Raw genomic sequence first — 55,817 nt, 5'->3', positions numbered from 1 at the left:
CCGGCATCCAGTCGCGTGCCGGAACCGGCGGCGACCACGATGATCGCGGTGTCGGGAACAGGGAGCAGAGTCACCGTCTCACGCTACCGCGTGGCCGGGCACGACGAAGGGGCGGATGCACGATGCATCCGCCCCTCGTGGACGTGTTATTCAGGCGTGCGACGCCTCAGGAGGCGAGGACCTCGTCGAGCAGTGCGCCCGCCTTGTCCTCGTCGGTCTTCTCGGCGAGCGCGAGCTCGGAGATGAGGATCTGGCGCGCCTTGGCCAGCATGCGCTTCTCTCCTGCGGAGAGTCCGCGGTCCTGGTCACGACGCCACAGGTCGCGGACGACCTCGCTGACCTTGATGACATCGCCGGAGGCGAGCTTCTCGAGGTTCGCCTTGTAACGACGCGACCAGTTGGTCGGCTCTTCCGTGAACGGGGCGCGCAGCACCTCGAACACATGGTCGAGGCCCTCCTTGCCGATCACGTCGCGGACGCCGACCAGGTCGACATTCTCCGCCGGAACCTCGATGATGAGATCGCCCTGCGTGACGTTGAGCTTCAGATATTTCTTCGCCTCACCCTTGATGATGCGTTCCTTGACCTCGATGATGGTCGCAGCGCCATGGTGCGGATAGACGACGGTCTCGCCAACCTCAAAAAGCATAAAAACGTGTCCTTTCGGCAACCTCAAGGATACCACAGGGAATATGCGCTAAGGTTCGCGCCTCGGCGTCCCTGAGCGCCTGCCCGCATACCCGTAGAATGGTTGCGGATACCCCGCCGGACCTCAGGAGGACCCGTGAAATCGCGCCTTGTTGCGTCTGCCGCCCTCAGCGCCGTCGTTCTTCTCGGCGCGACGGGATGCACGTTCATCTCGCCCCAGGCGACGAAGATCGAGTACGCCGCCTCGGACGGCGTGAACGTCTCCGACCCCGACGCTCCGATCGACGTCCGCAACGTCTTCATCGTCGCGACGGAAGACGGCTCGGTCGGCAACCTGATCGCCGCGATCGTGAACCCGACCGACGAGAAGGCCACGCTCACGATCACCCTCGAGGGCATCGACGAGTTGACTGTCACCGTCCCCGCCGGCGAGACGGTGAGCCTCGGCGCCGACGAGGAGCCCCTCCGCATCGTCGATCTCGACACCAAGCCGGGCGCGACGGTCGAGATCCACTTCCAGTCGGGCGACGCCACCGGCGTCAAGACCGAGGTGCCCGTCCTCGACGGCGCACTCCCCTACTACGCGGACCTGGTCCCGGACGTCAGCGAGCGCGCGCCGCAGCCGACGCCCGTCCCCACCGACACCGCCGCTCCCGCTCCCGCGGAGTGATCCGTCGCTGACGGAGACAGAAGAGGCCGGCACCCCTGGGGTGCCGGCCTCTTCTTCGTCTCGCGGGGGCTCAGCCCTCGAAGCGGTACCCCAGACCGCGCACGGTCACGAGCATCACCGGCTCGCTCGGGTTCTCCTCGATGCGCGAGCGGATGCGCTTGATGTGCACGTCGAGCGTCTTGGTGTCGCCGAAGTAGTCGCTGCCCCACACGCGGTCGATGAGCTGTCCGCGCGTGAGCACGCGACCCGAGTTGCGCATCAGCACCTCGAGAAGCTCGAATTCCTTGAGCGGCATGTTGATCTGAGCGCCGGCGACCGCGACGGTGTGCCGGTCGATGTCGAGCGAGACGCGTCCGCCGTCGAGCACCCGCTCGTCGAGCTCGCTGTCGGCCTGGACCACCCGACGGAGCACCGCGCGCATGCGCGCGAGCAGCTCCCGCGAGGAGTACGGCTTGGTGATGTAGTCGTCGGCACCGAGCTCGAGGCCCACCACGATGTCGACCTCGGAGTCCTTGGCGGTCAGCATGATGATCGGCACGGCCGACGTCGACCGGATCTGGCGGCACACCTCGGTGCCCGGCATCCCCGGCAGCATCAGATCGAGCAGCACGATGTCGGCACCGCGCTCCCGGAACGCCGTGAGCGCCCCGGGGCCGTCCTCGGCGATCTCCACCTCGTAGCCCTCCCGGCGCAGCAGATAGGCGAGGGGGTCGGCGAGGTCGGGCTCGTCCTCGACCAGAAGGATGCGGGTCATGCTCTCTCTCCGTTTCGAACGCGGGCGGAGGCGGTCTTGGCCGCTTTGCGCGCGCGCTTCTTCTTGCTCTTCTTGTCCGAGTCGATGTGCCCGGGGGTGTCGATCCGGGGAAGCCGGATCGTGAACGTGGAGCCGCGACCCGGACGTGACCACAGGCGCACCTCGCCGCCGTGCCGCTGCGTCGCGTGCTTGACGATCGACAATCCCAGACCGGTGCCGCCGGTGCGCCGCGACCGGGCCTCGTCCGCGCGGTAGAAGCGCTCGAAGATGCGCTCGCGGTCTGCCTCGGCGATGCCGATGCCCTGATCGGACACCGCGATCTCGACGACCTCGGCGTCGGCCTTGACCCCGACACCGACCCGCGATCCGCGGGGCGAGTAGACGATGGCGTTCGCGATCAGGTTCCCGACGGCCTCGACCAGGATCTGCGCGTCGCCGCGCACCCAGACGCCGCGATCGCCGCCGCGGGCGAGCTCCACACCGGCGGAGTCGGCCTGGACGACGTGGGCCTCGATCGACGACGCGATCACCTCGTCGATCGAGACGGATGCGACCTCGGTGAGCCCGCCCTCCGCCTGCAGCCGCGACAGGCTCATGATCCGTCCCGTGAGCTGGCCGAGACGTCCGGCCTCCGCGGAGATCCGCGCGGCGAAGATGCGCACCTGCGCCGGATCGTCTGCCGCGGACTCGATGGCTTCCGCGAGGAGGCTGACCGCACCCACGGGCGTCTTCAGCTCGTGACTGGTGTTCGCCACGAAGTCTCGCCGCATCTGGTCGAGTCGCTCCTGCTCCGTGACGTCGCGGATGATCAGCAGCACCAGACGCGCACCGATCACGCTCGCCCGGGCCGAGACGAGCCGCGGATCGAGGCTCAGCCCGCCGCGGGTGATGCGGAACGACTCGGTGGTCGACCCCCCCGTGGCCTTCGCGGCGCGCACGAGCTGGCGGAGCTCGGGGTTGTCGAGCGTGGAGCCGACCTCGATGCCGAAGCGGGTCGCCGCCTGCGAGACGGCGAGGACCAGACCGGAGGAGTCGACCACGCAGGCGGCGTCGTCCATGCTGCCGAGGACATCGGTGATCCCGGCGGGGATCGCGAGCGATGTCTCCTCCTCGGCCCGCGCGCGGGCACGGTACGCCCACACCACGAGGAGAGAGAGGCCGATGCCGATCACCAGCCCGATGGCGAGTGAAGACAGCGCGAGCTGCGGCAGGGTCATGACTCCAGCGTAGAGTGCGTTCACCGTCCGAACAGCGGGTTCCTGCGCCCTGACGGCAACGCGAGAAGTACTATTCACGTGCTGGGCACCGTTCGTTAACCTTCGGAGCACACAATCTCTTCGGGCCTGCGCGAGAGCGTGGACCTGCCCCCGTGCGGACGAACCGCCGTCTCGCGCCGTGCACACAGCCGAGATCCCAATGAAAGGTTGCGCCCCACCATGCGCGAAGTCTTCCACCAGTCCCTCGAGGACCTGCAGTCCCGCCTCGTCGAGATCGCGGACCTCGTCACGGTCTCGATCGACAAGGCGACTCGCGCGTTCGCGACCAGCGACGTCGCCCTGGCCGAAGAGGTCATCGCCGACGACGCCAAGATCGACGCGCTCGCGGTCACGCTCGACGAGCAGGCCATCGAGATCCTCGCTCGCCAGCAGCCCGTCGCCCGCGACCTCCGCATCGTCGTCACGGCGCTGCGGGTGAGCGCCTCGCTGGAGCGGATGGGCGACATGTCCGAGCACATCGCCCAGCTCGCTCGCCTGCGGTTCCCCGAGCGCGCCATCCCGAAGGGCCTCAAGGGCACCTTCGTGAAGATGGGCGAGCTCGACGTCGAGATCTCCCGCACGCTCTCCGAGCTCCTCCGCACCGGCGACCTGCGCTTCGCCGACACGATCCGCAACGCGGACGACGACGTCGACGAGCTGCACGCCAGCGTCTTCGAGAAGGTGCTCAGCGACAACTGGAAGGGAGAGGCGACGGCGACGGTCGATGCCACCCTCGCCAGCCGGTACCACGAGCGCTTCGCCGACCACGCGGTCGCGGTCGCCAAGAAGATGGTCTACCTCGCCACGGGCGACTGGCAGGTCTCCGAGGCCGAGATCGCTCTGGCCGTCGAGCAGCAGCAGGAGCTCGGGCACGCCTGACGCGCACGCAGAAGAGGGGGGCGGATGCTGTGACAGCATCCGCCCCCCTCTTCTGCGTGGTGCTACTTCTTGCCTTGCGCGGCGACCGCTGCGGCACCGGCGGCAGCGGCCTCCGGGTCGAGGTAGCGGCCGGGACCGGTGGGGACGTTGTTCTCGTCGAGCTCGTAGACGAGCGGGATGCCGGTGGGGATGTTCAGCTCGGCGATGTCGGCGTCGCTGATGCCCTCGAGGTGCTTGACGAGACCGCGCAGCGAGTTGCCGTGCGCCGTGACGAGCACGGTCTTGCCGGCCTCGAGGTCGGGGACGATCGCACTCTCCCAGTACGGCAGCAGCCGGTCGATCACGAGCTTGAGCGATTCGGTGCGCGGCACCTCTCCGTCGATCCCGGCGTAGCGCGGGTCGTTCACCTGGCTGAACTCGCTCGCGTCGTCGAGCACGGGCGGCGGCACGTCGAAGGAGCGGCGCCACAGCTGGAACTGCTCGGGGCCGAACTCCTCGAGCGTCTGCGCCTTGTCCTTGCCCTGCAGGGCGCCGTAGTGGCGCTCGTTGAGCCGCCACGAGCGGGTCACGGGGATCCACAGCCGGTCGGCGGCGTCGAGCGCGATGTTCGCCGTCTGGATCGCCCGGCTCAGGAGCGACGTGTGCAGCACGTCGGGCAGGATGCCGGACTCGGCGAGCAGCTCACCGCCGCGGCGGGCCTCCTTCTCCCCCTGCTCGTTCAGGCGGACGTCCACCCAGCCGGTGAACAGGTTCCGTTCGTTCCACTCGCTCCGGCCGTGGCGGAGCAGGATCAGGGTGCGCGTCGCAGTCATGCGGCCAGTTTATCCGCGACGGCCGCTCCGGATTGGCCCGAGGGCTCATCGAGGGAGAGGATTTACTCATGGCGTCATCTCCCGTCGGCCGGCCGACGCGCGGCACGACCGGGACGAACCGGCTGCGCCGCAACGACCGCTGGATCGCCGCGAGCCCCGCGTTCCGCCGTGCCGCGGATCCGCTGGTGGTCGATCTCGGTTACGGAGCGAGCGGTGTCACCGCGTTCGAACTGGCCGCACGGCTGCGCGGAGTCCGACCGGATGCCGAGGTGCGCGGTCTCGAGATCGACCCGGCGCGGGTGGCGACGGCCGATGCCCAGCTCGCCGAGGTCCGCGCCGGCCGCACGGGCTTCCCCCACGACCTCCGCGTCTCGTTCGCGCGCGGCGGCTTCGAGGTCCCCCTCCCCGACGGCCGGCGGCCTGCGGTGATCCGCGCGATGAATGTGCTGCGCCAGTACGACGAGGCCGACGTGCCGGCCGCCTGGCGGACGACGGCTTCACGACTCGCGCCGGACGGGCTCCTCGTCGAGGGCACGTGCGACGAGATCGGTCGCGTGGCGAGCTGGGCCGACGTGCAGCCCGACGGGATCCCGGTGCGCTTCACGATCTCGCTGCGCCTGACCGGGCTCGAGCATCCGAGCATCGTCGCCGAGCGGCTGCCCAAGGCCCTGATCCACCGCAACGTGCCGGGGGAACGGATCCACGCCCTCCTCGTCGACCTCGACCGCGAGTGGGATCGGGCGGCCGCGCTCGCGACGTTCGGCGCCACCCAGCGGTTCCTGGCGACGGTCGCCGCCCTGCGGGATCAGGGCTGGCCGATCGTGGGCGGGCGCAGCCGCTGGCGTCTCGGCGAGCTCACGCTTCCGTGGGCGGCCGTGGCGCCGGTCGACTCGCCTCGCGCCTAGCTCGCGGCGCGGGGATCCGGCGCCGACGGGCGACGTGACAGCCGCGTGAGGCGCGGGATGTCGGCGGTCGCCCCGGCATCCGCGGGCACGATCACCTGCTGCGAGGCGGCGATGTCGATGCCGTCGGCGCGCACGACGAGGTCGCCGATCGGCGCGCGTCGCGCCAGGATCGCGAGCGCGATCGGACCGTCTTCATGATGACGGGCGACCGAGGTGACGTGGCCGATCTCGTCATCGCCCGCGAACACGGGAGACCCGGGCTCGGGCAGCACGGCATCGCTGCCGTCGAGCTGGAGAGCGGCGAGACGACGCGGCGGGTGTCCGAGGTTGTGGACCTTGGCGACGGTCTCCTGCCCCCGATAGCACCCCTTGTTCAGGTGCACGGCGGTGCGGATCCAGTCCGACTCGTGCGGGAGCGACCTGTCGTCGACCTCTGCCGCCCAGCGCGGGCGCCAGGCGGCGATGCGCAGAGCCTCGGCGGCCAGGAGACCTGCGGCGGCATCGTGGTCGAGGGTCGCAGCCAGTTCGTCCGCGGCATCCGGCGAGAGCACCGCGATGCGCCACGCGAGCGAGGCGCCGGGGTGATCCGCGATCTCGGCGTACTGGTGGCCGCCCAGGGCGACCTGCTGCCACGGGTCCTCCCAGACGAGCGGGAGGCGGTCGTGCGACGCGGCAGCGGCATGCACGGCTCGAGCGGCGGACCCGCCGTCGACGAAGCCCAGCAGCACCAGGTCCGCGCGCACGTCGACGCTCGCCTGCGTGCGGAACTTCATCCGCGTCAGCCAGGTCGCGAGCGCCTCGGCATCCGCCGCGTCGGCGATCAACCAGGTGGACGTTCCGTCGTCGACGACACCGGCCGCGTGCTCGACACGCCCTTGCGGGTCGAGCACCAGCAGTTCGGTGCTGTCTCCCGCGCTCAGGCGACCGACGGCCTGCGAGGTGATCGAGTCGAGCCAGCCGAGCCGCTCCGGACCCGAGACCTCGATCGCGGTGCGGTCGTCGAGCGCGACGACGGCGTCACCGGCCGCGAGGCGGCGCTGCTCGCGGAACGGATCGCCGAAATGCGCGATGCCCGCATCGCCGCCGACGGCTCCGGGGAAGCTCTCGAACACGCTCACGTCGGATCCCACCCGTCTCAGACCTTGGCCAGTCGCGCCGAGGCGTGCGCGCGCAGCGGCGTTCCGAGGGCCGCGATGTCCCACGCCCACAGCATGTGCCCGTCGACGAGTCCGTACATGCGCGATGCCGCGCCGTAGTCCTTCGTGCCGGCCGCGCGCACGACGGCATCCGAGGCGATGTCGACCCGCGGGCCGTTGATCTCGCCCAGGTAGAGCTCCAGCATGCCGTCGGAATGCGCGAGCGAGACCTCGATCGGGAAGGCGCCGTTCGCCGCGCGCAGGCTCTCGACGTCGTCGACCGTGCGGGTGACGACATCGGCCTGCGGGGGAAGCAGCGCCGGACCGGGGTCCGCCGCGGACGCCGGGCGCGAGAGGCGCCAGAATCCGGTCTCGGCGATCAGCGGGATCGACACCGCCTGGTCCTCGCCGGTGAACGTCGCGGTCCCCGAGTAGTTGAGGTACGGGCCGCCGTCATGACTGAAGCTGACCCGATGGACGAACTCGCCCTGCAGGCGCTCGTCGCCGACGGGGTAGTCGATGACACCGGTGCCCGCCCACACGCCGATCAGCCACGCGAGCGGGGCGAGGTCGGCGGGGAGGTCGGTGGGCAGATCGAGCACGATGCGTCAGCGCTGGCCGCGGAAGAGGTTGCGCAGAACCACGGCCGAGACGAAGACGATAGCGAGGCTCGCAAGGCCCAGCAGGCCGATGAAGAAGATTTCGAGCGCCATGAGGTCCATGCCTCCACCTTACCGCGCGGCGGGACGCGGAGGTCAGGTCGGCAGCAGCGCGGCGATGCCGAAGCCGACCGAGATCAATCCCATCAGCACGAGCGCGCCCGTGACGCTGCCGGCCACCCGGAAGATGAACCCCTGGGTGCGGCCGTACCAGAGCTGCACGGCGAACGAGAGCAGCACGATGCCGCCGAAGGCGACGAGCATCCACGGGACGCGCCATTCCTCCGGCACGAAGATCCCGACGGCCACGGTCGCGACGAAGGCGGTGACCCACACGGCGACCACGCCGACGAGGGCATTACGCGGTGCGAGCGCTGGTTCGGACATGACACCATTGTTGCGCATCCGGTGCCGGTATCATGGCGGCACGGCGTCGACCCCCGCGCCGGTGAGGAGTGCGCGTGGCCCTGGTGCTGGTTCTGACCAACGCTCCGCTGTCGGAGCAGGTTCTGCCCGCCCTCGAACTGCTCAGCCACCGGGTCCGCCAGATCCCCGCCGAACCGGCACAGCTCGTCAGCGCCCCGGATTATGACGTCGTGGTCGTCGACGGCCGCCACGACCTGGTCGGCGCGAAGTCGCTGTGCCGCCTCCTCCGCGCCACCGGGCAGGATGCCCCGCTGCTCCTCGTCGTCACGGAGGGCGGCATGAGCGCCCTCTCCGGCGACTGGGGAATCGACGACGTCCTGCTCGTGACCGCCGGCCCCGCCGAGATCGACGCGCGCATCCGGCTCGCGCTCGCCCGCCGCGACGAGGTCGCCGAACCCTCCAGGGTGCAGGCCTCCGGCGTCACGATCGACGAGCAGTCCTACTCCGCGAAGCTGCGCGGCAAGCCGCTGGATCTCACCTACAAGGAGTTCCAGCTGCTGCACTTCCTCGCGACCCACCCGTCGCGCGTCTTCACGCGTGAGCAGCTGCTCAGCGAGGTGTGGGGCTACGACTACTTCGGCGGCACCCGCACGGTCGACGTGCACGTGCGCCGCCTCCGCGCGAAGCTGGGCGACCAGGAGCAGATCATCGGAACGGTGCGCAACGTCGGCTACCGGTTCAACGTGTACGAAGACGAGACCGTAGCGGCAGCCCGGTAACGGATCGGGTCCGTTCACACGCGCGTCACCTCGCGGTGATTAGATGTACCCCATGATCGATCCCGCACTCACCGACGCCGGCCTCGGTGACGCCGAAGACGACGACTTCGACGCCGTCGAGTCGCCCGACGCCCTGCTCCCTGACCACCGGTACCTCGACCGGGAGCTGAGCTGGCTGGCGTTCAACCAGCGCGTGCTGGAGCTCGCCGAGGATCCGTCGCTGCCCGAGCTCGAGCGGGCGAACTTCCTGGCGATCTTCGCCAGCAACCTCGACGAGTTCTTCATGGTCCGCGTCGCGGGTCTCAAGCGACGCATCATGACCGGCCTCGCGGTGCCCACGAACATCGGCCGCTCCCCCGTCGACGCCCTCGCCGACATCTCCCGTGAGGCGCACGCCCTGCAGCTGCGCCATGCCGCGGCATGGACCGACCTCGTCCGTCCCGCCCTCGCGGATGCCGGGATCGAGATCACCGACTGGTCCGAGCTCACCGAGGAGGAGCGCTCCGCGCTGTCGGACTACTTCGGCGCGCAGGTCTTCCCCGTGCTGATGCCCCTGGCGGTCGACCCCGCCCACCCCTTCCCGTACATCTCCGGTCTCTCGCTGAACCTCGCCATCCGCATCCGCAACGCCCGTACCGGCCGCCAGGAATTCGCCCGCCTCAAGGTGCCGCCGATGCTCCCGCGCTTCGTCGAGGTCCCCGGTCACGGCGAGATCAAGAGGTTCCTGCGCCTCGAGGAGCTGATCGCCAACCACCTGGGCGACCTCTTCCCCGGCATGGAGGTGCTCGACCACCACGCGTTCCGGCTCACCCGCAACGAAGACGTGGAGATCGAGGAGGACGAGAGCGAGAACCTCATCCAGGCTCTCGAGGCGGAGCTCCTCCGCCGACGCTTCGGCCCGCCGATCCGTCTCGAGATCACCGACGACATGGACGAGGTCACGATGGACCTGCTGGTCCGCGAGCTCGACATCACGGACCTCGAGGTCTATCGCCTGCCGGGCCTTCTCGACCTGCGCGGTCTCTTCGACCTGTCCCGCATCGACCGGCCGGACCTGCGCTACCCGCCGCACCTGCCCACCACGGCCGTGGCCTTCCAGCCCACCGGATCCAACTCGCGCGCCGACATCTTCAAGGCGATCCGCAAGTCCGACGTGCTCGTGCACCACCCGTACGAGTCGTTCACGACCAGCGTGCAGGCGTTCCTCGAGCAGGCGGCCCGCGATCCTCACGTGCTGGCGATCAAGCAGACGCTGTACCGCACGTCGGGCGACAGCCCGATCGTGCAGGCGCTCATCGACGCCGCCGAGGCCGGCAAGCAGGTGCTCGCCCTGGTCGAGGTGAAGGCCCGTTTCGACGAGGCGAACAACATCGTCTGGGCCCGCAAGCTGGAAAAGGCCGGCGTGCACGTCGTCTACGGTCTGGTCGGTCTGAAGACCCACTGCAAGCTCGCCCTCGTCATCCGCGAGGAGGACGGCAAGCTCCAGCACTACTCCCACGTCGGCACGGGCAACTACAACCCGAAGACCAGCCGCATCTACGAGGACTTCGGTCTGTTCACGGCCGACGCGCAGGTCGGCAAGGACCTCACCCGCCTCTTCAACGAGCTCAGCGGCTACGCGATCGAGAAGAAGTTCAAGCGCCTGCTCGTCGCGCCGCTCCACCTGCGCAAGGGCCTGGTGCGCCAGATCGACGCCGAGCGCAAGAACGCCGAGGCCGGCAAGCCCGCGCACATCCGCATCAAGGTCAACTCGATGGTCGACGAGGAGATCATCGACGCCCTGTACCGCGCCAGCGCCGCCGGGGTGAAGGTCGAGGTGTGGGTGCGCGGCATCTGCAGCCTCCGGACCGACCTCGAGGGGATCAGCGACAACATCACGGTGCGCAGCATCCTGGGCCGGTATCTGGAGCACTCGCGCATCTTCGCCTTCGAGAACGACGGCGACCCGCAGGTCTACATCGGCAGCGCCGACATGATGCACCGCAACCTCGACCGTCGGGTCGAGGCGCTCGTGCGCGTCTCGGACCCCGCCCACCTCAAGGAGCTGCTGTCGTTCTTCGACCTCGCCATGGACGCCGGCACCACTTCGTGGCACCTCGGCGCGGAGGGCGTGTGGACGCGGCACGCCGAGGATGCCGACGGCAAGCCGCTCGTCGACCTGCAGGATAAGACCATGGGGTTGATCCAGCGGCGGCGCCGCGCACGGGCGGTGCGATGACGGTCCGGCAGGAGCAGAGGGCTCGGGCCGAGCGGACGCCGCCCCCGGCGTCGAAGTGGACCGACAAGGCCGTGTACGCCGCGGGCGCCGTGGTCTGGCGCATCGTCGACGGCAAGCTCCGCATCCTGTTGATCCACCGCACGAAGTACCGCGACGTCACGCTCCCCAAGGGCAAGGTCGACCCGGGCGAGATGCTCGCCGAGACGGCCGTGCGCGAGGTGCACGAGGAGACCGGCATCCGGGTGTCCCTGGGCGTGCCGGTGGGCGTGAGCCGCTATCACCTCGCCTCGCAGAAGCAGAAGGTCGTGCACTACTGGGCAGCCGAGGCCACCGACGACGCGATCCGCACGTCCACGTTCGTGCCGAATCGCGAGATCGCCGCGGTGGAGTGGGTGAGCGCCAAGAAGGCGCGGGAGCGGCTCAGCTACCCGGTGGACCTCGAGATCCTCGACTTCTTCACGAACCTCGTCGAAGACGGCGTCCTGCGCACGTTCCCGGTGATCGCCCTGCGGCATGCGAAGGCTCTGTCGCGGTCGGAGTGGGACGGCACGGATGCCGCACGTCCGCTGACCGAGCGCGGACGGAAGCAGGCGGCCTCGATCGTGGGTCCGCTGCACGCCTTCGGCGCCCGCAAGATCGTCACCAGCGATGCCGTGCGATGCATCGAGACGGTCAGACCGCTCGCCAAGGCCCTCGATCGCAAACTCGTGAAGACCGAGAAGATCAGCCAGGACGCGTGGGAGGACGGCACCTCCGATCTCCGTGCCGTCGTCGGCCGCCGTGTCCGTGCCGGGAAGCCGGCCGTGCTCTGCAGTCACGGCCCTGTGCTCCCCGGCCTGCTGTCGGAGATCGCTCTCGCGACCGGCACCATCCAGGGGTCCTATCTCAGCAGCGCGGCCGACCTCGAGCCCGGGGCCTTCTCGGTCGTGCACCTCTCCGCCACGAACCCCGGCTCCGGCATCATCTCGATCGAGACCCACATCCCCAAGGTCTGACGACCTCGCGCGTCCCCCGCAATCCTCCGGGTCCGCCCCAGAGAGTCGCTCGTCGTTCACCTGCCGTTCACCTGCGCGGGAGAGTCTCGTTAACCGCCGCACTTAGCGTCACTGTGTGCCCTGCACCGGGCCCCACCCTCCAAGATCGAAGGATCCACAGTGAAGATCTCCCGAATCGCACGAATCGGCGCCATCGGCGCCGTCGCCGCTCTCGCACTCGCCGGCTGTGCCGCGAACGAAGGCGGCACCGGCGGCTCCGCCGACCAGCCCTCGGAGTCCACGCTCTCCGGCACCATCGACGCGACCGGCGCGTCCTCGCAGACCGCCGCCCAGGAGGCCTGGGTCGCCGCGTTCCAGACCGCGAACCCCGACGTCACCGTCAACTACGAGCCCACCGGTTCGGGCACGGGTCGTGAGAACTTCCTCGAAGGCGGCAGCAACTTCATCGGCTCCGACCGCGCGTTCAACGACGAAGAGGTCGCAGCCGGGGGCTTCGGCGCCTGCACGACCGACGACATCGTCGAGGTCCCGCTCTACATCTCCCCCGTCGCGGTCGCATTCAACCTCGAGGGCGTCGACACCCTGAACCTGGATGCCGCCACCATCGCGGGCATCTTCGCGGGCACCATCACCAACTGGAACGACCCGGCCATCGCCGACCTGAACGACGGCGTCAAGCTGCCCGACCTGGCCATCTCGCCGGTCCACCGCTCCGACCCCTCGGGCACGCAGGAGACGTTCACGAAGTACCTCAGCGCCACCGCCGGTGACGTCTGGACCTACGAGCCGGCCGATGTCTGGCCGATCCAGGGCGGCGAAGCCGCTCAGGGCACCTCGGGTGTCGTCCAGGCGATCGGCGCCGGCAACGGTGCGATCGGCTTCGCCGACGCGTCGCAGGTCGGCGACCTCGGCCAGGTGCACGTGGGCGTCGGCGAGGACTTCGTCGCCTACTCGGCCGAGGCTGCCGCGAAGCTCGTCGAGGGCTCGCCGCTGGTCGAGGGCCGCGGCGAGGGCGACCTCGTCTTCGATGTCGACCCGGCATCCGCCGCGGACGGCGCCTACCCGATCGCGCTGGTCAGCTACCTGATCGGCTGCGAGCAGTACGAGGACACCAACGTCGCCGAGCTCGTGAAGGAGTACTTCTCCTACATCGCGAGCGAGGACGGTCAGAAGGCCGCTGCCGACAACGCCGGCAGCGCACCGATCTCGGAGGGTCTGCGCGAGCAGGTGCTCGCCGCGATCGATCTGATCCAGGTCGGCTGATCCCGCCCACCCACTGACGGCGGTGCCCCCGCGTCCCGATCGGACGCGGGGGCTCCGCCGGGTCAGCACCCGCTCCACCTCGACCCGGCCCGAAACAGGGAGATCATGAGCACGACCGCGCAGGCGCCGACTCCGGCACCGACCAAGGCGCCGCCCGCACCGATCAAGGCCAAGCAGCGACTCGGCGACCGGGTCTTCTCCGGCACCGCGCTCGGGGCGGGGGTGGTCATCCTCATCGTCCTGGTGCTCGTCGCCGCCTTCCTCGTCATCCAGAGCATCCCGGCGTTCCAGCTCGACACGAGCGACAACCACATCCTCCGCGGCGAGTCCTTCTGGACCTATGTGGGTCCGCTCGTCTTCGGAACGCTCTGGGCGTCGTTCATCGCGCTGCTCATCGCCGCTCCGATCGCGATCGGCATCGCGCTGTTCATCTCGCACTACGCCCACCGGCGTCTGGCCGCGTTCCTCGGCTACATCATCGACCTGCTGGCCGCCGTCCCCTCGGTGGTCTTCGGCCTCTGGGGCGGTCTGGTGCTCGCGCCCCTCCTGCAGCCGATCTACGCCTGGCTGAACACGAACGCCTCGTGGGTGCCGTTCTTCCAGGGCCAGGTCTCGTCGACCGGCAAGACCATCCTCACCGCATCGCTCGTGCTCGCCGTGATGTGCATCCCGATCATGACAGCGATCTGCCGCGAGGTCTTCCTGCAGACTCCGAAGCTGCACGAGGAGGCCGCGCTCGCGCTCGGATCGACGCGCTGGGAGATGGTGCGCATGGCGGTCCTGCCGTTCGCCCGCGGCGGCATGGTCTCCGCAGCGATGCTCGCCCTCGGACGCGCACTCGGCGAGACCATGGCCGTGACCATGGTCCTCTCCCCCTCCGCGGTCGTCAGCTTCCTCGTGCTCACCTCGACGAACCCGACGCCCATCCCCGCGAACATCGCGCTCGCCTTCCCCGAGGCGCACGACACGGGCGTCAACACCCTCATCGCCACCGGCCTCATCCTCTTCGTCGTGACCTTCGCGGTCAATGCGCTGGCGCGCTGGATCGTCGCCCGCCGCGCCGAGTTCTCGGGAGCGAACTGACATGACCACCCTCACCGCTGCTCCCGTCACGCCGCACACGGCGGTCCTCACCTCCGGCCGACTGCCCAAGTGGGCGCCCTGGGCCCTCCTCGCCGGCTCCTTCGTCATCTCCGCCGCCGTCTTCGGCGTCGCCGCCGCGGGGTCGAGCCTGGCCGACTTCAACATCGCCGGAACGGTGATCGTCGGCATCCTGCTCTACATGGTGATCATCACCGTGATCTCCTCGATCGTCGAGAGCCGCCGCAAGGCCGTCGATCGCCTGATGACCGCCCTGGTCGCCACCGCGTTCCTGATCGCGCTGCTGCCCCTGGTCTCGCTGCTGTGGACCGTGGTGGCGAACGGCATCGAGCGGTTCGACGCCGAGTTCTTCAGCTACTCCATGCGCAACGTCGTCGGCGACGGCGGCGGCATCGTGCACGCGATCTGGGGCACCGTGATGATCACGCTCACCGCGACGATCATCTCGGTGCCGATCGGACTCATGACCTCGATCTACCTGGTCGAGTACGGGCGCGGCCGGCTCGCGAAGGGCATCACCTTCTTCGTCGACGTGATGACCGGCATCCCGTCGATCGTCGCCGGTCTCTTCGTCTACGCCGTGTTCGCCCTGCTGGTCGGCCCCGGTATCTCGATGGGCTTCATGGGCGCCCTCGCCCTCGCCGTGCTGATGACCCCGGTCGTCGTGCGCGGCAGCGAGGAGCTCCTGAAGATCGTCCCGAACGAGCTGCGCGAGGCGTCGTACGCGCTGGGCGTGCCGAAGTGGCTGACCATCCTGAAGGTGGTGCTCCCCACCTCGATCGCCGGCATCACGACCTCGATCATGCTGGCCATCTCCCGCGTGATCGGCGAGACGGCCCCGCTGCTGCTCACCGCCGGATTCACCCAGAGCCTGAACACGAACATCTTCAGCGGTCAGATGATGACCCTTCCGGTGTTCGCCTACAACCAGTACATGAACCAGGGCACGAACCCGGATGCGGCCGTCGCCCGCGCCTGGGCCGCCGCGCTCACCCTCATCCTCATCGTCATGGTGCTGAACCTGCTGGCGCGTCTCATCGCGAAGCTGTTCGCACCGAAGATGACCGGCCGCTGAGCACCCGACCACTCAGAACAGGAAACCACGTGTCCAAGAGCATCGAAGTCAACGACCTCAACGTCTACTACAGCAGCTTCCTCGCGGTCGAAGGGGTGTCGCTCGACATCCAGCCGCGCAGCGTGACCGCGTTCATCGGCCCCTCGGGCTGCGGCAAGTCCACCTTCCTCCGCACGCTCAACCGCATGCACGAGGTCATCCCCGGCGCCCGCGTCGAGGGCGAGGTGCTCCTCGACGGCAAGGACCTCTACGGCCCCGGCGTCGACCCGGTGCTCGTGCGTCGCCAGGTCGGCATGGTCTTCCAGCGGCCGAACCCGTTCCCCACGATGTCCATCAAGGAGAACGTGCTCGCGGGCGTGAAGCTCAACAACAGCCGCATGTCGAAGAGCGACCAGGACGCACTCGTCGAGAAGTCGCTCACCGGCGCGAACCTCTGGAACGAGGTCAAGGACCGTCTCGACCGCCCGGGATCCGGCCTGTCCGGTGGCCAGCAGCAGCGTCTGTGCATCGCCCGCGCCATCGCCGTGTCGCCCGAGGTGCTGCTGATGGACGAGCCGTGCTCGGCCCTCGACCCGATCTCGACCTACGCGATCGAGGAGCTGATCGGCGAGCTGAAGAACGAGTTCACGATCGTCATCGTCACCCACAACATGCAGCAGGCGAGCCGCGTCTCCGACAAGACCGCGTTCTTCAACATCGCCGGCACGGGAAAGCCCGGGAAGCTGATCGAATACGACGACACCACGTCGATCTTCACCACCCCGTCCGTACAGGCGACCGAGGACTACGTCTCTGGCCGCTTCGGGTGAGCTGAGGCTCGACCTTGTCGAGGGCCCGGGGACGTCGGTCTCCGGGCTCTCGTGTTTCCGTTCCGAGTGCGTGTGCGTGGTCGCTCTGGTCCCGCACGACTTCGGAGATTCGAGATGACACCCCGATAGCGGGATTCGTTCGGCGGGGTGTCCCGCGCCAACCTCCGAAGTCGTGCCGGAGACGGGACTCGGTCTGCACCGCGACGAGGTAGGTCCAGTTCTTCACAAGTCGCGCAGGGACACCAGAAGAGGATGCCGCACGCCAGGCATCCTCGATCGATGTGCACGATGAACGGCGACCAGGTATGGACGTACGGCGAACTGCGTCAGACGATGAGGCGGAGCGAGATCGAGCGGCAGGTTCGGCTCGGTCGACTGTCGCACGTACGACGCGGCGTTTACGCTAGCGCGGACGCATGCGCGGACGTCATCTCGGCGGCGGCACACGGCGGCGTACTCGGGTGCGAGTCAGCGGCCCAGCACCTGGGTCTCTGGGTGCTCGACGTGCCGCAGCTTCACGTGTGGATGCACGGAGACCGGCATCAGTATCGCCACGAGGAGGAGCCGTGCGCATGTGTCGTGCATTGGGACGATGCTCCGCGGCGCCCCGGGTTCGGTCTCCCCTCCGTCCCCCGCGTGCTCTTGCAGCTGTTCCGGTGCCGAGGCAGCGAACGATTCTTCGTCGCGCTCGAGTCGGCACGCCGACAAGGTCTGATCGATGCATCCGGGCTTCGATGGTTGCGGGCGAGGCTGAATCGGAGTGGCCGGGAGCTGGTGGACTTCTCGCGGCCTGACTCGGACAGCGGGCTCGAGTCGTTGGTGCGGTTGAGGTTGCGAACCTATGGCTGGATCATCCGCACGCAGGCGTCGATCGTCGGCACGGGCCGCGTCGACCTCCTCATCGAGAGCTGGCTGATCATCGAAGCCGATGGGCGAGCGAACCATGAGTCCGCCTCTCTCCGGCACAAGGATCTCGTGCGAGACGCCAACGCCGCGCTGTGGGGACACGTCACGCTACGGTTCGACTACGCCATGATCGTCCATGACTGGGACCTCGTGGAACGAGCGATCGTCACGACCATGTCCAACCGCCCGTGAGCGAAGTCCGCTGCGGCATCCGGCTTCCGCGCACGACTTCGGAGATCGACGCCGATACGCCGCCCGAGGTCACTCTCCCCTGGCGTGTCGACAATGATCTCCGAAATTGTGCCGGCACCGTAGCCGCGCGAGGCTCCGAGTCAGTCCCGTGGGGACAGGAGGTAGGCGTTCAGCTCGTCGGTCAGGGTCTGGTCCACGGGCAGGGCGACCCCGTCGACGGCCGTGATCGCCGCGGCGAGACGAACGCTCGACACCAGCCACGCCGCGTCGGCACGAGGAAGATCGGATGCCGGGATGCGGTCGTATCCGACCTCGAAGCCGCGCCCGGCGAGATGCTCGTACACGCTGAGCTGCGTGGTGCCGTGCAGGATGCCGCCGTTCGGCGCCGGCGTCACGAAGCGGTCGCCGAAGCGGAGGATGAGAGAGGCGGTCGGCGCTTCGAGCACGAACCCGTCGCTCGACAGGAAGATCGCATCGTCCGCATCACGGCGGTGGGCCTCTCGGAGGGCCGCCATGTTCACCGCGTACGAGAGGGTCTTCGCACCGAGCAGCAGCCACGGCGCCCGTTCCGCCGCGCCGAGGTCGTAGCCCCGGTCGAGGGTGACGACGCGGACGCCCTCGGCACGCACGCGCGAGAAGTCGGATGCCGGAGACGCGGTGACCCAGGCGGTCGGAGTCGGGCCGTGCTCCACGCCGCGGCTGAGGATGAGCTTGATCACCGCTTCGCCCTCTCCGCACCGCGACGCCGCGTGGTCGATCGCCTGTCGCCACTGCGGCAGATTCGGAGCCGGGAGGTCGCACAGCCGTGCCGAGTGCGCGAGACGTTCCAGGTGCGGAACGACCTCCTGCGCGTGGCCGTCGACCACGCCGATGGACTCGAAGACGCCGTCACCCCGCTGCGTGCTCAGCTCGCCCACGCTCAGAGCGGGGGCCGCGGCATCCACCGCCGTGAAGGTGTCTGCGAAGTCGGGGCGGTCCTCGTCGGCCGCGACGGGATCGATCATCAGTGCGAAGCGCCGGTTCATGCCTCGAGCCTACGGTCAGGGAATACCCATGGAGGTCTCGCGTTATAATTGAACGGCCGGGCCGCATAACCCCGGGCTCCAATTTTTGCCGCTTTGAGCGGCCTTCCGCCGAGAGGCGTTCTTGCGGCCCGGTCTTTCTCTGTCCGGGTTGCGTTCAGGCCAGAGAACCCGTGCGCCAGAGCACCGCTGACGCGGAGAGATCCTGCGCGTAGCTGCTGAGACGCAGGGCTCGCGTCGTCAGCTCGCTGGCCCGCGCGGGCTCGGTCGGCTCATAGTCGTCGGCCGTGTGGGTCGCGCCTGAGGCCTGCACGCGACAGAAGGCGGCGGCGCGGTCGAGCGCGACCGCGAAGTCCCCACGGAAGGCCCCGCGCAGGATCGTGTCGATGAGCGCCACGAGCTCAGCCGGCTCCGCAGGGGCAGGAGCACCCGCGATGACCGTATCCGCCGACGGCAGCTCGACGCGTCCGCGCTCATAGAGCAGTGCCGCCGTCTGCGGGTCGCCGTGGATCGCCAGCTGCAGCAGGTACAGCCTCCAGAGCGCTCCGGGCAGTGTGCGCGAAGGCGCCTTGGACCACAGCTCGGCGATCTCGTCGATGCCGTGCTCGGCGGTGAACGCGACCAGACGCTCGGCGCTCGCCCCGCTCTCGTCGGCCCGCACCCGCGTCAGCAGAGCGGATGCCGTCGCGTGCGCCACGCGCGTCTCCTCGGCGGGATCGTGCGCGCCGACGATGTTGTCGAAAGCGCTGGTCGGTCGACGGATGGGACGGTGATGCTGCTCGGGCATCGAACCAGGGTACCCGCGATCGCGGCCGATCAGGCCGTGGGGATCACGATGACAGGGTCGGACGTCGGCGTGCCGGAAGGGGATCCTCCGGCCTGCTCGACGGTGACCGCGATCACATCGCCCGCGTGCATGTCGCCTTCGAGCGCCGCCGTCGCGCGACCGTCCTCGACGTCGAAGACGCCGGCGGGGATCGCGTCGTCCCCGCGCACGTACCAGAGCTCGTAGGTCTTGCCGTCGGCCGGGGCGGGCACGCCGTCGGTCACGAGCACGGCTGCTCCCGCGGATGCCGACCAGTGCGCGGTCGCCGATCCCCCGGAGGGGAGCTCCACGGACGCCTGTTCCGCATCGGACGACGACTGGATCTGCTCCAGAGCGACGACGGATGCCGGACGGTTGAGCTGCCCGTTGAGCGCGACGGCGCCGATCCCGACGCCCACCAGCACGGCGAGGCATGCGGCGAGCGCGAACACGACGCGGCTCCAGCGGCGCTTCGGGGAGGGGGCGCGATCCTTCTCCGCATCGTTCGCCGACGACTCGTCGACGCGCGGTCGCTCGTCTGCGAGAACGTCGGTCGCGACCGGCTCGACAGGCGTCGTCGGCTCGCTGTTCTGGGGCGTCACCGCGATCTGGGCGAGGAGCGCGGCACGGATGCCGGGAGGCGGGGAGACAGGCGTGGCGGAGGCGGACAGAAGATCGGCCGTCTCGGCATCCGCCTCGGCGATCGCCCGCCACTCGGGATGCGCGACGAGAGCGTCGTCGAAGCGACGCGCGTCGTCGGGCGACAACGCGTTCAGGGCGGCCCCCGCCGCGAGCTCTGCGAACTCCTGCTCGTTCATGCTGTCACCCCCATGGCTGACCGGAGACGGGTGAGCCCGTCTCGCATCCTTGTCTTGATCGTCCCCAATGGTGCTCCCACAAGCACCGAAATCTCGTTCTGACTGTAACCGCCGTAATACGCGAGCACGAGCGCTTCTCGCTGCACCTCCGGCAGCTCCGTGAGCGCTTCGACGACCTTCTCGCCGTCGATCCCGAGTTCCACCTGCTCTGCCACACTGTCGTGCGCAACGCCGATGTCCCTCAGCCCCGCTCGCACATCACGGTCCGCACTGGACTGGGATGCACGCACCCTGTCCACGGCCCGACGATGTGCGATCGTCATCACCCATGCTCGTCCTTGACCTCTGTTCGGAGCGAAGCGCGAAGCGGATTGCCAGATCTCGAGGAAAACCTCCTGCAGCACTTCCTCGCTCTGCGCGCGGTTCACGAGCACGCGCAGGATGAGCCCGAACACGCGCGCGGAGAGGGAGTCGTAGAGCTCGGCGAATGCCCGCTGATCCCCGTCGGCGACGCGGACGAGGAGTGCGGCGACCGCATCTCTCGCCGTCCCGTCCTCGGGCACGTCCATTCCGTCAATGACCATCCCTCCAAGCATGCCGCATCTCCCCCGTGTTCCCGTGCAGCCGTCACCCGATCGTGAGGGAATTTCTCCCGTGATTCTGCGGATCGAGGCACGGGACCCGATCGATTCTGAGATTTCTCCCATCCGATACCGACGGGGCTCCGAACAGATGTCGACGCCACGGAGAGGCCGTGGCTGAAGTTTCTGAAGGAGCTCGAGATGTTCAGCACCAAGAAGAAGGTCACCGCAGCACTCACCCTGACGCTCGCCGGAGCATTCCTGCTCTCCGCGTGTTCGACCGGCACAGCGCCCGCCGAGGAGTCGTCGGAGCCGACGACGTCGGAGTCGGCTGAGCCCACGACCGAGGCGATGGATCCGGCCGCTAACCTCGTCGGAGCCGGTTGCTCCGCCTACGCCGAGGCCGTCCCGGACGGTGCCGGATCGGTCGAGGGCATGTCGAAGGACCCGGTCGCCGTGGCCGCCTCCAACAACCCGCTGCTCAAGACGCTCGTCGCAGCGGTGAGCGGTCAGCTCAACCCCGACGTGAACCTCGTCGACACGCTCAACGGCGACGAGTTCACCGTCTTCGCACCGGTGGATGACGCCTTCGCGAAGATCGACCCCGCCACCATCGAGACGCTCAAGACCGACAGCGCACTGCTGAGCTCGATCCTGACGTACCACGTGGTCCCCGGCCAGATCGCGCCGGACGAGATCGCCGGCATGCACACCACCGTGCAGGGCGCCGACCTCGAGGTCACCGGTAGCGGTGACGACCTGATGGTCAACGGAACTTCGACCGTCATCTGCGGTGGCGTCCAGACCGCCAACGCGACCGTGTACCTGATCGACACGGTCCTGATGCCCCCGATGTAATCAGGGACACGACCTGCCGGGTGGGGATCTCCCGGCAAGCGACCTTCTCTCGTCTCGGGGGAGGAACGTGAGAAGGAGAAGGGGCCGCCGGTGATGGTGTTCACCGGCGGCCCCTTCTGTGCGCACTAGACTTGTCGGACGGGCCTTTAGCTCAATTGGCAGAGCAGCGGACTTCAACAAAATAGGAGCGCCTCGGAGGAAACTCCGGGGATGACACCACTCAAAGTCGGGGAACCCTTCCTGGGAAACCAGTTGGCAATCCCGAGCCAAGCCGGACCAGCGGTCCGGAAGGTGTAGAGACTGGACGGGTGGCACCTACGGCGAGAGCCACGGTGAAGGGACAGTCCAGACCACGAACGCCGGAGACGGCGGCGGCGAAAGCCGAAGTGGCAAGTTAATCCGCGGGTTGTGGGTTCGATCCCCACAGGGCCCACCCCGTCTGATCCCGAGCGCGACGAGCAGTCATGTCGCACGGTCGGGATATCGTGCCCCTCAGCGAGAGAGCGGGGAGGTCGACATGCACGACGCGCTGTCGTCATCCGCACCGGATGAATCGGAGAAGCGCTGCGGCTCGTGCCGGGCGATCAAGCCGCTGACCGCGTTCAATCGGAAGTCCTCTCGCGCGGACGGACGGCAGGAAGTCTGCCGAGAGTGCAATCGGACGTCGTCGCGCGAGTACTATCGCCGGAATCGGGAGCATCACGTCGCCGTGATCCGAGAACGCACGAACGCCCAGAAGCGAGCGAGCATCGCGTTCGTCTGCGAGTATCTGCGGGATCACCCGTGCGCCGATTGCGGTGAAGCAGATCTCCGAGTCCTCGATTTCGACCATCGCCCCGGGAGCGAGAAGCGGGACGGCGTCATGCAGCTGGTGCGGAACGGCTTCAGCATCGCCGTCGTGGCTGCCGAGGTTGAGAAGTGCGACGTGCGCTGTCGGAACTGCCACGCGATCGTGACCTACGAGCGGATGGGAGAGAACTGGCGCTCACTCGCGATGAACGACCCCTTGCGCACCTCCGTCCCCGAGTCATACAGTTAGGCAAATGCCTAAGTATCAGGATGACGTCGACGCCGTGCTCCGCGCTCTCGCGGACCCGACGCGCCGCGCTGTCGTCGAGCGGCTGGCGAAGTCCCCCGCGGTGGTCTCCGAGCTCGCCGAGCCGTTCGCGATGGCGCTGCCGTCGCTCATGCAGCACCTCCGCATCCTCGAGGACGCGGGGGTCATCAGCTCGGAGAAGCACGGCCGCGTCCGTACCGTGACTCTGCGCCCCGGCGCACTCGACGTGCTGCACCTGTGGCTGGGCGACCAGCGCACGCCCGCCGAGCACCAGGCCGACCGCCTCGGCATCCATCTCACCCTCACCACCCCCCCCCCCCCCCCCCCCCCCCCCCCSCCCCCCCCCCCCCCCCCCCCCCCCCCCCCCCCCCCCAGGAGAACTGACATGACCCGCGTTCGCATGGCCCTCTTCACGTCGCTGGACGGCTACACGCCCGACGACCCGACACCGACGCCCGAGAACCCCATGGGTGAGGACTGGGGCCGTCTCACCGCCGCGTACGCGGCGACCCGCACCTTCCGCGCGAAGATCTTCGGTGACACGAGCGGCGCCGGAACGACCGGCATCGACGATCGATACGCCGCGGCGTTCTTCGACGGCATCGGTGCCGAGATCATGGGCGCGGGGATGTTCGGCCTGCACGCCTTCCCCGACGACCTGGATTGGAAGGGCTGGTGGGGCGACACCCCGCCGTTCGGCACCCCGGTGTACGTCCTCACCCACTCCGCCCCTCGCCCGTCGATCGCGATGGACGGCGGTACGACCTTCCACTTCCGAGACGCGGCGATCGAAGACGTGCTCGCCGAGGCGACAGAAGCCGCGGGCGGTCTGGATGTGCGGATCGGCGGCGGATACCGCACAGCGCGGGATTTCCTCCGCGCGGGCCTGGTCGACGACCTGCACCTCATGGTGGCGCCGATCTTCCTCGGCCGCGGCCACCGTCTCTGGGATGATCTGCGCGGCTTCGACCTCACCCACACCGTGACGACGGAGGTCGCCGAGAGCGGCGAGATCCACGTCACCCTGACACGGGAGGGCGACCGATGACGACAGAACGCCGACTCGCCCGTTCCGGATTCACCCTGACCCGCGACTACCCCGCCGGCGTCGAGCGCGTCTGGGACGCCTTCGCCGTGGAGGAGCAGAGCTCCGCTGGTGGGGCGCCGGCGAGTCGATGAAGACGCGCGAGTGGGCGTTCGACTTCCGCGTCGGCGGTCGCGACGTCGCCGAGAGCCGGTTCCACGATCGTCCGGTCTCGCGCTACGAGGCGACCTACACCGACATCGTCGAGCACATCCGCATCGTCACCACCTACGACATGTGGATCGACGGGGCGCACATGTCGACATCCGTGGCGTCGCTGGAGTTCGAGCCGATCGACGGCGGGACACGGTTCACGCACATCGAGCACGGCGTCTTCTTCGATAGGTTCTGGGCCGACGGGCAGGGGCGCGAGGACGGCACGCGAGGACTGCTGGGGGCGCTCGGCCGATACCTCGGCTGACGCACCCGCCGTATCACCGCCGCCCGACTTCGGCCACCCCCTTCACTCCTCCCGGGGCCCGCGAGAGAGTCGAAACGTCCCCGAGACCTGCGGGGACGACTCTCCCCCGAAAGGACGAACGATGACTCTCACCGGCAGCCGAGTGGCATTCCTGGCGACAGACGGATTCGAGGACAGCGAGCTGACGAGCCCGTGGGATGCCGTGACCGCAGAGGGCGCATCCGCGACACTGATCGCCCCCGACGGCGGTCGGATCACCGGCAAGAACGGTCATGAGCAGTCGGTGGACCTCACCGCCGCCGAGGCGACCGCCGACCAGTTCGACGCCCTCGTGCTCCCCGGAGGCGTCGTGAACGCCGACCACCTGCGCATGGACGCACCCTCGATCGCTCTCGCCCGCGCCTTCTTCGAGCAGCACAAGCCGGTGGGAGTGATCTGCCACGGCGCGTGGATCCTCATCGAGGCCGGCGTCGTGGACGGCCGCACCCTCACCAGCTACCCGAGCCTGCAGACCGACCTCCGCAACGCCGGGGCATCCTGGGTCGACGAGGAGGTCGTGGTCGACCAGGGCCTGGTCTCCAGCCGCACCCCCGATGATCTGCCGGCCTTCAACGCGAAGCTCGTCGAGGAGATCGGCGAGGGGCCGCACGCCGGCCAGACCGCCTGACCCGCGCGGTCAGGCGGCTCGCGCCCGATGCCGGCGGACCGCCGCTCGGTTCGCGCAGCGCACCGAGCAGAAGCGCTGGCGACCGTTGCGCGTGACGTCCGCGACGACGTTCGTGCACGGCGAAGCCTGACAGCGACCCAGCCTGCTCATGCCGCGGGTGACGAGATGCAGCGAGGTCCCGAGGTTGATGACGGCCCGGAGCACGTAAGGCAGCGACTTCACGTCGTCGCGGTAGTGCAGGTGCCAGCCCTCGCCGTCGTGGTTCGTCAGCCGCGGGTAGGCGGCCGTCGCGGCGAGCTCGGCGTTCAGCAGGTCGGCTCGGGCGGCGGGATCCGGCTCGTCGACGATCTTCAGCCAGTCGTCGATGACCGCCCTGACCTCGGCATGATCGCCCGGAGCGGGTGGGAAGGTCTGCGTCATCCCGAGTTCGAGCGTGCGCTCCTCGATTCCCGCGCGGTCCGCCGGCCAGTCGTTGGCGAGCGACGCCGCCAGCAGGACCGCGTACTCGCCGTAAGGGTTGAGATGCATAAGAGCATTACATCACGCTGGATGCATGACCGCATTGCACACCCGCCCGATCCCCCGCATCCCCCGATCCACGACGCCGCACGAGCACGCATGGCTCGTCGAATCGCGGCATCCGACGAGCGACGGCATCGTGCTCTACGTTCGCTGCGCCGGATGCGCAGTGCGGCGCGTCGACCTGCAGCCGCACCCGCACACCCCTCCCTCGGCGCTCAGCACCGATGTCTCCGCGCGCACGAACTGACTCGGAGGCTCAGGCGACGACGATCTCGCCGTTCTCGGGCACTCGCCGCGCACCGGCCGCGCTCGTGAAGACGAGGGGGATGCCGCGGGCGTTCCGCCCGAACGACTCCGACGCCTGCACGTGCACGTGCGGCTCGGTGCTGTTGCCGGAGTTCCCGCATTCGCCGAGCACGTCCCCCGCCGTCACGCGCTGCCCCGGGCGCACGCGAATGCTCCCTCGGCGCAGGTGTGCGAGCAGCACCAGCGCTCCACCCACCCTGATCACGACGTGATTGCCGGCGATCGCGGAGGCGCCGCGGCGGACGCGGGACGGCTGGCTGAGCGCGTACCCGAGCAGCGCGATCACGGAGCGGCGTGCCACGTGATCGCTCTCGCCGTCGAGCACCGAGACGACCTCTCCGGATGCCGGAGCGAGGATCGGCCGACCGAAGCCGATGAACGACTCGGGGCGCTCCGTGCCGAAGACGCTCCTCAGCGTGCGAGGTGCACTCCGTCCGTCTTCGCCGACGGGCACGAAGTCGATCGCGTGCGAGGTGCCGAAGAGCGTGGTGCCGTGGCTGGGAACTCGCGCAGCCGGGCTGTTCTGCACCAGCCACCGCCCGGTGAAGGGCAGCGCCAGCTCGACGGTATCCGCAGCGCTCACGCGGTCAGCTCGATGAGCTTCCGGACCGTGCGGAGGTTGCGCGCCGTGCCCGCGACGCCGAGAGCGCGGTCCAGCACCGCCTTCGTCAGCTTCGTCGAGTGCACGCCGCCGCTGCCATAGTCGATCCAGAGATCGTCGTCCACGAGCGCGAGGCGCTCTCCGGGCTGGAGCCGCTCCTCCAGCGCCTCGAGCGCGCCCGCCTTGCCGGCCCTCTCGAGGAACATGGCGTGCACGAACTTCTCCTCACCGTCGGGGAACGGCTGAGTCTTCTCGGAGGCCACGAGCTGCGCATGGCGGCGATGGATCACGGGGGTGTCGACGCCGAACTCCGCGGCGATCGACTTCCGCACCGCGGTGCAGGCCGCATCCGGCGTGGTCGGCGTCTCGCAGATGATGTTCCCGCTGGCGATGTACGTGGAGACGTCCTCGAGGTCGGTCTCCGCGGCCAGGACGTCGCGCAGCCGCGCCATCGGCACGCTGTTGCGCCCGCTCACGTTCACGGCCCGCAGCAGCAGGACGCTGCGGGTCACGCCGCTGCGCTCTCGACAAGCTCGGCGCCCGCGTGCGCGAGCTCTGCGAGGGCAGCCTCGCTGGATTCCGCACCGACGCCCGCGACGAGATCCGTGAGCACGCGCACCCGCACGCCGTGGGCGATCGCGTCGAGGGCGGTCGCCCGTACGCAGTGGTCGGTCGCGATGCCCACGACATCCGCCGTGAGCACCCCGGCTCCCGTGAGCACGGCGCCGACGGTCGATCCCTCGTCTGTCACGCCCTCGAACATCGAGTAGGCGGCAACGCCCTGTCCCTTCTGCACATGATGCGTCACGGCATCCGTCGTCAACAGGGGGTCGTACTCCGCCCCCTCGGTTCCGGCGACGCAGTGGACCGGCCAGGTGTCGACGTAGTCCGGCTCCGCCGCGAAGTGCCCGCCGTTGTCGCCCTCGGCATCGTGCCAGTCGCGCGACGCGACGATCACCGCATAGTCGGCTGCGTGCACGGCCAGGAACGTGGAGACGGCGGAGGCGACCGCGTCACCCCCGGCGACGGCGAGGGCGCCGCCTTCGGTGAAGTCGTTCTGGACATCGACGATGAGAAGCGCTCTGCTCATGGTTCGAGGGTACGCCGTGGGGAAAGGGAAAGGCCCCGTGATGTTCTTCGCATCACGGGGCCCTCGGAGCCGCTTGTCAGAATCGAACTGACGACCTTTTCATTACGAGTGAAATGCTCTGCCGACTGAGCTAAAGCGGCGTGCGACGCGTGAGCGGCGCGATCACCGATATTACCCTGTCTCGCGGCTCGTCGCGAATCGAGCCCGCATCACTCGCAGCGCAGACCGTCCTCCGGCACCACGTCGTCGAGCAGGAATGCCTCCACGGCGTCGTCGACGCACGCGTTGCCCTTGTTGTAGCCGGTGTGGCCTTCGCCGACACGGGTGATGAGGACACCCTCCTCCAGCTGGTTCGCGAGCGACTCGGACCACTCGTACGGCGTCGCCGGATCGTTCGTGGTGCCGATCACGAGGATCGGCCCCGCGCCCTCGGCCTTGATCTCGCCGCGGGTACCCGTGGGCGGGTACGGCCAGACCGAGCACGAGTCGGGGCCGTTCCAGTACGGAGCGATGGTCGGAGCGCCCTCGGCGATCTTCTTCGTGATCGCGGCCTCGGCATCGGGGTCGTCCTCGACCGGGTAGTCCATGCAGTTGTACGCACGGAACGCCTCGGAGGAGTTGCTGAGGTAGGCGCCGTTCTCCCGCTCGTTGTAGAAGTCGGCGAGCAGGAAGGCGGTCGTCGGGTCGCCCTGCAGCGCCTCGTCGAGCGCCTGGGTGAGGTAGCCCCAGCTGTCTTCCGAGTAGAGCGCCGCGATGATGGCGGTCATCATCGAGTCGGCGCCCATCAGGCGTCCGTCGCCGTTCTTCAGCGGCGAGCGGTCGGCGCTCGCGAGCAGGGCTCCGAGGTCGGCCATCGCCTCGTCGACCGTGCCGTTGAACGGGCAGCTTCCAGAATCGAGGCAGTTCTGCATGTAGGCGCGCAGCGCCGATTCGAAGCCGAGGGCCTGGGTCGCGCCGACCTCGAGGCCCGGGACCGCGGGGTCGATCGCGCCGTCGAGCACGAGCCGACCGGCCTTCTCGGGGTACAGCTTCGCGTAGGTGGCGCCGAGGAAGGTGCCGTAGGAGTAGCCGAGGTAGTTCAACTGCTTGTCGCCGAGCACCGCACGGATCAGATCCATGTCGCGAGCGGAGTTGATCGTGGTGATGTGGGGCAGGATGCCGCCGCTGTTCGCGTCGCACGCCTCGGCGAAGGCCTTGTGCGACTCGAGCAGCTCGGCCTCCCACTCGGGCGTCCCGCGCGGGGCGTCGGGGATCGTGTAGAGGTAGTCGTCCATCTGCGCTGCGTCATAGCAGGTGACGGCCGTCGAAGCGCCGACACCGCGAGGATCGAAGCCGATCACGTCATAGTTCTCGATGAGGTCCGCTCCGACCGCGAAGTCGAGGCTGCCCTGGATGAGCTCGACGCCGCTGGCACCGGGCCCGCCCGGGTTGGTCAGCAGGGAGCCGATCGCGGTGCCCTCGGCCTGGTGGCGCACCACGGAGAGCGTGATCTCCCCCGCGCTCGGGTTCTCCCAGTCGAGCGGCGCCGTCACGTCGGTGCAGTCGAAGCCGGTGCCGCACGTCGTCCACGTGAGCGTCTGCGAGTAGAACGGCAGCAGGTCGGCGGAGACGCCCTCGGTGTCGGGCGCGTTCGTCGACGAGGGCCGCGGAGCCGCCTGCTCGGGGATCATGGCGTACAGGCACCCGGAGAGGGCGACGGATGCCGCTGCCAGGCCGGCGACGATCGCGGCGGCGCGGCGGAAGCGGGAAGTCGATCGGTTGTTCACGGTTTCCTCCCGCTCGTGATCGTCACGAGCAAGCTCTCCAGGGCGAGCAGCGGGGCGACGTTGCGCTCCAGCGACTGCCTCGTCTCGGCAAGGTGGTCAAGTACGACAAGAGTACGTGTCTCGGGCCAGGCGGATGCGAGGCCTGCCAGCTCGGCGCGCAGCTCGGTGTTGATCAGATCGTCATCTCTGCCGAACTGCAGCATGACGACGTCGCGGAACAGGGATTGGAGGTCGGTGAGCACCCGGTCGATGCCGTCACGCAGACTGCGCGTGGCGCGCTTCTTCTGGTCGTCCTCGAGAGCGGAGAGCTGCGTGCGCAGAGCCGGCGGGACGGGCTGCCCCTCGGCGATGCCCACGGTCCGGAGCATCGAGGCCCTCTCCGTCGCATCGCGCTCGGCCGTGAGCGCTTTCGCGTCCTCGGTGGCGGCCTGGATGATGCGACCGGCCACCTCGACGGCGTCGCCGACACCGCGCACGCCGAGGACGGAGCGCAGGGTCTCGTCGCGCCGACGGCGAGCCGATTCATCGGTCGCGAGCCGCTGCGCCATGCCGATGTGGCGTTGCGCGTGCCGGGCGGCCTGCTCGGCGATCTCCCCGTCGACGCCGGTCCGCAGGCTGATCAGACGCGCGACGTCGGCCACGTCGGGCTCGCGGAGCCGCAGCGACCGCACCCGGGAGCGGATGGTCGGCAGCAGGTCGGCCTCGCTCGGGGCGCACAGGATCCACACGGTCTGCTCCGGGGGCTCCTCCAGCGCTTTCAGCAGCACGTTCGAGGTGCGCTCGACCATGCGATCGGCGTCTTCGACGACGATCACCCGGTATCGTCCGGCGGAGGGCGCGAAGTACGAGCGCTCGACGAGCGCGCGCGCCTCGGCGATGGTGATGATGACCTTGTCGGTGCGCAGCGCCGTGACGTCGGGATGCGTGCCGGCGAGCACCTGGCGCATCGCCGCCTCGTCGTCGGGACGATCGGCGACCAGCGCGGCGGCGAAGGCGTGCGCGAGCGTCGAACGGCCGGACCCGGGTGGACCGGTGATCAGCCAGGCGTGCGAGAGCGCTGCAGGATCGGATGCTGCGGCGCGGAGCGTCTCGACCGCTGCATCCTGCCCCCACACATCGGCCCACGGGAACGGGGCGGCGACGGTCTGGGGCATGACCTCAGCCTAATCGGGAGCACCGACGCCCGCGGCACGGCATCGGCGCGGCCCCCGCGACCGCGGGTGCCGGCTCACCGTGAGGCGAGCAGGCTCTCGACGCGGGCGCGGATCAGCCCGGCGATGTCGTCGGCGGATGCGGCGGCGTCGACCACCAGGAACCGTTCGGGCTCGGCAGCGGCCAGCGCCAGGTATGCGTCCCTGACTCGCGCGTGGAAGTCGACCTGCTCCGCCTCGAGCCGATCGAAGGGCTTGTCCGCGGAATCGAGGCGCACGCGCGCCTCGCCGGGGTCCAGGTCGAGCAGGATCGTGAGATCGGGCAGCGCACCCTCCGCGGCCCAGAGCGACAGGTCGCGGATCTCGGTCGCGTCGAGCACGCGTCCCGCACCCTGATACGCGACCGAGGAGTCGAGATAGCGATCCTGCAGCACGACCTCGCCGCGATCGAGGGCGGGCCGGACCACGGTCGCGACATGGTGCGCCCGGTCGGCCGCATACAGCAGCGCCTCCGCACGCGGCGCGATATCGCCGCGATGATGCAGCACGATGTCGCGGATCAGCTGACCGACCTCTGACCCGCCGGGTTCACGGGTACGCACGACCGTGCGCCCGGCATCCGTCAACCAGGAGGCGAGCAGATTCGACTGCGTGGTCTTGCCCGAGCCGTCGCCGCCTTCGAGCGTGATCCACACACCACCGCCTGGGGTCACGAGCCCGCCTTCGCAGCGGCGTTCGCGGCCCGTGTCGCGGCGGCCTTCTTCGCCGCGGCCGAGCGCGCGGCCGAGGTCGCGGCATCCGTCTTCTTGGCGGCCGGCTTCTTGGCCGCGGTCTTCGCCGTCGCGGTCTTCGCCGTCGCGGTCTTCGCCGTCGTGGTCTTCGCCGCCGGCTTCTTCGCGGGGGCCTTCTTCGCTGCGGGCTTCTTGGCGCCGCGCTTGGGAGTCGGCCCCTTCGCGCGCTTGTCGGCGAGCATCTGCACGGCGATCTCGAACGTGATGTCCTCGACCTTCTGTCCGCGCGGGATCGTGACGTTGGTCTCGCTGTCGGTCACGTACGCGCCGAAACGACCGTCGCGGATGCGGATCGGCTTGCCGCTGACCGGGTCGGCGTCGAACTCGGCGAGCGCGCTGGACGCGCGTCGAGCGCCGTACTTCGGCTGCGCGTAGATCTCGAGCGCCTGCTCGAGCGTGACATCGAAGATCTGCGATTCGCTCTCGAGCGACCGCGAGTCCGTGCCCTTCTTCAGGTACGGACCGAACCGACCGTTCTGGGCCGTGATCTCCTCATCCGACTCCGGATCGGTGCCGACGATGCGCGGGAGGTTCAGCAGCTGCAGGGCCGTCTCGAGATCGATCGAGTCGACCGACATCGAGCGGAACAGCGACCCGGTGCGGGGCTTGGGGGCCGTCTCCTTCTTGGCTCCCCGCTTCGGCTTGGGAGCCTCGACGACCTCGCCGGTCGACTCGTCGACCGCGGCATCCTCCGACACCGGGTCGTTCTCCTGCACGTAGGGACCGAATCGACCGTCCTTGACGACGATGATCTTGCCGTTCTCGGGGTTCTCCCCCAGCACGCGGTCGCCGGCGACGGGAGCATCGATGAGCTCCTGCGCCTTCGCCTGCGTGAGCTCGTCGGGCGCGAGGTCCTCCGGCACGTTGACGATGCGCGGCTTGGCATCGGGGTTCTCCGGATCGGCGACCTCGAGGTAGGGACCGTACTTGCCGAATCGGAGCGTGGCCGTGTCGGTGATGCGGGTGGAGTTCAGCGCACGGGCGTCGATCTCGCCGAGGTTGTCGACGACCTGGCGGAGGCCGGTGCGGCTCTCGGATCCGAAGTAGAACGACTTGAGCCACTCCACCCGGTTCTGCTCGCCGCGCGCAATCGTGTCGAGATCGTCTTCGAGCGCCGCAGTGAAGTCGTAGTCGACGAGCGCGGCGAAGTGCTCCTCGAGCAGACGCACCACGCTGAACGCGAGCCAGGTGGGAACGAGCGCCTGACCGCGCTTGACGGCGTAGCCGCGGTCGAGGATCGTCTCGGGGATCGAGGCGAAGGTCGACGGGCGGCCGATGCCCTTCTCCTCGAGCACCTTGACGAGCGAGGCCTCGGTGTAGCGGGGCTTGGGCGTGGTGCGGTGGCCCTTGGCCTCGGCATCCGAGACGGCGAGCGCGTCGCCGACGGCGACGGCGGGCAGGGACTGGTTCTCCGCCGCGTCCGCATCCCCGCGCTTCTCGTCGCGCCCCTCTTCGTAGGCCTCGAGGAAGCCCTTGAAGGTGTAGACGGTGCCGGATGCCGTGAACTCGGCGAGCTGGGCGGCGCCCTGCCCCTTGAGCTCTGCGGAGGTGTCGACGGCGATCGTGACGGTCGTCGTCTCGTACTTCGCGTCGGCCATCTGGCTGGCGACGGTGCGCTTCCAGATGAGGTCGTAGAGACGCTGCTCGTCGCGGTCGAGCTCGCTGGAGAGGGATGCCGGCGTGCGGAAGTTCTCGCCCGAGGGACGGATCGCCTCGTGAGCCTCCTGCGCGTTCTTGCTCTTCGACTTGTAGACGCGCGGCTTCAGCGGCACCGCGGCGTCGCCGTAGAGCGCGACCGCCTGGCTCCGCGCCGCCTGCACCGCCTGGGTGCTCAGCGCCGTGGAGTCGGTGCGCATATAGGTGATGTAGCCCTTCTCGTACAGACGCTGGGCGACGCCCATCGCCTGCTTCGCGCCCATCGAGAGCTTGCGGCCGGCTTCCTGCTGCATGGTCGAGGTCGTGAACGGCGCGTAGGGGCTGCGGGTTCCGGGCTTCGCCTCGACCTTGGTCACGGTGCCGGCGCCGACGGCGTCGACGGCCTGAGCGAGCGACGCGGCCGTGGCCTCGTCGAGGATGACGACGGCCTTCTTGAGCTTGCCGGTGTCGTCGAAGTCGGTGCCGCGGGCGAGCTGCCCGCCGTCGACCCGGACGAGGCGGATCTTGAAGGACGTCCCCGTCGCTGCGGCGGCGGCATCGACGTCCCAGTACTCCGCCGAGACGAACGCCATGCGCTCGCGTTCGCGGTCGACGATCAGGCGGGTGGCGGCGGACTGCACGCGCCCGGCGGAGATGCCGGTCTTGACCTTGTACCAGAGCACCGGCGAGACGTCCCAGCCGTAGAGGCGGTCGAGGATGCGGCGGGTCTCCTGCGCGTCGACGAGGTCGTGGTCGAGCTCGCGGGTGTTTCCCACAGCCGCCTGGATCGCGTCCTTGGTGATCTCGTGGAAGACCATGCGCTTGACGGGAACCTTGGGCTTCAGAGTCTCGAGCAGGTGCCAGGCGATCGCCTCGCCCTCGCGGTCCTCATCAGTGGCGAGCAGGAGCTCGTCGGCGGTCTTGAGCGCGCGCTTGAGCTCGGCGACCGTCTTGGTCTTCCGATCGGACACGACGTAGTACGGGTCGAAGCCGTTCTCGATGTCGATCGAGTACTTCCCGTACGCCTCCTTGTCGGCGGCCGGGATGTCCTTCTTGTCAGCGAGGTCGCGGATGTGGCCGACGGAGCTGAGCACCTCATAGCCGTCGCCGAGGTATCCCTGAATAGACCGCATCTTCGTCGGGGACTCGACGATGACGAGCTTCTTGCCTTCAGCCAAGGGGGCGTCCTTTCTTCGAAGCACACCATACACACCACTGTGTGGGGTCGTTCACAGTGAGTGAGGTCGCGCGGCCGTCAGTGACCCTCGGGTGGCCCGGCACGGGCGCGGGAGACGGCAGCCAGACCAGCGTACGCCGCCTGCACCTGCACAGTCGCCACGAAGCCCTGCACGGTGCACCCGGTGAGGGTCGCTCCGGAGGCTCCCGCCACCCGCGCCGCGAGTGCGCAGGGGCCGTCGGCCGACGGCACTGCACCGCTGGCGGCATCGGCGGCGGCAAGTGCGGCGGCGTCGGCTGCCCCGGCGGCGCGCTGAGCCGTCACGGCCGCCCCGCCGACGGCGGCGAGCCCCAGGGAGAGCGCTGCCGCGACGGTCAGGAGGCCCGCCGCGAGCGCCGTGCCGGCCATCAGCGGCCGCCGTCGAGCGCGCAGCTCGATGCCTGCAACGGGAGACGGATGACGGCGCCGAGCGACACGTCGATCGATGCGGTGACGCACACGAGGTCGCCGGAGCGGGATGACGAGACCCCCGCTCCCGGGACGGCGCGGCCCACGATCCCCTCCGCCGCACCGGCCCCCTCGCCGCGCCCGAGGAGACGAGCAGCATCGGCGGCGGCATCCTGCAGAGCGACCTGACGGGATGCCGCCCCGAGGGCGCCGGCGCCCAGGAGGAGAGCGAGGAGCACAGCCGGGAGCGCGAGCGCGAGCTCGGCGGCCACCGAGCCGCGCTCCCCGCCGAGGCGCGCTGCCGCGGAGAGCACGCTCACGCCACCGTGAGCGCTCGGCGCACGAGGTCGGCGAGGATGCCGCGCACCTCGTCCGACCTCATGATGACGACGAGCAGTCCGGCGAAGGCCACGGCGGCCATGGTCGTGATCGCGTACTCGGCTGTGGCTGCTCCGGTGTCGTCGCCGAAGAGACGTGCCGCGCGGCGGCGATCCAGCGTGGGAAGGGCGTTCATGGTGTTCCTTCTTTCTCTGTGATGTCTTCCGCTGTCGTTCACAGCGGAAGCGGGGTCGAGGCGAGCACGCTGAGCAGCAGCGGTGCCACGCCCAGCAGCAGGAACGCCGGCAGCGTGCAGACGCCGAGCGGGATGAGCAGGCGCGTCGAGAGCTTCGCCGCGCGCAGGCGGCCCTGCACTCGAGCGGAATGCCGGTCCTGGGCCGCGGCTGCTCGGAGCAGTTCGCCCGCCGGAACGCCTGCCGCGCGGGAGAGGTCGAGCACGGTCCTCACGCGCTCCTCTTCTCCGGCCCCGGAGACCGCACTCTCCGCGACGAGCCGAAGCGCCCGGTCGATGGAGGCACCGCCGGCGAGCGCGACGGCGACCAGCTCGGCCCTCATACCCGGGGTGCCCGGAGCAGGACGCGCCTTCTTCAGCAGGCTCCGCGTCCACTGCCGCGCGGCCACCACCAACAGCATCCCCGCCACCACACACGCGGCGCCGAGCGGGTTGGCGATGATCACGCCCAGCGTGTCGAAGCCGAGGGCGAAGCCCAGCAGCAGTCCGCCGAACGGCATCCACAGCAGGAGGCGCGCGGTTCCCGCCGGCTCTGCCAGCGCGATGCGCACATCGTCGGCCGCGGAGGCCGCGTCACGCAGCGTCTCGGCGATCATGCGGAGCACCTCGGCCAGCGGCGCGCCGACGGTCGTCGCGATCTCCCACGCGGCGGCCAGATCGGCCCATGCGCCACCCTCGGCCTCGATCGCGTCGAGCAGGGGAATCCCGGACGCCACGCGGTCCACGACGGACGCGGCATGCCGATCGCCCGTCTCGGCGAGGTGTCGCCAGGCGACGAGCGGCACGGCACCCGCCTGGAGCAGCACGGCGAGGGTCTGCACCGAGGTCGCCGCATCCGCCGCATCGGGTTCGATCACGGCCGGTCGGCCGAACCGGATCACCACGGCCGGACCTCCTCGATGCCGAGTCGCTCTCGGTCCAGGACGAGCCGTCCCGCCTGGGCGATGCGCCGGGTGCCGTCGGGCGCGCGCTCGAGGTGCAGCACCATCGTGAAGGCGCTGACGGCCTGACGGGCGAGCGCCGTGGCATCCATCCCGGCGAGAGCCCCGAGCGCCTCGAGGCGCGCCGGCACGTCGCGCAGACCGCTCGCGTGCAGGGTGCCCGCGCCGCCGTCGTGCCCGGTGTTCAGGGCGGTGAGCAGCTCCCGCACCTCCTCACCACGGCACTCCCCGACCACGAGGCGATCGGGCCGCATGCGCAGCGACTCCCGCACAAGCCGGGCGAGACTGATCCCGCCCGCGCCCTCGAGGTTGGCCTGACGCGCCTCGAGCGCGACGTGATGAGGGTGGCGAGGGCGGAGCTCCGCCACGTCTTCGATCGTGACGATGCGCTCGGCGGCGGAGACCTCGGACAGCAGCGCCGAGAGCAGGGTCGTCTTGCCCGTGCCGGTGCCGCCCGTGATGAGGATGTTCGCCCGCTCGGCGACCAGCGTCGTGAGCCAGCTCTGCTGGCGGGCGTCGAAGGATCCGAGCGCCGCGAGTGCGTCGAGGTCGGCGGCGCGCACACGAGGAATCCGGATGGACAGCGCGGTCCCCGTCGTCGACACCGGCGCCAGCACGGCGTGGACGCGGATGCCGGAGTCGAGGCGCACATCGACGCACGGCGCCTGATCGTCGAGGTGCCGACCTCCGAGCCCGACGAGCGCTACCGCCAGGTCGCGGACCTCGCGCTCCGACGCCCTCCAGGTGGACACGGGCTCGGCGCCGCTCCCCCGGTCGATGAACAATCCGTCCGCTCCGTTGACGAAGACGTCGGTGACGGTGTCATCGACGCAGTGCTCGGCGAGCGGTCCGAAGGCCGGGTCCACACGCAGTCGCTCGGGGGCGCCGGCTGCGGCGAGCGCTGAGCGCGTTCCGCCTCGCGGCTGGATGACGAAGGAATCGGCCATGACGCGAAGCTATGCCGAGCCTCGGTCACGGCGACCGCCGCACAGCGGCCGACGCCGTGTGCTGTGCAGAAGCCCCGGCATCGGTGTTCCCGTGCAGAACCGGGAGATGGCGCAGCACCAGTTGAGAGCGAGAGCGCTCCCAACGGAAATGGGCGGCATCTCACGGGGGGAATGAGATGCCGCCCACGGTGGGCCACGATCGGGGGAATCGGGCGCACCAAGGCACGAATGAGAATTCGGCTGACGTCGAGTGTACGCAAGGCGACCGTCCTGACAAAACCCGCTCCACTACCGACTTTCGGCAGTATGCGCGCTCGGGCGCCGGGGATAGATTCGCCCTGACACGGCGGTGGCAGAGTCACGCCGTGCCCGCATGACCCGTGATGCCGCAAAGGAGCGCCTGCTGATGAGCAGCCAGATCGACCACCTTCTCGACGAGACCCGGAAGTTCCCGCCGTCGGAGGAATTCGTCGCCCAGTCCGTGTCGTCGCCCGAGCTCTACGAGCGCGCGTCCGCGGATCGCGAGGCCTTCTGGGGCGAGCAGTCCCGCGACCTCCTGCACTGGCACACGCCTTTCACGCAGGTTCTCGACTGGACCAACCCGCCGTTCGCGAAGTGGTTCGACGACGGCGAGCTCAACGTCGCGTACAACTGCCTCGACCGCCACGTCGAGGAGGGCAACGGCGACCGGATCGCGCTGCACTGGGAGGGCGAGCCCGGCGACAGCCGCAGCATCACGTACGCCGAGCTCACCGATGAGGTCAAGCGCACGGCCAACGTGCTGGCGGGCTTCGGCGTCGGCCAGGGCGACCGCGTGGCGATCTACCTGCCGATGATCCCCGAGGCCATCGCCTCCATGCTCGCCGTGGCCCGACTGGGTGCCATCCACTCCGTGGTCTTCGGCGGATTCAGCGCCGACAGCCTTCGCGCACGAATCGACGACGCGGGCGCGAAGGTCGTCATCACGGCCGACGGCGGCTACCGCAAGGGCAAGGTGTCCGCGCTGAAGCCGGCCGTCGACCAGGCGCTCGGCGACCGCGGAGAGGGCGAGCAGCAGACGGTCGAGCACGTGCTCGTCGTCCAGCGCGGCGGAAACGACGTCGACTGGGTGGAGGGTCGCGATGTCTGGTGGCACGACGCCGTGCCCACGGCATCCGCCGATCACACGGCCGAGGCCTTCCCCGCCGAGAACCCGCTCTTCATCCTCTACACCTCCGGCACCACGGGGAAGCCGAAGGGGATCCTGCACACGTCCGGCGGCTACCTCACCCAGGCGGCGTACTCGCACAAGTACGTGTTCGACCTCCATCCGGAGACGGACGTGTATTGGTGCACGGCCGACATCGGCTGGGTGACCGGGCACTCGTACGTCGCCTACGGTCCGCTCGCCAACGGCGCCACGCAGGTGCTGTACGAGGGCACGCCGGATGCTCCGCACCCCGGCCGCTGGTGGGAGATCATCGAGAAGTACAAGGTCTCTATCTTCTACACCGCACCGACCGCGATCCGCTCGTTCATGAAGATCGGACGCAGCATCCCCGCGAAGTTCGACCTCTCGTCGCTCCGCCTGCTGGGCTCGGTGGGCGAGCCGATCAACCCCGAGGCGTGGATGTGGTACCGCGAGGTCATCGGCGCGAACAAGGCGCCGATCGTCGATACCTGGTGGCAGACCGAGACCGGCGCGATCATGGTCTCGGCCCTCCCCGGGGTCACTGCGACCAAGCCCGGCTCCGCGCAGGTGCCGCTGCCCGGCATCACGATCGACGTGGTCGACGAGAAGGGCGTCGAGGTCGGCAACGGCAGCGGCGGACTCCTCGTCGTCACCGAGCCGTGGCCCAGCATGCTGCGCGGCATCTGGGGCGACCCGGAGCGCTTCCGCGAGACGTACTGGGAGAAGTTCGAGGAGCAGGGGTACTACTTCGCCGGCGACGGCGCGCGCCTCGACGAGGACGGCGACCTCTGGCTGCTCGGACGCGTGGACGACGTCATGAACGTGTCGGGTCACCGCCTGTCGACCGCCGAGATCGAGTCCTCGCTGGTGGCGCACGAGGCCACGGCCGAGGCGGCGGTCGTCGGCGCCTCGGATGAGACCACGGGCCAGGCGGTCGTCGCCTTCGTGATCATCAAGGAGAGCTACCTCGCCGCGCACGACCCCGCGGGACTCGCCCAGCTGCTGCGGCTCTGGGTCGGCGAGCAGATCGGCGCGATCGCTCGTCCTCGCGACGTGTACATCGTCGGCGAGCTGCCGAAGACGCGCTCGGGGAAGATCATGCGCCGTCTGCTGCGCGATGTCGCGGAGGGACGCGAGGTCGGCGACACCACGACACTGGCCGACACGGCGGTCATGAGCATCATCTCGGCGCAGGTCAAGTAGCCAGCGCCCCTCGACAGGCTCAGGGACCCACGGGTCGCTGAGCCTGTCGACGTGTCAGGCGAGGATGAACGTGACCTCGACCTCGACCGGGCTGTCGAGCGGGAGCACCGGCACACCGACGGCGGCGCGCGCGTGCCGCCCGGCGTCGCCGAAGATCTCGCCGAGGACCTCGCTGGCGCCGTTGATGACGCCCGGCTGTCCGGAGAACTCCGGGACGGATGCCACGAAGCCGCCGACCCGCAGCACGCCGGCGATGCGGTCGACGCCGCCCGCGGCATCCGCTGCCGCGGCGAGCGCGTTCAGCGCGCAGGTGCGGGCGTAGCCCTTGGCGTCCTCGGCCGTGACCTCTGCGCCGAGCTTGCCCGTCGCGGGGAGGGCGCCCGCGGTGAACGGCAGCTGACCGGAGGTGTAGACGAGGCCGTCGTGGACGACGGCGGGCACGTATGCCGCGACGGGAGCGGCGACGGCCGGCAGCTCGATGCCGAGCTCGGCGAGGCGTGCGGAGACGGTCATGCCGCGCCTCCCTCGAACTGGCGAGCGGCTTCAGCCGCGGCCGCGAGGCCGGCGTTCGCCGAGGCGTCGGACGTCACGGGACGCTTCAGGTAGGCGACCAGGCCGCCCTCCGGACCCTGTACGACCTGGACCAGCTCCCAGCCCTGCTTGCCCCAGTTGTTGAGGATCGCAGCCGTGTTGTGGATCAGCAGCGGCGTGGTCAGGTATTCCCACGTGGTCATGGCACTCCTGTCGATTCGGGCGCCGCACCCCGTCGTGGCAGGCTCGAAACCCGGCGGTTCGAGGGTGCAGGCTCGTCAAAGGCGGTATTCAGGGAACTCCCCTACGATCAAGCGTATGCCCCAAAAGAAGAATCGAACGGTGAGAGGCGTGCTCGGCGGTCTCGTCGGGCTCGTCGGTCTGAGCGCCGTCGCCGGTCTGCTGGTCACGGCGAGCGTCACCCCGGTCCTCGCCATGACCGGAGTCGCCGGCACCCAGGCTCTGACCCTGTTCGACCAGCTCCCCGAGAACCTCAACCCGGGTACTCCGATGGAGCAGTCGACCATCTACGCGACGGCTCCCGACGGCACCCCGGTCGAGCTCGCCTCGTTCTACGAGCAGAACCGCGTCCCGGTCACCTACGAGCAGGTCGCCCCGGCACTGTACGACGCGATCCTCTCGAGCGAGGACAAGAACTTCTACAGCCACGGCGGCGTGAACGTCGGGGCCACGGTCAAGGCCCTGGTCGACAACGTGCGCGGCACGTCGAGTCGCGGCGCCTCGACGATCAGCCAGCAGTTCGTCAAGAACGTGCTGATCCAGCAGTGCGAGCAGGAGGTCGACACGACCTCGGAGACGTACTCGGAAGAGCTTCAGCAGTGCTGGCTCGACGCGACGAACGCGGTCGGCAGCAAGGGCATCGAGCGCAAGCTCCAGGAGATGCGCTACGCGATCCAGATCGAGAAGGACTTCTCGAAGAACGACATCCTTCTCGGGTACCTGAACATCGCCAACTTCGGCGGCACGGTCTACGGCATCGAGTCCGCAGCCAACTACTACTTCTCCACGACCGCCGCGAACCTCACCGTCGCGCAGGCGGCGACGCTCGCCGGCATCGTGCAGAACCCGAACACCTTCCGCATCGACCAGCCGGAGGGCACGTCGACGAACGATGACGGCACCGCGGTCAACGGAGCCGAAGACGGGTACTCGCTGACCAAGGACCGGCGTCACTACGTGCTCGGCCGCATGCTCACCGACGGCAAGATCACGCAGGCGCAGTACGACGAGGCGGATGCCTCCGCCATCGAGCCGCTGCTCAACCCTCCGACGCAGGGCTGCGCGTCGGCCGGACGCAACGCGTACTTCTGCCAGTACGTGAAGTCGATCATCGAGACGGACCCGTCGTTCGGCGAGACCCTGCAGGATCGTCGTGATCTGCTCCGCCGCGGTGGCCTCAAGATCTTCACGTCGCTGGACTTCCGCATCCAGGAGCCGGCCGCCCAGACGATGGCCGACATCGTCCCGACGAGCTACGGCGCGTACTTCGGTGCGACGGGCACCTCGATCGAGGTCGGCACAGGCCGCATCCTTTCGATGACGCAGAACACGCTGTTCAGCGAGACGATCACCGACAGTCCGGACTACACCTCGCTGGTGTTCGCCGGCGACAAGAAGAACGGCGACTCGGTCGGGTTCCCCGTCGGGTCGACATACAAGCTCTTCACCCTGATCGACTGGCTCGAGAAGGGGCACTCCGTCAACGAGCGGGTCGACGGCAGCCTGCAGACGAACATGAAGTTCACCGCGGCGGCCTGCGGCGGCGGCACCATGACCGCCAACACCCGCGAGATCGGGAACTTCAACAGCGCGGCCGGCTACACCGGGACCGTGATGAACTTCACGGCGCAGTCGCTGAACAGCGGTTTCTTCGCGATGGCGTCCAAGCTCGACCTCTGCGACATCAACAAGGTCGCCGACCGCATGGGCGTCACGGTCGCCACGGGCGAGAAGACCACCGACAGCAACGTCCCCTTCGACGTGCTCGGCTCGAAGAACATCTCGCCGCTGGCCATGGCCAACGCCTACGCGACGGTCGCGAGCGGCGGCACGCTGTGCACCCCCCGCGCGATCGATCGCGTCATCGGCGCCGACGGCAAGGACCGCGAGCTCCCGGCATCGTCGTGCACCGCCGGCGTCATCAGCCCCGAGGTCGCGGCGACCGCCGCCTACGCCCTCCAGGGCGTCATGAACTCGGGCGGCACCGGAAGCCGGGCCAACCCGGGCGACGGCACGCCGCTGATCGGAAAGACGGGCACGCACAACGAATACGGCACGATGATGATCGAGGCCAGCACCAAGGTCGCGACCGCCGCGTGGGTCGGCCGCACCCAGGGCCAGGACAACATCTACCGCGAATGGTACGGCGACTGGCAGCTCAACGACCTGCGCTACCCGCTGGCCGAGGTGGCGCAGGCCGCCGCGAACGCGGCCTACGGCGGCGACGACTTCCCGCAGCCCGACCGCAACCTCACCAAGGTCGTTCTGACGGACGTGCCCAGCGTGGTGGGCATGACCGTGGATGCCGCGAAGGCGACCCTCGAGGGCGCCGGCTTCCAGTTCTCGCAGGGTGGAGAGATCGACAGCAACCTCGCCGCCGGTCTCGTCGCGGCCCAGGACCCGAACGGGCAGGCTCCGGCCGGTGCGACGATCACGGTCGCGACCAGCAACGGCTCCGGAACGACCGTGCCCGCGAACCTGGTGGGGATGTCGAAGGCGCAGGCTCAGGCCGCACTGATCGCGGCGGGCTTCACGAAGATCAGCTTCGACGCCTCCTGCAATCCTCCGACGGCCGCCGTGACCGGGTCGGATCCCGCCCCGGGAGCCGCGGCCAGCAAGGCCACCACCGTCGGCGTGACGTGCCAGTAGCCTCCGGCCGATCCGCACACCCGGCCCTCATCGCGCTCGGCGCGGTGGGGGCCGCGGGTGTCGCGGCGGCGGTGTGGGGCATCGGCATCGAGCGCTATCTCTTCACGCTTCGTGAGGAGACGGCACCCGCGCTCTCCCCCGGCTCGACGCCCATCCGCGTCCTGCACATCTCGGATGCGCACATGGCGCCCTGGCAGCACCGCAAGCAGGACTGGCTGGCGTCGCTCGCGCAGCTGAGGCCCGACCTCGTCGTCAACACCGGCGACAACCTCGGGCACCGCGACGGACTCGTGGGCATCCGCCGCGCGTTCGATCCGTTCGCCGGCATCCCCGGGGTGTTCGTGCACGGCTCGAACGATGTCGTCGGCCCGTCTCCGCGCAATCCGCTGCGGTACTTCCTCGGCCCGTCGAAGAAGCAGCACGAACCCGAGACCCTCGACACCGAGGCACTGGACCGGTACTTCACCGACGAGCTCGGCTGGACCGATCTCGACAACGCGGCCGCGCGGCTGACCGTCGCCGGCAACACGGTCGACTTCTTCGGCGTGAACGACGCGCACCGCGACTGGGATCGGCTCGATCTGCTGCCCGCCGCGATCGGCGACCTCGGCGCAGCGGATGCCGGCATCACGCGGCTCGGCGTCACCCATGCTCCCTACCAGCGGATCCTCAACGGCTTCACCGGCCTCGGCGCGGACGCGATCTTCGGGGGCCACACGCACGGCGGCCAGGTGTGCCTGCCCGGCTACGGCGCGCTGGTGGCGAACTGCGACATCCCGCTGAAGCAGGCCAAGGGACTCAGCACCTGGTCCCACGGCGACCGCACGGTCCCCCTGAACGTCAGCGCCGGCTGCGGCCACTCGATCTATGCACCGGTCCGTTTCGCCTGCCGCCCGGAGGCCACACTGCTCACCCTGACCGCTCGGACGTGATCGCGCTCACGATTCGGCGCACGGGACATTTCCCTGTAGACTCGGAGGGTTGCAAACGGGGTGTGGCGCAGCTTGGTAGCGCGCTTCGTTCGGGACGAAGAGGTCGCAGGTTCAAATCCTGTCACCCCGACCAGTGACACCGGAAGGCCGCCCTCAGGGGCGGCCTTCTCTGTACGGAGACAGCGCACGGAAGGGACTCATGGGCTCTCTGCTTCCCCCGCCGCGCCGTCACACCCGCGCATGGGCTCTGGCCCTCGGCATCCCCTTCCTCGCCGGCCTCGCCCTGCTGACGCTGACGCCGTCGCGGGTCGAGCAGACGATGCCGAACCTGCTGGATCTCGTGCTCTCGACGATCCAGGAGCTGGGGTGGACCGCCCTCGACTTCACGCGCCTCGAAGTCATCGCCAACATCCTCGTCTTCCTCCCGGTCGGGGTGCTCGCCTTCGTGCTGCTCCCCCGCCGGGTGTGGCTGCTGTCACTGCTGGTCGGCCCGCTGCTGTCGCTCTCGATCGAGGCGGCTCAGCGTGTCGCGCTGCCGCACCGCGCGGCGACCCTGACCGACGTGATCGCCAACTCCTCCGGAGCGACCGCCGGCGTCGCGTTCGCCGTGCTGTGCACACTCGCGTTCGCGCCGCGCTTCGCTCCGCAGTCATCTCCTACGCTGGAGGCATCATGACCGCTCCCGCACTCGTCGCCTTCGACCTCGACGACACGCTCGCTCCGTCCAAGGGCCTGATCGACCAGCGCATCGCCGACCTCCTCCGGGCGCTGCTGCGCTCCGTGGATGTCGCGATCATCTCGGGCGGCAACGAGGCGCAGTTCCGCACGCAGGTGATCGCCCGGCTCGGCGACGCGGATGCCGCCGACCTCGCGCGCCTGCACCTGCTGCCGACCTGCGGCACGCGCTACCTGCGGCACGACGGCACCGACTTCACTCCCGTGTACGCGCACGACCTCAGCGACGCCGAGAAGACCGCCGCATTGACCGCGCTCCGCGAGGAGGCCGAACGCCTCGGGCTGTGGGAGACAGAGCCCTGGGGCGAGATCCTCGAGGACCGAGGTTCGCAGATCACCTTCTCGGCCCTCGGCCAGCGCGCCCCGCGCGAGGCGAAGCACGCGTGGGACCCGACGGGCTCCAAGCGCGCCCTGCTGCGTGACGCCGTCAGCGCACGGCTGCCCGGGCTCGAGGTGCGCTCCGGCGGGTCGACCTCGATCGACATCACGCAGGCGGGCATCGACAAGGCGTTCGGCATGCGGCGGCTCGCCGAGCACACCGGCATCCCCCTGTCCGCCATGCTCTTCTACGGCGACCGCCTCGACGAAGGCGGCAACGACTACCCGGTGCTCGCGATCGGCGTGCCGTCCGTATCGGTCGAGGGCTGGGAAGACACCGCCGACCGGCTCGACGCGCTCCTCCCGACGCTCTGAATCGCCGCCGATCCGCGACGGGGATCTAGCATGGCGTCATGGATGCCCTGCTGATCGTCATCATCGTCGCCGCGATCGCCGGTCTCGCCTGCTGGGCGCTCTCGCTGATCACCCGTGACACGTCCTGGGTGGATCGCGCCTGGTCGATCGTTCCGGTCGTGTACGTGTGGATCCTCGTCGGCGGGGCCTTCGCCGCGGGCGACGGCTCGGCGCGCGTGGTGCTGATGGGGGTGCTCGCCACCCTGTGGGGCGTACGTCTGACCTTCAACTTCGCCCGCAAGGGCGGGTACACGGGCATGGAGGACTACCGGTGGGCCATCCTGCGGAAGCGGATGAAGCCGTGGCAGTTCCAGGTCTTCAACGTGCTGTTCATCATCGGCTACCAGATGACGCTGCTGGTGCTGATCACGCTCCCCGCCGCCGTCGCCGCGCAGAACCCCTCCGGGCTCACCGGGTGGGACGCGCTCTTCGCGGCCGCGTTCCTGGGGTTCCTCGTGGGTGAGACCGTCGCCGACCAGCAGCAGTGGCGCTTCCACCAGCGCAAGAAGGATGCCGGCGGCACGCTCGCTCCCGGCTTCGCGACCGACGGCCTGTTCCGCTACAGCCGCCACCCGAACTTCTTCTTCGAGCAGGCGCAGTGGTGGGCGTTCTACGCCATCGGCGCGACGGCCGCGGTGGCCGGGGGCGCCGGCATCCTGGGCGGAGCGCTGAACCCGACCATCATCGGTCCTGCCCTGCTCACCGTGCTGTTCATCGGATCGACGATCTTCACCGAGTCCATCACAGCGGGCAAGTATCCCGCCTATGCGGAGTACCGGCGCACCACCTCGATGCTCGTGCCCTGGCCGCCACGCGCCCGCGCCGCCGTCACCTCGGCCTGACCGCTTCCCCGGTCAGCGGACGACCGCCTCGGTCACCGCGCGCGACACCGGCACCAGGCGGGTGAGCTGCGTGACGTGTCCGGGCTCGAGCTCCGCGAGCGACGAGACGCCGAGCAGCCGCATGGTGCGCTCGATCTCGCTGCGCAGGATCGCGATCGTGCGATCGACGCCCTGGCGACCACCCGCCATCAGTCCGTACAGGTAGGCGCGCCCGATGAGCGTGAAGTCCGCCCCCAGCGCCACCGCCGCCACGATGTCGGCGCCGTTCATGATGCCGGTGTCGATCATCACCGTGAAGTCGTCCCCGACCGCCTTGCGGACCTCGGGGAGCAGGTGGAACGGGATCGGGGCGCGGTCGAGCTGACGCCCGCCGTGGTTCGAGAGCACGATGCCGTCGACGCCCTCATCGCGCAGGCGGATCGAGTCCTCGACGTTCTGCACGCCCTTGATGACGATCTTGCCGGGCCACAGGTCGCGGATCACCGCCAGGTCGTCGTAGCTGATCGTCGGATCCATGGCGGCGTCCAGCAGCTCGCCGACGGTGCCGCCCGTGGTGCTCAGCGACGCGAACTCGAGCTTCGGGGTGGTCAGGAAGTCGAACCACCACCAGGGCCGCGGGATCGCGTTGATGATCGTGCCGAGCGTCAGCTGCGGAGGGATGCTGAAGCCGTTGCGCTTGTCGCGCAGACGGGCGCCGGCGACCGGGGTGTCGACCGTGAACTGCAGGGTGTCGAAGCCGGCGGCGGCCGCGCGGCGGGTGAGCTCGTAGGAGATCTCACGGTCGCGCATCACGTACAGCTGGAACCAGTTCCGTCCGGGGACCGGTCCCTGAGGCTCTCGAAGGGTGGCGGCCTTGACGCCCTCGATCGACGTCGTGCCGAGCGTCGAGAGGGTGAACGGGATGCCGGCGGCGGCCGCGGCGCCTGCGCCGGCGACCTCGCCCTCGGTCTGCATGAGGCGCGTGAAGCCGGTGGGGGCGATGCCGAACGGCAGAGCGGACGGCCCGCCGAGGATGTCGACGCTCGTGTCGACGGTCGGCGCTGGGCGGAGGATGCCCGGGTGGAACTCCACGTCCTGGAACGCCTGACGCGCGCGGGTGAGCGAGAGCTCGCCCTCAGCGGCGCCGTCGGTGTAGTCGAAGGCCGCCTTCGGGGTGCGGCGCTTGGCGATCGAGCGCAGATCGTCGATCGTGAGAGCGGCGTCGAGGCGGCGCTTGCGGCCGTCGAGCTCGGGCTTCTTGAACTTCATGAGCTCGAGCAGCTCTGCGGGGTTGGGAAGCTGGCGCTGGACCATGGTGTGCCTCTCGGTGCGGATCAGGGGGTCAGGATCAGGGGGTCAGGATCTGCGTGTAGTAGCCGGTGATGTGGGCGCGCACGAGGGATCGCGCGGCATCGGCGTCGCCGGCGTCGATCGCGGAGACCAGCTCGTGGTGCTCGATGCGCAACCGGGCGGCCATGGCCTCCCAGTCGGGGATCGCGGCGACCCCGCCCTGCACGTACGACTCGATCGACGAGCGCAGCCCCGCCATCATCGCCGCGATGACGGTGTTGCCGCTGCCCTCGGCCAGAGAGAGGTGCAGCTGCGCGTCGAGGGCGAGGAACTCCTCCGGGGTGAGGTCTGCCGCGTCCATCGCCTCGAGGAGCTCGTGTGCGCGGGCCGTGTCCCGCTCATCGGATGCCGCCATAGCCCCGACGACGGCGTCTTCGAGCACCAGACGCGTCTGCACCACGTCGGCGAGCGGAAACCCCTGGGCCGCGACCTGGAGCCGCAGCAGCGCCGACATCCCGCCGGTCGGGGTCGCGATCACGATGGCACCGGACTGGGGCCCGGAGCCCGTGGCCGTGCGGATCAGCCCCATGACCTCGAGGACGCGGAAGGCCTCGCGCACGCTCGATCGACCGACACCCAGTTCGCTCGCCAGGTCCCGCTCCGAGGCCAGCCGGTCGCCCGGGCCGAGGCGTCCGTCGAGGAGATCGCGCTCGATGTGCTCGAGCACGAGACGCCAGGCGCGCGCGGGCTGCTGCTCCGGCATCCGTCCTCCTCGTCGCGGCACGCGGGCGCGGGTGCCGCGGTATGTGGTCTGACCACAGTAGCGCGTGTGGTCAGACCACGCAACGTCGGCGGCGCGAACCTCGGCGAGAAGAGAGTCGGCGAGAAGAGGGAGAGCGCTCAGCCCAGGCGTCCGCCGGACTCCTCGAGGTAGCAGGTGCCGCACAGCGACTCGTACGTCGTCAGCTCGGGCGCGGCGGAGCCGTCGGCCCCCTCGTCGATCGCGACCTGATCGCCGTCGAAGACGAACCGCCCTCCGATGACGCGGCCGTTGAACACGGCCTTCCGTCCGCAGCGGCAGATCGTCTTGAGCTCCTCCAGCGAGTGCGCGATCGCCAGCAGGCGGGCCGAGCCGGGGAACGCATGGGTCAGGAAGTCGTTGCGGATGCCGTAGGCCATGACCGGGATGCGATCCTCGATCGCGATCCGGAACAGGTCGTCGACCTGGGGCGGCGTGAGGAACTGCGCCTCGTCGATCAGGAGGCAGGCCACGTCGATCGGCCCGCTCGGGATCAGCTCCTCTTCCGCCGAACGCCGGATGCGCTCGCGGTGCTCGCCGAACAGGCGCCGGGCGTCATCCCCCGGGCCGATCAGGAAGTCCACCTCGCGCGTGACGCCGAGCCGGCTGGCGATCTCGGACGCCCCCTTGGTGTCGATCGCGGGCTTGGCGAGCAGCACATGCTGCCCGCGCTCCTCGTAGTTGTACGCGGCCTGCAGCAGCGAGGTCGACTTGCCCGAGTTCATCGCGCCGTAGCGGAAGTAGAGCTTCGCCACGGTGCCGGCTCAGGCGTTGATGCCGAGGGTCGCGGCGGTCGCCGCCGTGGATTCCTCCGCGAGCTCGGCATCCTTGTTCAGCTGCTCGCCGAACGTCGGGATGAGCGCGCGCAGCTCGGGCTCCCAGCCCGCGTACTCAGCCGGGAAGCAGGTCTTGAGCAGCTGGAGCATGATCGGGACGGCCGTCGATGCGCCGGGCGATGCGCCGAGGAGACCGGCGATCGATCCGTCGGCCGACGAGACCACCTCGGTGCCGAACTGGAGGATGCCGCCCTTCTGCGGATCCTTCTTCATCACCTGGGCACGCTGACCGGCGTCGATGAGGGTCCAGTCCTCGTCCTTCGCGGTCGGCATGAAGGTGCGCAGGCTGTCGACCTTCTTCGCGTGGTTCTTCAGCAGCTCGCCCACGAGATACGTGATGAGATCGGGGTTCTTGACCGCGACCTGCAGCATCGGCACCAGGTTGTGCGCGCGCACCTGCGAGACGATGTCGAGCATCGAGCCGTTCTTGAGGAACTTGGGGCTGAACGTCGCGAAGGGGCCGAACATGAGCGAGGCCTCCCCGCCCACGACGCGGGTGTCGAGGTGCGGGACCGACATGGGCGGGGCGCCGACCGAGGCCTGCGAGTACACCTTCGCCTTGTGCTGCGCGACGACCGTCGGGTTCGTCGTCTTGAGGAACTGTCCTCCGATGGGGAAGACGCCGTAGCCCTTGATCTCGGGGATGCCGGAGTTCTGCAGCAGCTTGAGCGCCCAGCCGCCCGCACCGACGAACACGAAGCGCGCCTTGACCTCGTTCGGGGTGCGGCCGATCGTCGTGCGGTACTTGACCAGCCAGCCGCCGTCCTTCTGCTTCTTCAGGCTGCGCACCTCGTGGTTCGTGCGCAGCTCGACGCCGGAGGCGGTGAGGTGGTCGAACAGCTGGTGCGTGAGGGCGCCGAAGTCGACGTCGGTCCCCGCCGGAACGCGTGTGGCCGCGAACGGCTCGCCCTTGCGACGCTGCTGCATGAGGAGCGGCGCCCACTTGTTGATGACGCGCGAGTCCTCGCTGTACTCGATGCCCGCGAACAGCGGCTGCTCCTTGAGCACCTCGTAGCGGGCCTTGAGGTAGGCGACGTCCTTCTCGCCACGCACGAAGGTCATGTGCGGAGTCGCGTTGATGAAGGTCGACGGCGCGTCGAGCACGCCCTTGTCGACCAGCGACGACCAGAACTGACGGCTCTGCTGGAACTGCTCGTTGATCGAGACGGCCTTCGCCGGGTCGAGAGGCGCGTCGCCCTGCTGCGGCATGTAGTTCAGCTCGCACAGGGCGGCGTGACCGGTTCCTGCGTTGTTCCAGGGGTTCGAGCTCTCCTGGGCGACATCGGAGAGTCGCTCGAAGGCGACGATCTTCCACTCCGGCTGCAGTTCGTGCAGCAGAGTACCCAGGGTGGCGCTCATGATGCCACCGCCGATCAGGACGACATCGACGTTTTCAGTCACCAGATCAGTCTAGTTCGGCCGCACGGGTCTCAGAGCCAGCCCAGGTCCGCGCGGACGGCCCGATGAGACCGGATGCGCATGGCGGCGATGCGGTCAGGCTATGACGGCGAGACGCTCGGCGAGCACCTCGGCGATCTGCACCGCGTTGAGCGCCGCGCCCTTGCGCAGGTTGTCGTTGCTGATGAACAGCACGAGACCCTTGCCCTCGGGTGCGGACTGGTCGGCGCGGATGCGACCGACGAAGCTCGGGTCCTTGCCGGCTGCCTGGAGCGGGGTCGGAACCTCTTCGAGGGCGACGCCGGGGGCCGCCGCGAGCAGCTCGGTGGCGCGCTCCGGTGTGATGTCCTTCGAGAACTCGGCGTGGATCGACAGCGAATGTCCGGTGAAGACCGGGACACGCACGCAGGTGCCGGCGACGCGCAGGTCGGGCAGCTCGAGGATCTTGCGGCTCTCGTTGCGGAGCTTCTTCTCCTCGTCGGTCTCGTTCTGTCCGTCGTCGACGAGGTTGCCCGCGAACGGGATGACGTCGAAGGCGATGGGGGCGACGTACTTCTCGGGCTGCGGGAAGTCGATCGCCGAGCCGTCGTGCACGAGGCGGAGGGTGTCGCCCTGGGCGAGGACCCCCTCGACCTGTCCGAGCAGCTCCTGCGCGCCGGCGAGGCCGGAGCCGGAGACGGCCTGGTACGTCGAGACGATCAGACGCTCGAGGCCGGCATCCGCGTGCAGCGCCTTCAGGACGGGCATGGCCGCCATCGTGGTGCAGTTCGGGTTCGCGATGATGCCCTTGGGGCGATCGTCGATCGCGTGCGGGTTGACCTCGCTGACGACGAGCGGGACCTCGGGGTCGTTGCGCCAGGCGCTCGAGTTGTCGACGACCACGGCGCCCGCCGCGGCGAAGCGCGGCGCGTAGGCGCGGCTGGCGGTCGCGCCGGCGGAGAACAGGGCGATGTCGATGCCGGCGGCATCTGCCGTCTCGACGTCCTCGACGATCACGGTCGCTCCGCCGAACTCGATCGCCGTGCCCGCGGAGCGCGACGACGAGAAGAGCCGCAGCTCGCGGATCGGGAACGCCCGCTCGGCGAGAATCTCGCGCATGACGGTGCCCACCTGGCCGGTGGCGCCGACGATGGCGACGGAGAGTCCTGAATCGGAGATGCGGGTCATGATGTTCCTTGGCGTCGTGCGGATGGTGCGTACGAAGCGTCGGGCGCAGCGTCGGGATGCGGATGCCGCGCCTGGCGCCGGTGTCAGGGTTTCGGTGAGTCTACCGTGCCGTCGCGAGGACGAGGGCGGGTGGGTCAGCGACCGGTGCCGGCGTGGACGGTGGCCTCGGAGTCGCCGTCGAGACCGTAGGCGGTGTGCACGGTGCGTGCCGCCTCGGCGAGGTCGTCGCCGCGGAGCACGACCGAGATGCGGATCTCGGAGGTCGAGATCATCTCGATGTTGATGCCGCCGGCCGAGAGGGCCTCGAACAGCGTCGCCGAGACGCCCGAGTGCGTGCGCATGCCGGCGCCGACGACCGAGAGCTTGCCGATCTGGTCGTCGTGCACGAGATTCTGGAATCCGACCTCGTTCTGCTCGGCGGCCAGGGCCTTGAGCGCTGCCGCGGCATCCGCCTTGGGGACGGTGAACGAGATGTCGGTGCGGCCCGTCGCGGAGACGTTCTGCACGATCATGTCGACGTTCGCGCCGGACCTCGCCACGATCTTGAAGATCTCGGCCGCCTTGCCCGGCACGTCGGGGACACCGGCGACGGTGATCTTGGCATGGCTGAAATCGGTGGCCACACCGGCGACGATCGGTTCTTCCATGACTGCTCCCTCGGCTTCGCGCGGGTTCTTCATACCCTCGCCCAGAACGTACGTGCCCTCGGCCGACGAGAACGTCGACCGGGAGTGGATGAGCACGCCGTGACGGCGTGCGTATTCGACGGCGCGGATGTACAGCACCTTGGCGCCGTTGGCGGCCAGCTCGAGCATCTCCTCCGTCGAGACGTGATCGAGCTTCTGCGCCTTCGGGATCACCCGGGGGTCCGCCGTGTAGATGCCGTCGACGTCGCTGTAGATCTCGCAGACGTCGGCCCCGAGCGCTGCGGCCAGGGCGACCGCCGTGGTGTCGGAGCCGCCGCGGCCGAGGGTCGTGATGTCGCGGGTGTCGCGATTGAAGCCCTGGAAGCCGGCGACGATGACGATCGCGCCCTCGTCGAGAGCCTCACGCAGGCGGACGGGTGTCACATCGACGATGCGAGCCGCGCCGTGCTGCGAGTCGGTGATCATGCCGGCCTGGCTGCCGGTGAAGGAACGCGCCTCGAACCCCATCGAGTGGATCGCCATGGCCAGCAGGGCCATCGAGATGCGCTCACCGCTCGAGAGGAGCATGTCCAGTTCGCGCGGCGCGGGGATGGGAGCGACCTCGTTCGCGAGGTCGAGCAGCTCGTCGGTCGTGTCGCCCATGGCGCTGACGGCGACGACCACGTCGTGCCCGGCGCGACGCGTGTCGACGATGCGCTTGGCGACGCGCTTGATGCTCTCTGCGTCGGCGACAGAGGAGCCGCCGTACTTCTGCACGATGAGGGCCACGTTCACTCCCGGGGATGTCGGGCGGATCCGCCCACCGCTCATTCTACGATCGGCCCGTATACCCCGCCGCGCATGTGTCGCAGAGGGATGAGCAGACGGGCAGCGCGACGAGGCGTCAGGGAGCCGGCGGCAGCGCCGCGGCGGGAGGCGGATCGGAGCCGAGCGGATCGGAGCCGAGCGGGTCTCCGGTGGCGCGCCGCAGGCGCCCGCCGGTCGCCGCGAACCAGCATCCGGCGATGATGAGCGGGAACCCGATGAGGAGCCCGGGCGTCAGCGGTTCGGAGAGCACGATCGCGCCGAGCACGATCGCCACGACGGGGTTCACGTAGGTGAACAGCGGCGCGCGCACCGGTCCGACCTCGCGGATGAGGGCGAAGAACGCGAGGAACGCGACGGCCGTGCAGATCACCGCGAGAGCGAGGAGCGCGCCGATGGACGGCAGCGTCGGGACCTCGTGCTGGGTGAGCAGACCGATCGGGAGGTAGAGGATGCCGATCATCAGCAGCGACAGCGTGATCGTGCCGAGCGAGGGCACATCGGCGAGCTTGCGCGCCACGATGAACGGGGCGATCGCGTACAGGACCGCGACGAGCAGCACCTCGCCCGCGGCGAGCAGGCTGACCTCACCGCCGAACAGCCCCGGTCCCGCCACCACGATCCCGACGCCCACGAAGCCGACGAGGAGGCCGATGCCCCGCGCAGGGCGGAGCACGCCGCGATCCCCTCCGCCGAGGGCGATCAGGGCCGCGAAAAGGGGCACCGTGGCGACCAGAAGACCGGTCATGCCCGAGGGCAGCGTCATCTCGGCATGCCCCAGCAGCACGAAGGGACCGGCCATCTCGACCAGCCCGAAGGCCAGCACCCACGGCCAGTGCTTGAGGGCGGCGCGCAGCGCCCCGCCGCGGAGGGCGAACGGCAGCAGCAGCACTGCGGCGATGAGAGTGCGGCCGGCCACGATCGCGGGCGGGGAGAGCGACTCGACCGCGATGCTGATGAAGAGATAGGGCACACCCCACAGCAGCGCCATCGCGCCGAAGAGGAGCCAGCCGCGTCGGGAGAACCCTCCCTGGGTGTTCACAGGACGCGCCGGCCCTCGAAGGCGCGACCGAGGGTGACCTCGTCGGCGTACTCGAGGTCGCCGCCGACGGGCAGGCCCGAGGCCAGGCGCGAGACGGTGATCTGCATGGTCGTCAGCAGTCTGCTGAGGTAGCTCGCCGTGGCCTCGCCCTCGAGGTTGGGGTTGGTGGCCAGGATGACCTCCTGCACGGTGCCGTCGGCCAGCCGCGTCATGAGCTGGGCGATGCGCAGATCGTCGGGGCCGATGCCGGCGATGGGGCTGATCACGCCGCCGAGCACGTGGTACAGCCCGCGGAACTCTCTGGTGCGCTCGATGGCCGCGACGTCCTTCGCGTCCTCGACGACGCAGATCAGGGCCTGACTGCGTCGAGGGTCGCGGCAGATCGCACACCGCTCCTGCTCGGCGACGTTGCCGCACACCTCGCAGAACCGCACGCGGATGCGGATCTCGGTGAGCAGCTCCGCGAGGCGGGCGACGTCGAACGTCGGCGTCTGCAGGATGTGGAACGCGATGCGCTGGGCCGACTTCGGCCCGATGCCGGGGAGCCGACCGAACTCGTCGATCAGCTCCTGAACGATGCCGTCGTACATCAGGAGAACCTCGTCGGGGGCTCGTAGGGCTCTTCGCGCAGGAAGGTCGCGCCGAGCACCTGGCGGATCACGGCCTCACCGTAGCGCTGCACTCCCCCGACGGAGGGCGCGCGTTCGGTGACGACGGGCGGAGTGGCGGGTGCACGCTGCGCCCGGGGAATTACGGGAGCAGCGGGAGCGGACGGCCCCCGCTGTTCCTGACGCGGCGGCGATCCCTGTGACGCTCCGGCCGGCTCGTAGGCCGGGTCGTACGGCGGCTCGTCGTCGAAGGCGGGAGCATCGTCGTCGCCCGGAAGGGGAGGCTCGTCACGATCCACGGCGCCGTCGGCGGGAGGAACGGGCGCGGATGCCGCCGCCTCGACCTCTTCGGGCTCGTCATCGACGGGAAGCGGGGATGCCGGCGCCGGCATCTCGCCCGCGGGCTCCGCCGTGGGGATGGGGGCGACCGCCCACTCCGTCACGGAGGGAGCGGACGCGCCACGGACCTGCGGACGGGAGGACCCCGCTGACGCAGGCTCCGATGCGGGCGCGGCGTCGGACGGTGCCGAGGCGGCGGATGCCGCGGGCTGGCGCGGCGCACCGCCGGAAGGCATCGGAGCGGGGATGTACTTCACACGCACGCCGAGCTCCTGCTCGATGGCGGTGCGCAGGTGGTCGGACGGTCCGGAGCCGGGCGTCGTCCCCTTGAACTTGGCCACGTCGTGCTGGCTCGTGAAGCCGAGCGTCAGCACGTCGCTCTCCGTGACGTACGCCAGCGGCTGCACCGCTGTCGCGAGCAGCCAGGACGTGCGGCTGATGCCCTCGAGACGCGTGAGCACGGCGGGCCACGCGGCGGTGATGCTCGCCAGGGTGACCGGTCCCGCGGGGACAGCCGCTGCGGGAGCGGCTTCCGGCGCGGGCGGCGCGGCATCCGGAGCCGCCGTCGTCTCGGCCGAGGTCTCGACGGTCGGAGCATCGACAGCAGGGGTCGCGACAGCAGCGACCGCCGGCTCAGGTGCCGCAGCGGCCGGTGCCGGTGCGGATGCCGCAGGTGCCGGTGCCGCGGCGGGCCTCGATGCCTCGGCGGCCGGCGCCTGGGCACGGGCGGCGGGAGCCGCCGGGCGCTCGGCAGCGGCCGCTGGAGCGGTCGCCACGGCATCCGGCGCTCCGGCGAGCACGCGCGCCACCATGAGCTCGAGGTGCAGGCGCGGGGAGGTCGCACCGCTCATGTCGTCGAGAGCCGCGCTGACGACGTCGGCCGTGCGCGAGAGGCGGGAGGCGCCGAAGGCCGCCGCCTGCCCGCGCATGCGCTCGAGGTCGTCTTCGGCGATGCCGCGCAGGACAGCCGACGCGCCGGCGCCGACGGCGGCGATCACGATGAGGTCGCGCAGCCGCTCGAGCAGGTCGTCGACGAAGCGACGGGGGTCCTGACCGGTCTGCACGACGCGGTCGATCGCGGGGAAGGCCGCTGCGGCGTCACCCGCGGCGAGCGCGTCGACGATCTCGTCGAGCAGGGCCGCGTGCGTGTACCCGAGGAGGGCGACGGCACGGGCGTACCCGACTGTGACGG

The 55,817-nt window shown here is 69.5% G+C and carries 60 protein-coding genes, 2 tRNA genes and 1 pseudogene (2 of these 63 only partly in view); 26 read left to right on the top strand and 37 right to left on the bottom strand.

The genetic code is table 11. From position 1 onward, the window contains the following. Both ispD and DC434_RS13645 read right to left on the bottom strand, forming a co-directional pair. A protein-coding gene (gene ispD / locus DC434_RS13650; protein WP_116635815.1) for a 2-C-methyl-D-erythritol 4-phosphate cytidylyltransferase crosses the window boundary here: on the bottom strand, positions 1-74 show its beginning. The gene continues 1,156 nt to the left of window position 1, outside the view; the window shows 74 of its 1,230 coding nt (coding positions 1-74); its start codon is at positions 72-74; its stop codon lies off the left edge, out of view. A gap of 92 nt (positions 75-166) precedes the next feature. Next, a complete protein-coding gene (locus DC434_RS13645; RefSeq protein WP_017201416.1) occupies positions 167-649 on the bottom strand; it encodes a CarD family transcriptional regulator in 483 nt (160 codons plus the stop codon). A 135-nt stretch (positions 650-784) separates the two neighbouring features. Between DC434_RS13645 and DC434_RS13640 the strand changes: the two genes are divergently transcribed. Next, entirely contained in the window at positions 785-1,318 is a 534-nt protein-coding gene (locus tag DC434_RS13640) for a DNA modification methylase (RefSeq protein ID WP_116635814.1), read from the top strand. A gap of 70 nt (positions 1,319-1,388) precedes the next feature. Here DC434_RS13640 and DC434_RS13635 read toward each other — a convergent pair whose 3' ends face one another. Together DC434_RS13635 and DC434_RS13630 are read right to left on the bottom strand one after the other, a co-directional pair. Beyond that, on the bottom strand, positions 1,389-2,072 hold the full coding sequence (locus DC434_RS13635) for a response regulator transcription factor (protein WP_116635813.1): 684 nt from the start codon (positions 2,070-2,072) through the stop codon (positions 1,389-1,391). Next, entirely contained in the window at positions 2,069-3,289 is a 1,221-nt protein-coding gene (locus tag DC434_RS13630) for an ATP-binding protein (RefSeq protein WP_116635812.1), read from the bottom strand. Before DC434_RS13630 ends, DC434_RS13635 begins: the two co-directional genes overlap by 4 nt. Before the next feature lie 219 nt (positions 3,290-3,508). Here DC434_RS13630 and phoU point away from each other — a divergent pair, with 219 nt between their 5' ends. Further along, positions 3,509-4,207, top strand: coding sequence for a phosphate signaling complex protein PhoU (phoU, locus tag DC434_RS13625; protein WP_116635811.1), 699 nt, complete (start codon positions 3,509-3,511; stop codon positions 4,205-4,207). Positions 4,208-4,269: 62 nt separating this feature from the next. Here the strand turns inward: phoU and DC434_RS13620 are convergent, their stop codons facing one another. Then, positions 4,270-5,019, bottom strand: a complete 750-nt coding sequence (locus DC434_RS13620; protein WP_116635810.1) for a phosphoglyceromutase — start codon at positions 5,017-5,019, stop codon at positions 4,270-4,272. A gap of 68 nt (positions 5,020-5,087) precedes the next feature. Between DC434_RS13620 and DC434_RS13615 the strand changes: the two genes are divergently transcribed. Next, positions 5,088-5,924, top strand: coding sequence for a class I SAM-dependent methyltransferase (locus DC434_RS13615; RefSeq protein WP_116635809.1), 837 nt, complete (start codon positions 5,088-5,090; stop codon positions 5,922-5,924). On the opposite strand, the gene DC434_RS13610 is transcribed toward DC434_RS13615, so the two are convergent. The 3 genes from DC434_RS13610 to DC434_RS13600 form a co-directional block, all read right to left on the bottom strand. Next, positions 5,921-7,042, bottom strand: a complete 1,122-nt coding sequence (locus DC434_RS13610) for a glycine cleavage T C-terminal barrel domain-containing protein (protein WP_243408936.1) — start codon at positions 7,040-7,042, stop codon at positions 5,921-5,923. The two genes, DC434_RS13615 and DC434_RS13610, sit on opposite strands and share 4 nt — an antisense overlap. A 17-nt stretch (positions 7,043-7,059) precedes the next feature. Then, positions 7,060-7,662, bottom strand: a complete 603-nt coding sequence (locus DC434_RS13605; protein WP_116635808.1) for an FABP family protein — start codon at positions 7,660-7,662, stop codon at positions 7,060-7,062. Between the two features lie 153 nt (positions 7,663-7,815). Beyond that, positions 7,816-8,106 carry a hypothetical protein gene (locus DC434_RS13600; protein ID WP_116635964.1) on the bottom strand — a complete coding sequence of 97 codons (291 nt, stop codon included), beginning with the start codon at positions 8,104-8,106 and terminating at the stop codon, positions 7,816-7,818. A 74-nt stretch (positions 8,107-8,180) separates the two neighbouring features. Here DC434_RS13600 and DC434_RS13595 point away from each other — a divergent pair, with 74 nt between their 5' ends. The 8 genes from DC434_RS13595 (at position 8,181) to DC434_RS13560 (ending at position 17,423) form a co-directional block, all read left to right on the top strand. Then, a complete protein-coding gene (locus DC434_RS13595; RefSeq protein WP_116635807.1) occupies positions 8,181-8,864 on the top strand; it encodes a response regulator transcription factor in 684 nt (227 codons plus the stop codon). Between the two features lie 52 nt (positions 8,865-8,916). Continuing rightward, positions 8,917-11,082, top strand: a complete 2,166-nt coding sequence (locus DC434_RS13590) for an RNA degradosome polyphosphate kinase (RefSeq protein WP_116635963.1) — start codon at positions 8,917-8,919, stop codon at positions 11,080-11,082. Then, positions 11,079-12,077, top strand: coding sequence for an NUDIX hydrolase (locus DC434_RS13585; RefSeq protein WP_243408935.1), 999 nt, complete (start codon positions 11,079-11,081; stop codon positions 12,075-12,077). The genes DC434_RS13590 and DC434_RS13585 overlap by 4 nt, the downstream gene beginning before the upstream one ends. 159 nt (positions 12,078-12,236) lie before the next feature. Beyond that, positions 12,237-13,340 (top strand): phosphate ABC transporter substrate-binding protein PstS, encoded by a 1,104-nt coding sequence (locus DC434_RS13580; RefSeq protein WP_116635806.1) that lies wholly within the window; start codon positions 12,237-12,239, stop codon positions 13,338-13,340. A gap of 105 nt (positions 13,341-13,445) precedes the next feature. Then, positions 13,446-14,423: a phosphate ABC transporter permease subunit PstC gene (gene pstC / locus DC434_RS13575; protein ID WP_116635805.1), complete on the top strand. Its 978-nt coding sequence runs from the start codon at positions 13,446-13,448 to the stop codon at positions 14,421-14,423. Position 14,424: 1 nt separating this feature from the next. Then, a complete protein-coding gene (gene pstA, locus DC434_RS13570) occupies positions 14,425-15,516 on the top strand; it encodes a phosphate ABC transporter permease PstA (RefSeq protein ID WP_116635804.1) in 1,092 nt (363 codons plus the stop codon). Positions 15,517-15,545: 29 nt separating this feature from the next. Then, a complete protein-coding gene (pstB, locus tag DC434_RS13565; protein WP_116635803.1) occupies positions 15,546-16,325 on the top strand; it encodes a phosphate ABC transporter ATP-binding protein PstB in 780 nt (259 codons plus the stop codon). A gap of 279 nt (positions 16,326-16,604) precedes the next feature. Then, the gene (locus DC434_RS13560) at positions 16,605-17,423 is read left to right on the top strand and encodes a hypothetical protein (RefSeq protein WP_243408934.1); all 819 of its coding nucleotides are present in this window, start codon (positions 16,605-16,607) and stop codon (positions 17,421-17,423) included. A gap of 140 nt (positions 17,424-17,563) precedes the next feature. Here DC434_RS13560 and DC434_RS13555 read toward each other — a convergent pair whose 3' ends face one another. From DC434_RS13555 to sigK, 4 genes are all read right to left on the bottom strand, one after another. Beyond that, positions 17,564-18,448, bottom strand: a complete 885-nt coding sequence (locus DC434_RS13555; RefSeq protein ID WP_116635802.1) for an aminodeoxychorismate lyase — start codon at positions 18,446-18,448, stop codon at positions 17,564-17,566. A 154-nt stretch (positions 18,449-18,602) separates the two neighbouring features. Beyond that, the gene (locus DC434_RS13550) at positions 18,603-19,232 is read right to left on the bottom strand and encodes a DNA-directed RNA polymerase subunit beta (protein WP_116635801.1); all 630 of its coding nucleotides are present in this window, start codon (positions 19,230-19,232) and stop codon (positions 18,603-18,605) included. Between the two features lie 29 nt (positions 19,233-19,261). Further along, positions 19,262-20,068: an anti-sigma factor gene (locus tag DC434_RS13545; protein WP_116635800.1), complete on the bottom strand. Its 807-nt coding sequence runs from the start codon at positions 20,066-20,068 to the stop codon at positions 19,262-19,264. Continuing rightward, positions 20,065-20,664 carry an ECF RNA polymerase sigma factor SigK gene (gene sigK, locus DC434_RS13540; RefSeq protein WP_207769972.1) on the bottom strand — a complete coding sequence of 200 codons (600 nt, stop codon included), beginning with the start codon at positions 20,662-20,664 and terminating at the stop codon, positions 20,065-20,067. Before sigK ends, DC434_RS13545 begins: the two co-directional genes overlap by 4 nt. A gap of 186 nt (positions 20,665-20,850) precedes the next feature. Between sigK and DC434_RS13535 the strand changes: the two genes are divergently transcribed. From DC434_RS13535 to DC434_RS13510, 7 genes and pseudogenes are all read left to right on the top strand, one after another. Continuing rightward, positions 20,851-21,507, top strand: coding sequence for a fasciclin domain-containing protein (locus DC434_RS13535; RefSeq protein WP_116635798.1), 657 nt, complete (start codon positions 20,851-20,853; stop codon positions 21,505-21,507). A gap of 517 nt (positions 21,508-22,024) precedes the next feature. Next, complete coding sequence (locus DC434_RS13530; protein WP_116635797.1) at positions 22,025-22,546, top strand: hypothetical protein; 522 nt, start codon at positions 22,025-22,027, stop codon at positions 22,544-22,546. Between the two features lie 4 nt (positions 22,547-22,550). Next, a pseudogene (locus DC434_RS20360) lies at positions 22,551-22,730 on the top strand (metalloregulator ArsR/SmtB family transcription factor); the annotation flags it as partial. A gap of 219 nt (positions 22,731-22,949) precedes the next feature. Then, positions 22,950-23,612, top strand: a complete 663-nt coding sequence (locus tag DC434_RS13520; protein ID WP_116635960.1) for a dihydrofolate reductase family protein — start codon at positions 22,950-22,952, stop codon at positions 23,610-23,612. Further along, positions 23,609-23,743 (top strand): hypothetical protein, encoded by a 135-nt coding sequence (locus tag DC434_RS20435; RefSeq protein ID WP_279303213.1) that lies wholly within the window; start codon positions 23,609-23,611, stop codon positions 23,741-23,743. Before DC434_RS13520 ends, DC434_RS20435 begins: the two co-directional genes overlap by 4 nt. Next, positions 23,740-24,069, top strand: a complete 330-nt coding sequence (locus DC434_RS13515) for an SRPBCC domain-containing protein (RefSeq protein WP_243408933.1) — start codon at positions 23,740-23,742, stop codon at positions 24,067-24,069. The genes DC434_RS20435 and DC434_RS13515 overlap by 4 nt, the downstream gene beginning before the upstream one ends. A 121-nt stretch (positions 24,070-24,190) precedes the next feature. Beyond that, a complete protein-coding gene (locus tag DC434_RS13510) occupies positions 24,191-24,736 on the top strand; it encodes a type 1 glutamine amidotransferase domain-containing protein (RefSeq protein ID WP_116635796.1) in 546 nt (181 codons plus the stop codon). A 9-nt stretch (positions 24,737-24,745) separates the two neighbouring features. On the opposite strand, the gene DC434_RS13505 is transcribed toward DC434_RS13510, so the two are convergent. Next, complete coding sequence (locus DC434_RS13505; protein WP_116635795.1) at positions 24,746-25,264, bottom strand: CGNR zinc finger domain-containing protein; 519 nt, start codon at positions 25,262-25,264, stop codon at positions 24,746-24,748. Positions 25,265-25,289: 25 nt separating this feature from the next. Here DC434_RS13505 and DC434_RS13500 point away from each other — a divergent pair, with 25 nt between their 5' ends. Beyond that, the gene (locus DC434_RS13500; RefSeq protein WP_116635794.1) at positions 25,290-25,505 is read left to right on the top strand and encodes a hypothetical protein; all 216 of its coding nucleotides are present in this window, start codon (positions 25,290-25,292) and stop codon (positions 25,503-25,505) included. A gap of 9 nt (positions 25,506-25,514) precedes the next feature. Here DC434_RS13500 and DC434_RS13495 read toward each other — a convergent pair whose 3' ends face one another. The 13 genes from DC434_RS13495 to DC434_RS13435 form a co-directional block, all read right to left on the bottom strand. Further along, on the bottom strand, positions 25,515-26,147 hold the full coding sequence (locus DC434_RS13495; RefSeq protein WP_116635793.1) for a M23 family metallopeptidase: 633 nt from the start codon (positions 26,145-26,147) through the stop codon (positions 25,515-25,517). Then, positions 26,144-26,677, bottom strand: coding sequence for a DUF1697 domain-containing protein (locus DC434_RS13490; protein ID WP_116635792.1), 534 nt, complete (start codon positions 26,675-26,677; stop codon positions 26,144-26,146). Before DC434_RS13490 ends, DC434_RS13495 begins: the two co-directional genes overlap by 4 nt. After that, on the bottom strand, positions 26,674-27,255 hold the full coding sequence (locus tag DC434_RS13485; protein WP_116635791.1) for an isochorismatase family protein: 582 nt from the start codon (positions 27,253-27,255) through the stop codon (positions 26,674-26,676). The genes DC434_RS13490 and DC434_RS13485 overlap by 4 nt, the downstream gene beginning before the upstream one ends. A gap of 67 nt (positions 27,256-27,322) precedes the next feature. After that, a tRNA-Thr gene (locus DC434_RS13480) sits at positions 27,323-27,395 on the bottom strand. 69 nt (positions 27,396-27,464) lie between these two features. Then, positions 27,465-29,021 carry an alpha/beta hydrolase gene (locus DC434_RS13475; RefSeq protein WP_116635790.1) on the bottom strand — a complete coding sequence of 519 codons (1,557 nt, stop codon included), beginning with the start codon at positions 29,019-29,021 and terminating at the stop codon, positions 27,465-27,467. Next, entirely contained in the window at positions 29,018-30,175 is a 1,158-nt protein-coding gene (locus DC434_RS13470; RefSeq protein ID WP_116635789.1) for a DNA polymerase III subunit delta', read from the bottom strand. Before DC434_RS13470 ends, DC434_RS13475 begins: the two co-directional genes overlap by 4 nt. Before the next feature lie 74 nt (positions 30,176-30,249). Beyond that, the gene (gene tmk / locus DC434_RS13465; protein WP_116635788.1) at positions 30,250-30,885 is read right to left on the bottom strand and encodes a dTMP kinase; all 636 of its coding nucleotides are present in this window, start codon (positions 30,883-30,885) and stop codon (positions 30,250-30,252) included. Beyond that, positions 30,882-33,776 (bottom strand): type I DNA topoisomerase, encoded by a 2,895-nt coding sequence (gene topA / locus DC434_RS13460; protein WP_116635787.1) that lies wholly within the window; start codon positions 33,774-33,776, stop codon positions 30,882-30,884. The genes tmk and topA overlap by 4 nt, the downstream gene beginning before the upstream one ends. A gap of 77 nt (positions 33,777-33,853) precedes the next feature. Further along, positions 33,854-34,183, bottom strand: a complete 330-nt coding sequence (locus tag DC434_RS13455; protein ID WP_116635786.1) for a helicase — start codon at positions 34,181-34,183, stop codon at positions 33,854-33,856. Continuing rightward, positions 34,183-34,542 carry a TadE family type IV pilus minor pilin gene (locus DC434_RS13450; RefSeq protein ID WP_243408932.1) on the bottom strand — a complete coding sequence of 120 codons (360 nt, stop codon included), beginning with the start codon at positions 34,540-34,542 and terminating at the stop codon, positions 34,183-34,185. Before DC434_RS13450 ends, DC434_RS13455 begins: the two co-directional genes overlap by 1 nt. Next, positions 34,539-34,736 carry a DUF4244 domain-containing protein gene (locus tag DC434_RS13445; RefSeq protein WP_116635785.1) on the bottom strand — a complete coding sequence of 66 codons (198 nt, stop codon included), beginning with the start codon at positions 34,734-34,736 and terminating at the stop codon, positions 34,539-34,541. The genes DC434_RS13450 and DC434_RS13445 overlap by 4 nt, the downstream gene beginning before the upstream one ends. Before the next feature lie 38 nt (positions 34,737-34,774). Continuing rightward, positions 34,775-35,677, bottom strand: coding sequence for a type II secretion system F family protein (locus DC434_RS13440; RefSeq protein ID WP_116635784.1), 903 nt, complete (start codon positions 35,675-35,677; stop codon positions 34,775-34,777). Next, the gene (locus DC434_RS13435; protein ID WP_116635783.1) at positions 35,671-36,681 is read right to left on the bottom strand and encodes a TadA family conjugal transfer-associated ATPase; all 1,011 of its coding nucleotides are present in this window, start codon (positions 36,679-36,681) and stop codon (positions 35,671-35,673) included. Before DC434_RS13435 ends, DC434_RS13440 begins: the two co-directional genes overlap by 7 nt. Positions 36,682-37,087: 406 nt before the next feature. On the opposite strand from DC434_RS13435, the gene acs reads away from it, so the two are divergent. After that, a complete protein-coding gene (gene acs, locus DC434_RS13430; protein WP_116635782.1) occupies positions 37,088-39,055 on the top strand; it encodes an acetate--CoA ligase in 1,968 nt (655 codons plus the stop codon). Between the two features lie 54 nt (positions 39,056-39,109). Here the strand turns inward: acs and DC434_RS13425 are convergent, their stop codons facing one another. Then, positions 39,110-39,568, bottom strand: coding sequence for a RidA family protein (locus DC434_RS13425; protein WP_116635781.1), 459 nt, complete (start codon positions 39,566-39,568; stop codon positions 39,110-39,112). Then, entirely contained in the window at positions 39,565-39,789 is a 225-nt protein-coding gene (locus DC434_RS13420; protein ID WP_116635780.1) for a hypothetical protein, read from the bottom strand. Before DC434_RS13420 ends, DC434_RS13425 begins: the two co-directional genes overlap by 4 nt. A gap of 139 nt (positions 39,790-39,928) precedes the next feature. On the opposite strand from DC434_RS13420, the gene DC434_RS13415 reads away from it, so the two are divergent. The 6 genes from DC434_RS13415 (at position 39,929) to DC434_RS13390 (ending at position 45,716) form a co-directional block, all read left to right on the top strand. After that, positions 39,929-42,475: a transglycosylase domain-containing protein gene (locus DC434_RS13415; RefSeq protein WP_243408931.1), complete on the top strand. Its 2,547-nt coding sequence runs from the start codon at positions 39,929-39,931 to the stop codon at positions 42,473-42,475. Next, positions 42,466-43,407 carry a metallophosphoesterase gene (locus DC434_RS13410; RefSeq protein ID WP_116635778.1) on the top strand — a complete coding sequence of 314 codons (942 nt, stop codon included), beginning with the start codon at positions 42,466-42,468 and terminating at the stop codon, positions 43,405-43,407. The genes DC434_RS13415 and DC434_RS13410 overlap by 10 nt, the downstream gene beginning before the upstream one ends. 56 nt (positions 43,408-43,463) lie before the next feature. Beyond that, a tRNA-Pro gene (locus DC434_RS13405) sits at positions 43,464-43,540 on the top strand. Between the two features lie 66 nt (positions 43,541-43,606). Further along, a complete protein-coding gene (locus DC434_RS13400) occupies positions 43,607-44,083 on the top strand; it encodes a VanZ family protein (protein ID WP_116635777.1) in 477 nt (158 codons plus the stop codon). After that, entirely contained in the window at positions 44,080-44,835 is a 756-nt protein-coding gene (locus DC434_RS13395; RefSeq protein ID WP_116635776.1) for an HAD-IIB family hydrolase, read from the top strand. Before DC434_RS13400 ends, DC434_RS13395 begins: the two co-directional genes overlap by 4 nt. A 38-nt stretch (positions 44,836-44,873) precedes the next feature. After that, positions 44,874-45,716: a DUF1295 domain-containing protein gene (locus DC434_RS13390; protein WP_116635775.1), complete on the top strand. Its 843-nt coding sequence runs from the start codon at positions 44,874-44,876 to the stop codon at positions 45,714-45,716. A 12-nt stretch (positions 45,717-45,728) separates the two neighbouring features. On the opposite strand, the gene DC434_RS13385 is transcribed toward DC434_RS13390, so the two are convergent. The 9 genes from DC434_RS13385 to DC434_RS13345 form a co-directional block, all read right to left on the bottom strand. Continuing rightward, positions 45,729-47,009, bottom strand: coding sequence for an alpha-hydroxy acid oxidase (locus DC434_RS13385; RefSeq protein ID WP_116635774.1), 1,281 nt, complete (start codon positions 47,007-47,009; stop codon positions 45,729-45,731). Positions 47,010-47,043: 34 nt separating this feature from the next. Further along, entirely contained in the window at positions 47,044-47,748 is a 705-nt protein-coding gene (locus DC434_RS13380; protein ID WP_116635773.1) for an FCD domain-containing protein, read from the bottom strand. 137 nt (positions 47,749-47,885) lie between these two features. Beyond that, complete coding sequence (locus DC434_RS13375; protein WP_116635772.1) at positions 47,886-48,539, bottom strand: thymidine kinase; 654 nt, start codon at positions 48,537-48,539, stop codon at positions 47,886-47,888. 9 nt (positions 48,540-48,548) lie between these two features. Next, positions 48,549-50,021 (bottom strand): malate:quinone oxidoreductase, encoded by a 1,473-nt coding sequence (locus DC434_RS13370; RefSeq protein WP_116635771.1) that lies wholly within the window; start codon positions 50,019-50,021, stop codon positions 48,549-48,551. Between the two features lie 93 nt (positions 50,022-50,114). Beyond that, the gene (locus tag DC434_RS13365; RefSeq protein ID WP_116635770.1) at positions 50,115-51,185 is read right to left on the bottom strand and encodes an aspartate-semialdehyde dehydrogenase; all 1,071 of its coding nucleotides are present in this window, start codon (positions 51,183-51,185) and stop codon (positions 50,115-50,117) included. Positions 51,186-51,319: 134 nt separating this feature from the next. Further along, complete coding sequence (locus DC434_RS13360) at positions 51,320-52,600, bottom strand: aspartate kinase (protein ID WP_116635958.1); 1,281 nt, start codon at positions 52,598-52,600, stop codon at positions 51,320-51,322. A gap of 115 nt (positions 52,601-52,715) precedes the next feature. After that, entirely contained in the window at positions 52,716-53,678 is a 963-nt protein-coding gene (locus tag DC434_RS13355) for an EamA family transporter (RefSeq protein ID WP_243408930.1), read from the bottom strand. Then, positions 53,675-54,268: a recombination mediator RecR gene (gene recR, locus DC434_RS13350; RefSeq protein WP_116635769.1), complete on the bottom strand. Its 594-nt coding sequence runs from the start codon at positions 54,266-54,268 to the stop codon at positions 53,675-53,677. Before recR ends, DC434_RS13355 begins: the two co-directional genes overlap by 4 nt. Then, positions 54,268-55,817, bottom strand: the 3' portion of a protein-coding gene (locus DC434_RS13345) for a DNA polymerase III subunit gamma and tau (RefSeq protein WP_116635768.1). Its footprint extends 709 nt past the window's final position; 1,550 of the gene's 2,259 nt are visible here — the last part of the coding sequence; its start codon lies beyond the right edge, outside the window; its stop codon occupies positions 54,268-54,270. The genes recR and DC434_RS13345 overlap by 1 nt, the downstream gene beginning before the upstream one ends.

Origin of the sequence: Microbacterium sp. TPD7012 (assembly GCF_003075395.1) — a bacterium.
In the GTDB taxonomy this organism is placed as follows: domain Bacteria; phylum Actinomycetota; class Actinomycetes; order Actinomycetales; family Microbacteriaceae; genus Microbacterium.
This window is presented reverse-complemented; position numbering and strand designations above follow the sequence as displayed.

Excerpts from the sequence above, each read along its gene's own strand:
- DC434_RS13645 (WP_017201416.1), bottom strand. The coding sequence starts at position 649 with ATGCTTTTTGAGGTTGGCGAGACCGTCGTCTATCCGCACCATGGCGCT.
- DC434_RS13635 (WP_116635813.1), bottom strand. The coding sequence starts at position 2,072 with ATGACCCGCATCCTTCTGGTCGAGGACGAGCCCGACCTCGCCGACCCC.
- DC434_RS13630 (WP_116635812.1), bottom strand. The coding sequence starts at position 3,289 with ATGACCCTGCCGCAGCTCGCGCTGTCTTCACTCGCCATCGGGCTGGTG.
- phoU (WP_116635811.1), top strand. The coding sequence starts at position 3,509 with ATGCGCGAAGTCTTCCACCAGTCCCTCGAGGACCTGCAGTCCCGCCTC.
- DC434_RS13620 (WP_116635810.1), bottom strand. The coding sequence starts at position 5,019 with ATGACTGCGACGCGCACCCTGATCCTGCTCCGCCACGGCCGGAGCGAG.
- DC434_RS13615 (WP_116635809.1), top strand. The coding sequence starts at position 5,088 with ATGGCGTCATCTCCCGTCGGCCGGCCGACGCGCGGCACGACCGGGACG.
- DC434_RS13600 (WP_116635964.1), bottom strand. The coding sequence starts at position 8,106 with ATGTCCGAACCAGCGCTCGCACCGCGTAATGCCCTCGTCGGCGTGGTC.
- DC434_RS13590 (WP_116635963.1), top strand. The coding sequence starts at position 8,917 with ATGATCGATCCCGCACTCACCGACGCCGGCCTCGGTGACGCCGAAGAC.
- DC434_RS13585 (WP_243408935.1), top strand. The coding sequence starts at position 11,079 with ATGACGGTCCGGCAGGAGCAGAGGGCTCGGGCCGAGCGGACGCCGCCC.
- pstC (WP_116635805.1), top strand. The coding sequence starts at position 13,446 with ATGAGCACGACCGCGCAGGCGCCGACTCCGGCACCGACCAAGGCGCCG.
- pstA (WP_116635804.1), top strand. The coding sequence starts at position 14,425 with ATGACCACCCTCACCGCTGCTCCCGTCACGCCGCACACGGCGGTCCTC.
- DC434_RS13560 (WP_243408934.1), top strand. The coding sequence starts at position 16,605 with ATGTGCACGATGAACGGCGACCAGGTATGGACGTACGGCGAACTGCGT.
- DC434_RS13555 (WP_116635802.1), bottom strand. The coding sequence starts at position 18,448 with ATGAACCGGCGCTTCGCACTGATGATCGATCCCGTCGCGGCCGACGAG.
- DC434_RS13550 (WP_116635801.1), bottom strand. The coding sequence starts at position 19,232 with ATGCCCGAGCAGCATCACCGTCCCATCCGTCGACCGACCAGCGCTTTC.
- DC434_RS13545 (WP_116635800.1), bottom strand. The coding sequence starts at position 20,068 with ATGAACGAGCAGGAGTTCGCAGAGCTCGCGGCGGGGGCCGCCCTGAAC.
- sigK (WP_207769972.1), bottom strand. The coding sequence starts at position 20,664 with ATGCTTGGAGGGATGGTCATTGACGGAATGGACGTGCCCGAGGACGGG.
- DC434_RS13535 (WP_116635798.1), top strand. The coding sequence starts at position 20,851 with ATGTTCAGCACCAAGAAGAAGGTCACCGCAGCACTCACCCTGACGCTC.
- DC434_RS13530 (WP_116635797.1), top strand. The coding sequence starts at position 22,025 with ATGCACGACGCGCTGTCGTCATCCGCACCGGATGAATCGGAGAAGCGC.
- DC434_RS13520 (WP_116635960.1), top strand. The coding sequence starts at position 22,950 with ATGACCCGCGTTCGCATGGCCCTCTTCACGTCGCTGGACGGCTACACG.
- DC434_RS20435 (WP_279303213.1), top strand. The coding sequence starts at position 23,609 with ATGACGACAGAACGCCGACTCGCCCGTTCCGGATTCACCCTGACCCGC.
- DC434_RS13515 (WP_243408933.1), top strand. The coding sequence starts at position 23,740 with ATGAAGACGCGCGAGTGGGCGTTCGACTTCCGCGTCGGCGGTCGCGAC.
- DC434_RS13510 (WP_116635796.1), top strand. The coding sequence starts at position 24,191 with ATGACTCTCACCGGCAGCCGAGTGGCATTCCTGGCGACAGACGGATTC.
- DC434_RS13505 (WP_116635795.1), bottom strand. The coding sequence starts at position 25,264 with ATGCATCTCAACCCTTACGGCGAGTACGCGGTCCTGCTGGCGGCGTCG.
- DC434_RS13500 (WP_116635794.1), top strand. The coding sequence starts at position 25,290 with ATGACCGCATTGCACACCCGCCCGATCCCCCGCATCCCCCGATCCACG.
- DC434_RS13485 (WP_116635791.1), bottom strand. The coding sequence starts at position 27,255 with ATGAGCAGAGCGCTTCTCATCGTCGATGTCCAGAACGACTTCACCGAA.
- DC434_RS13470 (WP_116635789.1), bottom strand. The coding sequence starts at position 30,175 with ATGCCCCAGACCGTCGCCGCCCCGTTCCCGTGGGCCGATGTGTGGGGG.
- DC434_RS13455 (WP_116635786.1), bottom strand. The coding sequence starts at position 34,183 with ATGGCCGGCACGGCGCTCGCGGCGGGCCTCCTGACCGTCGCGGCAGCG.
- DC434_RS13445 (WP_116635785.1), bottom strand. The coding sequence starts at position 34,736 with ATGAACGCCCTTCCCACGCTGGATCGCCGCCGCGCGGCACGTCTCTTC.
- DC434_RS13435 (WP_116635783.1), bottom strand. The coding sequence starts at position 36,681 with ATGGCCGATTCCTTCGTCATCCAGCCGCGAGGCGGAACGCGCTCAGCG.
- acs (WP_116635782.1), top strand. The coding sequence starts at position 37,088 with ATGAGCAGCCAGATCGACCACCTTCTCGACGAGACCCGGAAGTTCCCG.
- DC434_RS13425 (WP_116635781.1), bottom strand. The coding sequence starts at position 39,568 with ATGACCGTCTCCGCACGCCTCGCCGAGCTCGGCATCGAGCTGCCGGCC.
- DC434_RS13420 (WP_116635780.1), bottom strand. The coding sequence starts at position 39,789 with ATGACCACGTGGGAATACCTGACCACGCCGCTGCTGATCCACAACACG.
- DC434_RS13400 (WP_116635777.1), top strand. The coding sequence starts at position 43,607 with ATGGGCTCTCTGCTTCCCCCGCCGCGCCGTCACACCCGCGCATGGGCT.
- DC434_RS13395 (WP_116635776.1), top strand. The coding sequence starts at position 44,080 with ATGACCGCTCCCGCACTCGTCGCCTTCGACCTCGACGACACGCTCGCT.
- DC434_RS13390 (WP_116635775.1), top strand. The coding sequence starts at position 44,874 with ATGGATGCCCTGCTGATCGTCATCATCGTCGCCGCGATCGCCGGTCTC.
- DC434_RS13385 (WP_116635774.1), bottom strand. The coding sequence starts at position 47,009 with ATGGTCCAGCGCCAGCTTCCCAACCCCGCAGAGCTGCTCGAGCTCATG.
- DC434_RS13380 (WP_116635773.1), bottom strand. The coding sequence starts at position 47,748 with ATGCCGGAGCAGCAGCCCGCGCGCGCCTGGCGTCTCGTGCTCGAGCAC.
- DC434_RS13365 (WP_116635770.1), bottom strand. The coding sequence starts at position 51,185 with ATGACCCGCATCTCCGATTCAGGACTCTCCGTCGCCATCGTCGGCGCC.
- recR (WP_116635769.1), bottom strand. The coding sequence starts at position 54,268 with ATGTACGACGGCATCGTTCAGGAGCTGATCGACGAGTTCGGTCGGCTC.